This is a genomic window from Fibrobacter sp. UWR2, assembly GCF_002210285.1.
GTDB lineage: Bacteria > Fibrobacterota > Fibrobacteria > Fibrobacterales > Fibrobacteraceae > Fibrobacter.
Window position 1 is genome coordinate 346,028 of the sequence record NZ_MWQE01000002.1, and the last position, 57,671, is coordinate 403,698.

At 54.0% G+C, this 57,671-nt stretch carries 48 protein-coding genes (2 of these 48 running past the window's edge); 26 read left to right on the forward strand and 22 right to left on the reverse strand.

The genetic code is table 11. From position 1 onward, the window contains the following. Together B7994_RS05630 and B7994_RS05635 are read left to right on the forward strand one after the other, a co-directional pair. On the forward strand, positions 1-296 hold the 3' portion of the coding sequence (locus tag B7994_RS05630; protein ID WP_088637481.1) for an HD-GYP domain-containing protein. Its footprint begins 775 nt before the window's first position; only the last 296 of its 1,071 coding nucleotides appear in the window; its start codon lies beyond the left edge, outside the window; its stop codon occupies positions 294-296. Continuing rightward, positions 293-4,279 (forward strand): response regulator, encoded by a 3,987-nt coding sequence (locus B7994_RS05635; protein ID WP_088637482.1) that lies wholly within the window; start codon positions 293-295, stop codon positions 4,277-4,279. Before B7994_RS05630 ends, B7994_RS05635 begins: the two co-directional genes overlap by 4 nt. Positions 4,280-4,358: 79 nt before the next feature. Here B7994_RS05635 and ilvD read toward each other — a convergent pair whose 3' ends face one another. Beyond that, complete coding sequence (gene ilvD, locus B7994_RS05640) at positions 4,359-6,218, reverse strand: dihydroxy-acid dehydratase (RefSeq protein WP_088637483.1); 1,860 nt, start codon at positions 6,216-6,218, stop codon at positions 4,359-4,361. Positions 6,219-6,596: 378 nt separating this feature from the next. On the opposite strand from ilvD, the gene B7994_RS05645 reads away from it, so the two are divergent. From B7994_RS05645 to B7994_RS05650, 3 genes are all read left to right on the forward strand, one after another. Continuing rightward, positions 6,597-10,457 (forward strand): InlB B-repeat-containing protein, encoded by a 3,861-nt coding sequence (locus B7994_RS05645; RefSeq protein WP_158213085.1) that lies wholly within the window; start codon positions 6,597-6,599, stop codon positions 10,455-10,457. Between the two features lie 139 nt (positions 10,458-10,596). Beyond that, entirely contained in the window at positions 10,597-10,731 is a 135-nt protein-coding gene (locus tag B7994_RS14345; protein WP_255396903.1) for a hypothetical protein, read from the forward strand. Positions 10,732-10,734: 3 nt separating this feature from the next. Beyond that, a complete protein-coding gene (locus B7994_RS05650; RefSeq protein WP_088637485.1) occupies positions 10,735-11,919 on the forward strand; it encodes a nucleotidyltransferase family protein in 1,185 nt (394 codons plus the stop codon). A gap of 90 nt (positions 11,920-12,009) precedes the next feature. On the opposite strand, the gene B7994_RS05655 is transcribed toward B7994_RS05650, so the two are convergent. The 3 genes from B7994_RS05655 to B7994_RS05665 form a co-directional block, all read right to left on the reverse strand. Continuing rightward, positions 12,010-13,632 (reverse strand): glycosyl hydrolase family 5, encoded by a 1,623-nt coding sequence (locus tag B7994_RS05655; protein ID WP_088637486.1) that lies wholly within the window; start codon positions 13,630-13,632, stop codon positions 12,010-12,012. 183 nt (positions 13,633-13,815) lie between these two features. Then, positions 13,816-15,156, reverse strand: coding sequence for a class I SAM-dependent RNA methyltransferase (locus tag B7994_RS05660; RefSeq protein ID WP_088637487.1), 1,341 nt, complete (start codon positions 15,154-15,156; stop codon positions 13,816-13,818). Between the two features lie 20 nt (positions 15,157-15,176). Next, the gene (locus tag B7994_RS05665) at positions 15,177-16,478 is read right to left on the reverse strand and encodes a pyridoxal phosphate-dependent aminotransferase (protein WP_088637488.1); all 1,302 of its coding nucleotides are present in this window, start codon (positions 16,476-16,478) and stop codon (positions 15,177-15,179) included. Between the two features lie 357 nt (positions 16,479-16,835). Between B7994_RS05665 and B7994_RS05670 the strand changes: the two genes are divergently transcribed. Next, positions 16,836-17,249 (forward strand): type I restriction enzyme HsdR N-terminal domain-containing protein, encoded by a 414-nt coding sequence (locus tag B7994_RS05670; RefSeq protein WP_088637489.1) that lies wholly within the window; start codon positions 16,836-16,838, stop codon positions 17,247-17,249. Between the two features lie 141 nt (positions 17,250-17,390). After that, positions 17,391-18,419: a fibrobacter succinogenes major paralogous domain-containing protein gene (locus B7994_RS05675; RefSeq protein ID WP_158213086.1), complete on the forward strand. Its 1,029-nt coding sequence runs from the start codon at positions 17,391-17,393 to the stop codon at positions 18,417-18,419. Positions 18,420-18,549: 130 nt separating this feature from the next. Here the strand turns inward: B7994_RS05675 and serS are convergent, their stop codons facing one another. The 6 genes from serS to B7994_RS05700 form a co-directional block, all read right to left on the reverse strand. Further along, on the reverse strand, positions 18,550-19,836 hold the full coding sequence (gene serS / locus B7994_RS05680; RefSeq protein ID WP_088637491.1) for a serine--tRNA ligase: 1,287 nt from the start codon (positions 19,834-19,836) through the stop codon (positions 18,550-18,552). A 67-nt stretch (positions 19,837-19,903) separates the two neighbouring features. Beyond that, positions 19,904-21,547, reverse strand: a complete 1,644-nt coding sequence (locus tag B7994_RS05685) for an ABC transporter ATP-binding protein (RefSeq protein ID WP_158213087.1) — start codon at positions 21,545-21,547, stop codon at positions 19,904-19,906. Then, the gene (locus B7994_RS05690; protein WP_088637493.1) at positions 21,544-21,813 is read right to left on the reverse strand and encodes a PqqD family protein; all 270 of its coding nucleotides are present in this window, start codon (positions 21,811-21,813) and stop codon (positions 21,544-21,546) included. The genes B7994_RS05685 and B7994_RS05690 overlap by 4 nt, the downstream gene beginning before the upstream one ends. Continuing rightward, entirely contained in the window at positions 21,810-22,268 is a 459-nt protein-coding gene (locus B7994_RS05695) for a S24/S26 family peptidase (RefSeq protein ID WP_088637494.1), read from the reverse strand. Before B7994_RS05695 ends, B7994_RS05690 begins: the two co-directional genes overlap by 4 nt. A 1-nt stretch (position 22,269) precedes the next feature. After that, positions 22,270-22,440, reverse strand: coding sequence for a hypothetical protein (locus tag B7994_RS14050; RefSeq protein WP_158213088.1), 171 nt, complete (start codon positions 22,438-22,440; stop codon positions 22,270-22,272). Further along, complete coding sequence (locus B7994_RS05700; RefSeq protein WP_088637495.1) at positions 22,394-23,134, reverse strand: hypothetical protein; 741 nt, start codon at positions 23,132-23,134, stop codon at positions 22,394-22,396. Before B7994_RS05700 ends, B7994_RS14050 begins: the two co-directional genes overlap by 47 nt. Before the next feature lie 51 nt (positions 23,135-23,185). Here B7994_RS05700 and lptE point away from each other — a divergent pair, with 51 nt between their 5' ends. Beyond that, complete coding sequence (gene lptE / locus B7994_RS05705) at positions 23,186-23,710, forward strand: LPS assembly lipoprotein LptE (RefSeq protein WP_088637496.1); 525 nt, start codon at positions 23,186-23,188, stop codon at positions 23,708-23,710. Positions 23,711-23,713: 3 nt separating this feature from the next. Here lptE and B7994_RS05710 read toward each other — a convergent pair whose 3' ends face one another. Together B7994_RS05710 and B7994_RS05715 are read right to left on the reverse strand one after the other, a co-directional pair. Further along, a complete protein-coding gene (locus tag B7994_RS05710; protein WP_088637497.1) occupies positions 23,714-24,199 on the reverse strand; it encodes an 8-oxo-dGTP diphosphatase in 486 nt (161 codons plus the stop codon). Next, on the reverse strand, positions 24,196-26,322 hold the full coding sequence (locus tag B7994_RS05715) for an OmpA family protein (protein ID WP_088637498.1): 2,127 nt from the start codon (positions 26,320-26,322) through the stop codon (positions 24,196-24,198). The genes B7994_RS05710 and B7994_RS05715 overlap by 4 nt, the downstream gene beginning before the upstream one ends. Before the next feature lie 55 nt (positions 26,323-26,377). Here B7994_RS05715 and B7994_RS14055 point away from each other — a divergent pair, with 55 nt between their 5' ends. The 3 genes from B7994_RS14055 to B7994_RS05720 are packed head-to-tail and all read left to right on the forward strand — an operon-like array spanning position 26,378 to position 29,059. Continuing rightward, complete coding sequence (locus B7994_RS14055) at positions 26,378-26,551, forward strand: hypothetical protein (protein WP_158213089.1); 174 nt, start codon at positions 26,378-26,380, stop codon at positions 26,549-26,551. 16 nt (positions 26,552-26,567) lie between these two features. Next, complete coding sequence (locus tag B7994_RS13895; RefSeq protein WP_144063770.1) at positions 26,568-26,768, forward strand: hypothetical protein; 201 nt, start codon at positions 26,568-26,570, stop codon at positions 26,766-26,768. Then, complete coding sequence (locus B7994_RS05720) at positions 26,765-29,059, forward strand: LysM peptidoglycan-binding domain-containing protein (protein WP_088637499.1); 2,295 nt, start codon at positions 26,765-26,767, stop codon at positions 29,057-29,059. The genes B7994_RS13895 and B7994_RS05720 overlap by 4 nt, the downstream gene beginning before the upstream one ends. A 49-nt stretch (positions 29,060-29,108) precedes the next feature. Here the strand turns inward: B7994_RS05720 and B7994_RS05725 are convergent, their stop codons facing one another. Beyond that, positions 29,109-29,888, reverse strand: a complete 780-nt coding sequence (locus B7994_RS05725) for a hypothetical protein (protein ID WP_088637500.1) — start codon at positions 29,886-29,888, stop codon at positions 29,109-29,111. 111 nt (positions 29,889-29,999) lie between these two features. On the opposite strand from B7994_RS05725, the gene B7994_RS05730 reads away from it, so the two are divergent. The 9 genes from B7994_RS05730 to B7994_RS05770 all read left to right on the forward strand — a co-directional run bounded on the left by B7994_RS05730 (position 30,000) and on the right by B7994_RS05770 (position 38,765). Beyond that, complete coding sequence (locus tag B7994_RS05730; protein WP_088637501.1) at positions 30,000-30,773, forward strand: ankyrin repeat domain-containing protein; 774 nt, start codon at positions 30,000-30,002, stop codon at positions 30,771-30,773. A gap of 69 nt (positions 30,774-30,842) precedes the next feature. Further along, positions 30,843-31,634: a DUF3450 family protein gene (locus B7994_RS05735; protein WP_088637559.1), complete on the forward strand. Its 792-nt coding sequence runs from the start codon at positions 30,843-30,845 to the stop codon at positions 31,632-31,634. Continuing rightward, on the forward strand, positions 31,634-33,145 hold the full coding sequence (locus B7994_RS05740; protein ID WP_088637502.1) for a MotA/TolQ/ExbB proton channel family protein: 1,512 nt from the start codon (positions 31,634-31,636) through the stop codon (positions 33,143-33,145). The genes B7994_RS05735 and B7994_RS05740 overlap by 1 nt, the downstream gene beginning before the upstream one ends. A gap of 3 nt (positions 33,146-33,148) precedes the next feature. Next, positions 33,149-33,838 carry a MotA/TolQ/ExbB proton channel family protein gene (locus B7994_RS05745; protein ID WP_233143066.1) on the forward strand — a complete coding sequence of 230 codons (690 nt, stop codon included), beginning with the start codon at positions 33,149-33,151 and terminating at the stop codon, positions 33,836-33,838. Next, complete coding sequence (locus B7994_RS05750) at positions 33,835-34,239, forward strand: biopolymer transporter ExbD (protein WP_088637503.1); 405 nt, start codon at positions 33,835-33,837, stop codon at positions 34,237-34,239. The genes B7994_RS05745 and B7994_RS05750 overlap by 4 nt, the downstream gene beginning before the upstream one ends. Further along, the gene (locus B7994_RS05755) at positions 34,239-34,880 is read left to right on the forward strand and encodes an energy transducer TonB (protein WP_088637504.1); all 642 of its coding nucleotides are present in this window, start codon (positions 34,239-34,241) and stop codon (positions 34,878-34,880) included. The genes B7994_RS05750 and B7994_RS05755 overlap by 1 nt, the downstream gene beginning before the upstream one ends. Then, positions 34,870-35,838, forward strand: a complete 969-nt coding sequence (locus B7994_RS05760) for a lipopolysaccharide assembly protein LapB (protein WP_233143067.1) — start codon at positions 34,870-34,872, stop codon at positions 35,836-35,838. The genes B7994_RS05755 and B7994_RS05760 overlap by 11 nt, the downstream gene beginning before the upstream one ends. A gap of 62 nt (positions 35,839-35,900) precedes the next feature. Next, complete coding sequence (locus B7994_RS05765) at positions 35,901-37,628, forward strand: FISUMP domain-containing protein (RefSeq protein ID WP_158213090.1); 1,728 nt, start codon at positions 35,901-35,903, stop codon at positions 37,626-37,628. Between the two features lie 18 nt (positions 37,629-37,646). Beyond that, positions 37,647-38,765, forward strand: coding sequence for a hypothetical protein (locus tag B7994_RS05770; RefSeq protein ID WP_088637507.1), 1,119 nt, complete (start codon positions 37,647-37,649; stop codon positions 38,763-38,765). On the opposite strand, the gene leuB is transcribed toward B7994_RS05770, so the two are convergent. Then, positions 38,762-39,853: a 3-isopropylmalate dehydrogenase gene (gene leuB, locus B7994_RS05775; protein WP_073321933.1), complete on the reverse strand. Its 1,092-nt coding sequence runs from the start codon at positions 39,851-39,853 to the stop codon at positions 38,762-38,764. The two genes, B7994_RS05770 and leuB, sit on opposite strands and share 4 nt — an antisense overlap. Positions 39,854-39,932: 79 nt before the next feature. On the opposite strand from leuB, the gene B7994_RS05780 reads away from it, so the two are divergent. Further along, entirely contained in the window at positions 39,933-41,042 is a 1,110-nt protein-coding gene (locus tag B7994_RS05780) for a hypothetical protein (protein WP_088637508.1), read from the forward strand. 121 nt (positions 41,043-41,163) lie between these two features. Here the strand turns inward: B7994_RS05780 and B7994_RS05785 are convergent, their stop codons facing one another. Both B7994_RS05785 and B7994_RS05790 read right to left on the reverse strand, forming a co-directional pair. After that, positions 41,164-42,810: a hypothetical protein gene (locus tag B7994_RS05785; protein ID WP_088637509.1), complete on the reverse strand. Its 1,647-nt coding sequence runs from the start codon at positions 42,808-42,810 to the stop codon at positions 41,164-41,166. Between the two features lie 28 nt (positions 42,811-42,838). Then, positions 42,839-44,293 carry a M17 family metallopeptidase gene (locus tag B7994_RS05790; protein WP_088637510.1) on the reverse strand — a complete coding sequence of 485 codons (1,455 nt, stop codon included), beginning with the start codon at positions 44,291-44,293 and terminating at the stop codon, positions 42,839-42,841. 58 nt (positions 44,294-44,351) lie between these two features. Here B7994_RS05790 and B7994_RS05795 point away from each other — a divergent pair, with 58 nt between their 5' ends. Then, the gene (locus B7994_RS05795; RefSeq protein WP_144063771.1) at positions 44,352-45,368 is read left to right on the forward strand and encodes an outer membrane beta-barrel protein; all 1,017 of its coding nucleotides are present in this window, start codon (positions 44,352-44,354) and stop codon (positions 45,366-45,368) included. A 3-nt stretch (positions 45,369-45,371) separates the two neighbouring features. Beyond that, the gene (locus B7994_RS05800) at positions 45,372-46,379 is read left to right on the forward strand and encodes a calcium/sodium antiporter (protein ID WP_088637512.1); all 1,008 of its coding nucleotides are present in this window, start codon (positions 45,372-45,374) and stop codon (positions 46,377-46,379) included. Here B7994_RS05800 and B7994_RS05805 read toward each other — a convergent pair whose 3' ends face one another. From B7994_RS05805 to B7994_RS05815, 3 genes are read right to left on the reverse strand one after another with little or no spacing between them, the layout of a single operon-like run. Beyond that, on the reverse strand, positions 46,380-47,624 hold the full coding sequence (locus tag B7994_RS05805) for a nucleoside recognition domain-containing protein (protein WP_088637513.1): 1,245 nt from the start codon (positions 47,622-47,624) through the stop codon (positions 46,380-46,382). 14 nt (positions 47,625-47,638) lie between these two features. After that, positions 47,639-48,250, reverse strand: a complete 612-nt coding sequence (yfcE, locus tag B7994_RS05810; RefSeq protein WP_088637514.1) for a phosphodiesterase — start codon at positions 48,248-48,250, stop codon at positions 47,639-47,641. Between the two features lies 1 nt (position 48,251). Beyond that, positions 48,252-49,322, reverse strand: a complete 1,071-nt coding sequence (locus B7994_RS05815; RefSeq protein ID WP_088637515.1) for an RluA family pseudouridine synthase — start codon at positions 49,320-49,322, stop codon at positions 48,252-48,254. A gap of 74 nt (positions 49,323-49,396) precedes the next feature. On the opposite strand from B7994_RS05815, the gene B7994_RS05820 reads away from it, so the two are divergent. Both B7994_RS05820 and B7994_RS05825 read left to right on the forward strand, forming a co-directional pair. Beyond that, on the forward strand, positions 49,397-50,704 hold the full coding sequence (locus B7994_RS05820) for a deoxyguanosinetriphosphate triphosphohydrolase (protein ID WP_088637516.1): 1,308 nt from the start codon (positions 49,397-49,399) through the stop codon (positions 50,702-50,704). Next, positions 50,704-51,354: a pyrimidine 5'-nucleotidase gene (locus tag B7994_RS05825; protein WP_088637517.1), complete on the forward strand. Its 651-nt coding sequence runs from the start codon at positions 50,704-50,706 to the stop codon at positions 51,352-51,354. Before B7994_RS05820 ends, B7994_RS05825 begins: the two co-directional genes overlap by 1 nt. Positions 51,355-51,358: 4 nt before the next feature. Here the strand turns inward: B7994_RS05825 and B7994_RS05830 are convergent, their stop codons facing one another. The 3 genes from B7994_RS05830 to B7994_RS05840 are packed head-to-tail and all read right to left on the reverse strand — an operon-like array spanning position 51,359 to position 54,545. Beyond that, entirely contained in the window at positions 51,359-53,050 is a 1,692-nt protein-coding gene (locus B7994_RS05830; protein ID WP_088637561.1) for a right-handed parallel beta-helix repeat-containing protein, read from the reverse strand. Between the two features lie 58 nt (positions 53,051-53,108). Then, positions 53,109-53,813: an FISUMP domain-containing protein gene (locus B7994_RS05835; RefSeq protein ID WP_088637518.1), complete on the reverse strand. Its 705-nt coding sequence runs from the start codon at positions 53,811-53,813 to the stop codon at positions 53,109-53,111. Between the two features lie 3 nt (positions 53,814-53,816). Next, entirely contained in the window at positions 53,817-54,545 is a 729-nt protein-coding gene (locus B7994_RS05840; protein ID WP_088637519.1) for an FISUMP domain-containing protein, read from the reverse strand. Positions 54,546-54,665: 120 nt separating this feature from the next. Here B7994_RS05840 and uvrA point away from each other — a divergent pair, with 120 nt between their 5' ends. Further along, positions 54,666-57,671: the 5' portion of an excinuclease ABC subunit UvrA gene (gene uvrA, locus B7994_RS05845; RefSeq protein ID WP_088637520.1), read on the forward strand. Its footprint extends 2,262 nt past the window's final position; the window shows 3,006 of its 5,268 coding nt (coding positions 1-3,006); its start codon is at positions 54,666-54,668; the stop codon falls past the right edge of the window.

The window sequence follows — 57,671 nt, forward strand, 5'->3', positions numbered from 1 at the left end:
AGATTGCCGCCGATATCGCATGGGCGCATCACGAAAGGTGGGACGGCGAAGGCTACCCGCGAAAGCTCAAGGGTGAGGAGATTCCCGTTGGCGCGCGCCTCATGGCTGTGGCCGACGTCTACGATGCCCTCGTTTCACGCAGGCCCTACAAGGAGGCGTACCCGCACCGCTTTGCCGTAGACGAGATTGTCGCTGCTCGCGGGAGCCAGTTCGACCCGGATGTTGTCGATGCCTTCCTGACTATTGCCGAAGACTTGCCCAGGATTTACGAACAGTTTAAGGACCAGAATCGTTGACAAGGAACTTAGTGAATTCAAAGCGCCGCAAGCTCAGCTGGCGTATTTCGATTGTCTACATGGTACCGCTTGTCATAGCGGCGGTTCTTCTTGTTTTTGCGTTCCTGTTCTACCTTGAAAACACGCTTATCTCTACAGCCTACAGCAGTTCCGAGATGCGCCTCCACAAGACCGTCGAGGCCTGCGAGAATATCCTGAACAAGTACCAGGGCGAATTCAGCAAGTTCATCTCGAATGTCGGTTCTATCAACAAGCAGAATGCAAAGGCCACGCTTGGCAAGCGTATCCTGAAGGATGACCGCATTCTCGACATGTTCTACGGGTCTTCCGATGGCGAGTACATCAGTGCCCGCGGCAACACGCTCGATAAGGGCGTGTCCGAGTTCCGTACCAAGGACTGGTTCCTCGAGGCTTCCCGAAACAAGGGAGTGGCCATTACGGGCCCCACCATGCGCAAGGCCTTCAATAAGCAGGTCCTGACCCTTTCGCAGGCCGTCCGCGACAAGAACAACCGCGTCAAGGGTGTCGTTGCCGAAGACCTGGACATGCAGATGCTTAGCCAGGCCATGAGTGATGGCATCGACAAGTCCGATGGCGGCATTATCCTGATGCTCGACAACAGCAGCAATATATTTGCCTACTATCCTGAACAGACGAACCTTGGCAAGATCGACCTGGACAGTATTAACGCCCTGCTCGACATGGTGACGAGCGAAGTGGACGTGGATTCGCTCCTGATGTACGGTAACGGCAACGTAGTCCGCTTCGAGAAGACGACGAACCACCGCCAGAGTTTCGTGTTTATCGTTTCCGCGATGACGAAGAACCCGTACTACCTGGTCCGTATCCTGCACCAGAATACCGTGGTCGCCAAGTTCAACGAACGCTTCCAGGGAATCAAGTTCGCGCTTATCCTGGCGGTTATTGTGCTCATGTCCATTGCGGGTCTTGCCGCGCGGATACTCTTCAAGCGTTTTATCGAGAAGGACCTAAAGGACAGCGTGAGTTCGAGTTCGCTGTTCGATACGCTGCTTTCGAGCCCGAACATGACGCTTATCCTCACGAACGAGACCTTCGACATTCTGCAGGCGAGCAGCAATGTGGTGGAGTTCTTTACCGGTGGGGGCGAAGATATCAAGGGCGATGCCCTGTGGAAGTATATTCCCTCGGACCAGTTCAAGAAATTTGCGCATCATGTTGCCCTTGGCGGCGAACTGCATCCGAGTGAACGCAGGACCATCGTGATGGTCAAGAACTCGGAAGGCGAGGAGTACTGGTGGAATATCTTCTTTCAGTTCCTTTCCGAAGACGATGGCAGTATCCGCTACCTGTTCATGATTGACGATGCGACGAGCGGCATCCAGAAGGATACCATTCTCGATACCATCATGCTTTCTGCCGACCGCTCGTTCCTCATGATTTTCGACCGCACGCTACATATCAAGTACATGTCGAAGCAGCTGGGCGATATTTTCCAGAAGGACTGGCGCGAACTTATCGGGCTTTCGCTTACCGAACTTGCCTCTTGCGGCATTCCTGACAACGTAATGAAGGAACTTGTTAAGGCGTTCCGTGACCGCGAAACGTGGAAGGATTCGTTTATGTTGCCTTCGAACGAGGGCCACGGCGAAATCTGGTTCCGCGGCGAGGCGGTGACGCTAAAGGCCGAGGAGGCCGTGGTCGGTTACATGTTCTCGATGACCGACATTTCCGAAATTATCGAGGCCCGTGAAATCGCGGAGCAGGCCACGCAGGCGAAGAGCGAGTTCCTCGCCAACATGAGCCACGAAATCCGCACGCCGATGAACGCGATTATCGGCATGGCGCACCTTATTTCCGAAACAGACCTTTCCGAACGCCAGCGCGGCTTTGTCGACCGCATAAGCCATGCGGCCAAGTCGCTGCTCGGGATTATCAACAACATTCTGGACTTCTCGAAGATCGAGGCGAAGAAGCAGGAACTCGAAGTTACGCCGTTCGTACTGCAGGATGTCATCAGCGAGGTGGCCTCGCTTGCCGAAGTCCGCATTGCAGGGCGTCCGATTGAACTTATCGTGGATGTGGACCCGGATATTCCCGAGACGCTCATGGGCGACCCGCTGCGTCTATCCCAGATTTTCACGAACCTCGTGAACAATGCCACAAAGTTTACCGAGAAGGGCGATATCACGCTCAAGGTGGAACTCGAGAACATTACCGAGAAGAACGTCCGCCTGGCCTTCAGCGTGAAGGATACGGGTATCGGCATGACGCCCGAACAGTTGGGCAGGCTCTTTAACGCGTTTACGCAGGCCGATGGTTCCACTACGCGCAAGTATGGTGGAACGGGCCTCGGCCTTGTCATCTCCAAATCGCTCGTGGAACTCATGGGCGGCAAGATGCAGGTCGAAAGTACCTCCGGAGTGGGCTCTCGGTTCTTCTTCAGCATCTCGCTTCCGATTGCCCCGCAGGCGGGCGAACCCAAGTGGAAGTCCGTGCATACCTTCGATGGCAAGAACGTGCTGCTCGTGGATGACTGTGCCAATATGCGTGCGGTGCTGCGCCATATCCTCACGAAACTTCACTGCATTGTGGAAGAAGCCTGCTCTGCGGCAGAGGCGTTCGACCTTATCCAGGCACACGAGGAGGCGGGCGAGGATCCGTACGACTTCTTTATTGTCGACTACAAGATGGGCCTCGAGACCGGATTCGACTTCGCTAAGGGCATTCCGGAGTCGATGCAGATTGTGCCGAAGATTCTCATGCACCCGCTGCACTTCGAGGAAAGCGAACACGAGACGGCGCTGATGCTCGGCTACAACAGCTGCTTGCCTAAACCGCCGCAGATTAGCTCGATTCTCAGTTCCCTCCAGGAGGCGCTGGGCCTCAAGCTCACGTACCAGAAGGCCATCAAGAAGGAAAACCGCAAGATCTACTTCAAGCCGGCGAAGATCCTGCTTGTCGAAGACAACCTGATGAACCAGGAACTCGCTACGTCGCTCCTGAACACGGTTGGCCTTACCACCATGATTGCGAACAACGGAAAGGAAGCCCTCGACCTGCTGAAACCGGGTTCGTTCGACCTCGTGCTCATGGACTTGCAGATGCCTATCATGGACGGCCTTACCGCCACGAAGGAAATCCGCGACAAGGAAGACGAGTATTTCAGGAACGTGCCAATACTTGCGATGAGTGCGCGCGCCTTCCAGAAGGACAAGGAAGAATGCTTCGAGGCCGGCATGAACTCGTATATAGTGAAGCCGATCGACCCCTCGCTCCTTTACGAGGACCTGGCGAAGTACCTGCCCATCGCGTCGGAAAATGCCATACCGCAGAACAGAACGCTCGTTTCTACCGGAAGCGCGCAACTTGCAGACGACGATTCCAACTTCCTAGCGCATTTCTCGAAGGTTCGCGATTTCGATGCCTCTGTCGGCTTGTACCACGCGAACAACAACAAGACCATCTATGTCAGGATTTTGCATGGCTTTGTGCGAGACTATAGCGGGAACAACTTCGAACTGCGCAAGTTGGTGGAGACCTCCAAGTTCGAGGAGGCGACCCGCATTACGCATACCATCAAGGGCCTTTGCGGTACAATCGGTTCAAGCCATGTGCAGTCGCTCGGTGCTGCCGTGGAGGCGACGCTTTCGCAGAAGCTGCAAAACTTCGAGGAGTACAACAAGTTCGAGGCCGCTCTCCACAACCTCATCGAGGACTTGATTGTCGTGCTCAAGGATGTCGATTCGGACCAGCCTGTCGTCGCATCAAAGCGCGAGGATCCGGAGGCTGCCGGTAGGCTCAAGTCTGCCCTCGGCGATCTCAAGGTCGCGCTGGATTCCTGCTCGTCGACGAAGTGCAAGCGCATACTGGACGAATACGAAGGAATCGCATTCGATGGCGATATCGAAGCCCTGTTACAGAAGATGGTGAACCAGGTGGACGACTACGAATTCAGCGAAGCGGCAGAAACGCTCGCCGAACTTGAAAAGAAACTGGGATAAAAAAAGTCGCCGTTTGATCGACGACTTTTCGCTAAAACGTCATCCTGAGGGGCGAAGCCCCGAAGGATCCAGACCTGAATTACTTCACACCGATAAGGCTGAGGTCACGCACGGCACCCTTGTCGGCAGACGAAGCCATCGCGGCGTATGCCTGCAGTGCCTTGGATACCTTACGGTCGCGGTGTTCCGGCTGCCAAGCCTTGGCGCCGCGGGCTTCCATTTCCTTGCGGCGGGCGGCAAGTTCGTCGTCGGTGAGCTGCACGTTGATGCTGCGGTTCGGGATGTCGATTTCGATGACATCGCCCGTGTGCACGAGGCCGATGTTACCCTTGTTGGCGGCTTCCGGAGAAGCGTGGCCGATGGAGAGGCCGCTCGTACCGCCGGAGAAGCGTCCGTCGGTGAGGAGTGCGCAGGACTTGCCGAGGTGACGGCTCTTGAGGTAAGAGGTCGGGTAGAGCATTTCCTGCATGCCGGGGCCACCCTTCGGGCCTTCGTAGCGGATGACGACCACGTCGCCGGCCTTCACCACGTTCGGGTCGAGAATGCCCTTCACGGCATCTTCCTGGCTTTCGAACACCACGGCGGGGCCGGTGAACTTGAAGATGGATTCATCGACGCCGGCGGTCTTCACGATGCAGCCATCGACAGCGAGGTTACCGTACAGAACAGCGAGGCCGCCGTCCTTGGTGTAGGCGTGTTCGCCGTCGCGGATAGCGCCCGTGGCGCGGTCGAGATCGTGATCCGGGTACATGAAGTTCTGCGAGAAGGCGACCAGGTTGTACTTGCGGCCCGGGCCTGCGAGGTAGCGCTGCTTGGCTTCGGCAGTCGGGTTACGCTTGAGGTCGTTCACTTCGAGGGCTTCGCCCATGGTAGCGGCGTGAACGGTCTTTGCATTCTTGTGGATGAGGCCCATGCGGTCGAGTTCGCCCATGATGCCCATGATGCCACCGGCGCGGTTCACGTTTTCCACGTGGATGTTGTGGACGGTCGGAGCCACCTTGCAGATGCACGGCGTGTTGCGGGAGAGGCGGTCGATATCCTTCATGGTGAAATCGACACCCGCTTCCTGGGCCACGGCGAGCAGGTGGAGCACTGTGTTGGAGGAACCGCCCATGGCGATGTCGAGGCGCATGGCGTTTTCGAAGGCGTCCTTTGTGGCGATGCTGCGCGGGAGGATGCTGTCGTCGTTCAAATCGTAATACTGGTGGCAGAGTTCCACGATGCGCTTGCCGGCGGCTTCGAACAGTTTCTTGCGTTCGGCGTGGGTCGCGACGATGGTGCCGTTGCCTGGGAGGCTAAGGCCCAAGGCTTCGGTCAAAGAGTTCATGGAGTTTGCGGTGAACATGCCGGAGCAGGAACCGCAAGTGGGGCAGGAGTTCGCTTCGATGGCGGCCACGTCTTCGTCGCTGACGGAGCTGTCGGCGGAATCGATCATGGCGTCAATCAGGTCGAGGGCGCGGTCCTTGCCGTCCTTCGTGGTCACGTGGCCGGCTTCCATCGGGCCGCCGCTGACGAAGATTGCGGGGATGTTGAGGCGCATGGCGGCCATGAGCATGCCCGGAGTCACCTTGTCGCAGTTAGAGATGCAAACGAGGGCGTCGGCGCGGTGGGCGTTTGCCATGTATTCGGTGGAGTCGGCGATAAGGTCGCGGGAGGGAAGGCTGTAGAGCATGCCGTCGTGGCCCATGGCGATACCGTCGTCCACGGCGATGGTGTTCATTTCCTTGGCGACACCGCCGGCGGCTTCAATCGCGCGGGCGACCACCTGGCCCAAGTCCTTCAGGTGAACGTGTCCCGGAACAAACTGGGTATAGCTGTTCACCACGCAAATCACCGGCTTACCAAAGTCTTCCACCTTGGTTCCAGTTGCGTGCCACAGGGCGCGTGCACCGGCCATTTCACGGCCTTCCATAGTCTTGAGCGAACGAAGTTTCGGCATAATAATCCTCATAGATGTGGCGTCCCCACTTACATTGTCATCCCCGGCTTGACCGGGGATCTTTAATGGGGTGTGCCTTTGTTTGGTGCTGAAATGTAGAAAAAAGGGGACGCCTTGGCCGATTTATACTCCGAAGGGGTGGTGAAGGCCCTAAAAATTCAAAATTTGCGCTAAATCACACAATTTTTGTCGGATTTTGGTGCGTGAACGCCTGTGCAAGTGACTCGGGTCACGATTTTTGCTACAAATTCTGTTTTTTTTCCTAAAAATATGTGATTTTACATAAAAAATGCTAAATTTGGGCAAAAAAAAAGAGGTGTAACTATGGTTTTCTCAATTTCAAATTCAAAGTGTGTTAAGGCGTTGTTAGGAACCCTCATGTTCTGCCTGGTGTTTGTGGGGCAGGCGTTTGCTGCTATTGACTGTGCTACGGGCACGGGTTGGGGCGACTATTTAACGAAATCAGTAACAAAAACAGGTGATTATTATGAAATCTCCACTCCGGAAGAGTTGGCGTGGATTTCTTGCAAGGTGAGGCACAGCAATAGCGCTTTTGCAAATGCAAAAGTCAAGTTGACCCAATCCATAGACATGCAGGGGAAGGTTTTTATCCCAATTGCGGCAGGTGACAAACAAAAATTTAGTGGCACTATTGACGGTCAGGGCTTTACCATATCCAATCTTTATATCAATGGTTCGGAAATCAATAATAACGACACATCAAGTGTTACCCAAAAACCTAGGAATGGAGAAAAACTTTTTGGACAGAATATAGGCCTGGTTGGTGTTCTGAATGGTGGAACTATCAAGAATCTGACTTTGAAAGATGCTCGGATTTATGCGGCCATTGATGCCGGTACTACAGGAAATGAAAAAGGTAATCCTATTTCCGTGGGTACTCTTGTTGGTTGGGTCGATAACGCCAGTACAATTGAGAATTGCGTGGCGTCCGGTTCTATTGAAACGAGTGGTGCTAAAAACCGTGTCGGAGGCATCGTTGGAAACGTGAAAAATATAACCATCACTAATTGCGTCAGCTCGGTAAGCGTGACCGCCAGTGGTGATAGTACATATGTGGGCGGTATTGTCGGTGCGCTCCGTAATGGTGGAACGGTCAATATGTCTTCCTGCGTTTATTCCGGAAATAGCCTTTATACGGTTGATGGTAGCGTTGGCGCCATTGCGGGCAGCTATGAAAGTGTAGGAAGCATTAAAACCGAGGATTTGTTCTATTCCGATGATTTCTGTGAAAATTTGGAGGAAGGTGAAGCGTGCTCCGGCATAGGCTTGTTGCCCAATGGCAAAACTTTCAATGCCGATTCGACCGATAATCTTAACTCGGAAGATGTTGTTTGTAACTTGAATGGTGGTACATGGAATGAAGGTGTATGTACCGGAGACTCGTCTAAAGTTTGGTCTGTTGGACAGTCGAATGTTTCAATGAATGGTTCCGATGGCTATAAGATTACATTCAATGCGAATGGTGGATCGTTTGCCTCTGGCGCAAAGACCTCGAAAGTTTTAGTCAAGAATGCAACTATCACGGCGGACGAAATTGGTGTGCCGACCCGTGAAGGAAAGAAATTTGCAGGATGGGCAACGACAGCGAATGCTGGAGAACCTTCGGATCTTGGTGTTGTGAACGCTGCCACGATTATTTATGCTGTTTGGTATGATTTCTATCAGGTTACCTTTAACACGGGTTGCGACACAGCTTTTTCCGATGCGAAATTCCCTGATTCGACCAAGACGAAAACTATTTCTGTGGCAAAACATGGTACGATTTCTGTAGATGGTTTTTCTGTTCCCACGGTATATGAAATTGGAACAGATGAAAATAAGGTGAAATATTACTTTACCGGCTGGGCTTATGCGCCAAAATCATTTGATGTGAATGATACTGTTGCCGAAACGGATACACTTCACCTCTCTGCTATTGATGTGACTGCACCTGTTACCCTGTATGCCGTTTGGACAAAGGCTCCGACATTCTCCGTCACTTTCGACGCCTCTTTACATGGAAAGACGGATGTCCATTTTGTTAGAATGGTTACTGAAGGGGAAACGGTTTCCCGTCCCGATACTGTCATTACGGATGATGGATACAAGGTTGTCGGATGGTGTGAAGTCGAAAATTGCACAGAGGAAAACGAATATTCCTTTGCTGACTCGTTAAAGGGTAATCTGGTTCTCCATGCAAGGTGGGAAATTGAATCCTATTCTATTAATTATGAATTGAATGGTGGCACAAATGCCTCAACGAATCTGACTACATACAATGTCAATAGTGGCGACATTGTCTTTGCTGCTCCGACCAAAGAAGGCTCCAAGTTTGAAGGCTGGTTCTATGATGCAAATCTGACTAATCCTGCGACTCAGATTGATTCAGGCTCTACGGGCGACAAGACCATTTATGCCAAGTGGACTGTTGCGACCTACACTATCCAATACCTTTCTGGGACTGCGATTTCGGCAACGGTGCCCGGCACTACTAAAACTTATGGTGACACGATTACGCTTAGGGATGCTCCTTCTCAGTTCGCTGTTGGTGGGTGTACTTTCGATGGCTGGTCTAAGGTGGATTATGGTCAGGAAGGGTATGCTGTAGATTATGCATTTGGTGCTAAGTATGCTGATAATGCGAATCTCAAGTTGTTCCCGCATTGGGTTTGCAATACATACAAGATTACATATGAAGTGTATGGTGTTGAAGTAACAAATAGAAATGATACTTCCTATACCGGGCCATATAAGGTTACGTTGCAGAACGCGTTTGTTTCTGGTGACCCTGTAAAGATGGATAATTGGTATTTGGAGCCCACTTTTAAGACTTCTATACGTTATCTCCAGGGTATAGATAAGGATACGACGCTTTATGCCAAATGGTATAACACGATTATCTACAATCCTGGTAGTAGATTGAAGGCCGTGAATAGTAAATTGGGTAGTACAACTGATAAGAAGTTCTTGGACAGTTCTTATACTTTTAAGTCATCTATAAAAGATTTCGTACTTACAAACTACACCCTCGACGGTTGGTCCACAACGGATGGTGGCGAAAAAGTTTACGAACTTGGTGAAACGTACACGACCAACGCAAACTTGACGCTGTATCCGCACTGGATACCAGAAGCGTACCCAATCGTCTACCACAATATCGAAGGTGCGACGTTCGAGACGCCGAATCCGGAAACGTATACGGTTGAGGATGAACTCCCGATTGATCTCAACAGTCCGTCTAAGCCTGGCTACAATTTCTTGGGCTGGTCGCTAACTGAGAATTCGACTGAATATGTTGATGGTATTGCGGCTGGTTCTTCGGGTGAAGCCAATTTCTACGCCAACTGGGAAAAGGTCTATCCGTTCCTGGTCAACGACTTCGGCGCCATCAAGGTTTACGAAGACGAGAATGGAAAGTTGACTGCCGAAATCGATGGTATGTCTACGGGAGATGTGAGCACAATTTCTCCTGAAGATAATGTCCTCGTGAGCTCTATAAACTTCAGCCGTGAATTCCCGGTTAATGAAACAGAATCGGACAAGATGTATTCTACGATTGTTTTGCCGTTTAGTATTGATAAGAGCAAGGTTCCCTCTGCTGATTTTTATGAACTCAAGGCAGTTGATGTCCCGAACAAAACTGTTGAATTCTGGTCGACTAAGGGAACTCTCCAGGCAAATACTCCTTACATTATTCGCACAAAGGCGGCAACACTTGCGTTCAATCTCGATGAAGGAGAGACTGTTGCTCTCAACACGAGCGAATTGAATAATTCGACGAGTGATGATGGTAAGTGGGAGTTCCGCGGTACTTATTCCTATATAAAGTGGAATGATCGTGCTGATGAATTAGGAAGGGCTTATGGTTTCAGGGCTCAGGCCGAAAATTCTAATGCGATTGGTTCGTTTGCAAGAATTGGATCTAGTGCTACCACTCGTCCTTTCCGTGCATACTTGCTTAAGGTGGCGAACCAGCAGGCACGTCGCTATACATTGGCGAAATCCTCTGTTGCGCTCAACACAGCCTCTATCGGCGAAGAAACGGTACCCGGCACGCTGGATGTCGTGATTGTGGACCGCGAAACGGAGCAGACGACTGCCATCGGCACGTTGGATACCGCTACTGGCGAGATCAAGATGATCGATAACTGGTTCGATATGAAGGGCCGCAAGCTGAATAGCAAGCCAACGGCCAAGGGAATTTACTATTATAATGGTAAACGAGTAATGGTGAAGTAGGATGGATCAAAAAAAGGAATACATGGTACCTCAGATGAAAATAGTGGTCCTTGATCTCGGAGTTAAACTCTTGGGTGAGAGTGATCCTGATTCATTTGACGTTATCATTAAAGACCGTCCTTAATTCAAGAGGAAAAAGATGGATAAAAAGAAAGATTATATCGCTCCGGAAATGGAAACTGTTGAATTGAAGGCTCAAGTCAATCTGCTTGAAGAAAGTGATATTCATGGTGACACAGCCTTCGCTCCTCACGAACAGGACCCGCTGGCTTAAGTCTTGAGTTCCGGTTTGGAGGATAGGCTCTTCACCCTCATTCGGCTCGCATTCGGTGCAGGCGAGGGGGAGTGTGCTAATTTCAACGTAGAGACCGCTGAAGAGTGGTCTCTTTTGTATTCCCTGGCGGCCAAGCTCTCGGTCGTGGGGATTGCCTACCGGGGCATCTGCAAACTCCCGAAGGACCGGCGACCGCCGTTGGACCTCGCCTTCCAGTGGGCTAGCGAGGCGGAGGCTATCAGCGGGCATAACCGCCTGATAAATACCGAGGCCGCGAACCTTACCGAACTTTTCCAGAAGCAGGGGAGGCGTACCGCCATCCTGAAGGGGGCGGCCAACGCACGCCTTTACCCGGACAAGTTCATGCGGCAGTGCGGCGATATCGACATCTGGGTCGATGGCGGGCGCGAGAAGGTTGTGGCCCTCCTGCAGGAACTCGGGATGATGTCGCCCGAACCGACGGGCTCGTTCTTCTTTGCGCGCAACAAATCGCGCGAGGAACTTTACGTAGAGGCAAAAAGGCGTCTGGCCGTCTCTGGCCACCATGTGCATCTTGCGCAAAAGTTGAACGGTGTCAGCGTCGAGGTGCATTTCCGGCCGTCTTCGGGGAACTTGAACCCGTTTACGAACAGGCGGCTGCAGCGCTTCCTTGCCCGTGAACTCGAGCATACGGAGGCTGTTCCGGAGGGCTTCTGCGCGCCGTCGATCAAGTTCGCCCTCGCGATGCAGCTTTCGCACGTCCAGCGGCATTTTATTGCTGGCGGAATCGGGCTCAAGCAAGTGGTAGACTACTTCGTCTTGCTCATGAACGCCCCCGAAGACGACCGCAGGGAATTGGCCGGCCTGCTGCGCAAGTTCGGCCTCTACCACACGTGCCGAGCCCTCATGTGGGTGCTCGGGAATACGCTCGGGCTCGAACGGGAACGCATGCTCTGCGCTCCGGACGAACGGCTTGGCAAGCAGATGCTGGAACAGATTCTCCGAGGCGGCAACTTCGGGTACTACGAGAAGGGGGAGCGCCTCTCGATGATTCCGAGATGGTTCTACCGGCGTAGGCGAGCCTGGCGCTTCTGGTCGTTTGGCCCGACCGAGGTCATCTTCTCGGAGATCTTCTACTGGCGTAATTTATTCCGCTCGATACCTATCCGCATCAAGCTCCGGAAGGCATCGATCCGCGATTTGTTCTAAATAAATATTAGATCCCCGTCTTCACGGGGATGACGAAATAAAAAAGACCTCGGCATAAGCCGGGGCCTTTTCAACATGGGGTAATTTCGATTAGTATCTGTCTTTCAGCACCTGCGGGCATTCCACTTCCACATAGTTGTGTTCGGGGTTGCCAGCCGAATGCAGGTAATCTACGAGGAACATGCAGCCCTGCTTGGCCTTGCTGTCATTGCTGAACGCCTTCTCGCATTTTTCGGTAAGGCATTTGGCATAGGTGCCTGCATTGTAGTTGCTTTCCGTTTCACAGTCGGAGAGGAGGCCTCCGTACTGCTGGCCTTGTGCGCCCCAGCCCATGCTGGCGCAGCCATTAAACTGACCCACGCCACCGCCCGGGATCATGATATCGAACTGGCCCTGCGACACGTCGCCGCCAATGTTCGTCGTCATGATGATGAGCTTCTTGCCCTTGATGGCCTTGGTGTTTGCGTTTGTCGAGTTGTAATGTCCTTCGCCAGTAAAGGTCAGCTGGAAGCACTTGCCGCAGGAGCCGCCATCACTTGCAGGCACGGCAGCGAAGGCGAAGCCCATATCGGAGCAGCCGTCGATGGTGAACGGAATCTGGCTTGTGCAGGCCATCATCGAACCACCGGTGCAGACGCTTTGACCGTTCCAGTCAGTGCTTTCGGTGGTACCCTTGTTGGTGCATTGCCTAGAATGGTAGGAGGTATTGTTTTGCACAGAGCAATGGGGCTTGCAGCAGTCCCAGTAACGGGTTGCCCAGCCGGAACCAGTTTTACCGCCATTGACAGTCTTGATGTTGGGGCATCCGCCTGTCAGCTGTGTCGAGCTGCTGGACTGCACGCTGGAGCTAGACTTGGCGCTGCTAGAACTGGACTTTGCACTGCTGGAGGACTTTGCGCTGCTCGAGCTGGACTTGGCGCTGCTAGAAGAGGACCTTGCGCTGCTTGCAGGCGTTGTTGCACCCATATTCTTGCATTCCTTGCCATTCGGGTCGTAATAGCAGTTCAAAGTGCAGGTGTTGTCGTAAGCGTACTGTTCATCGTGGGGGCCCTTAAGACTTGCGTAGTGGGCAACGCACTTGCCCGAAGGTGCATCGTAGCACTGACCTTCACACTGTGTGCTCGGTGCCGTCGAAGAAGAACTCGGCTGTTCCGGCTTGACAGACGAGGAGGACTTGGGTTGTTCCGGGTTGACAGACGAAGACGACTTGGGCTGTTCCGGATTGACAGACGAGGAGGACACGGGCTGTTCCGGTACGATCGTTGAAGACGATGCCGGGGAAACCGGAGTTTCCGAGCTGGAAATATCCGGCTCTTCGCCGCCCTGGAATGGGTCTGTGGGCTGTGTAATGGCATTACCCGACAGGTCGGTAATCGTGCCGTCGGGGTAAATGATTGTCTGTTCCGGGGTGATTACCGGAAGTTGCGAGAGGTCCGGGATGGATGCAATCGGTGCACCGGCTACGTCGGAAAAAATGCCTGTTGCCGGATCGTATGTTCCGACGGGGTTGCCGGCCTTGTCTGTTACGGTGAATTCGCCTGCGCCCGGTGTAATAATGTAGCTCTGGTCGCCAGTGAAAATCCAGCTGGCAGTAGATACAGGGTTAAACTGTTCTGGAGTCTGGGGAGGGGTGCTTATATTGTCGTTGGAGCAGTTCCAAGCGATCACCAAGGCGCTGGAAAGCAGCAATGCTTTAAAATATGGAAATTTCATTATTACCTCATGTTTTTGGCCCAAATATTCCCGCCCAAAAAATACATATATATATATAAAATAGGTTGTAAAAAAAATGTTAGGGTGATGTCTGTCAAGACAAACTGTTCTCTAGGTGTTCCTCTTTGCGAGAGGATTTGTTTCAGGGTAAAAAAACTGTAACTTTCTTACCCAAAAAATCGTCTAGAGAGTTGCAATGAAAACGTTCAGGGTGATTCCGCCGTGGCTCGTGATGATTTTCTTGACCTGCGGGTTACGTGCAGGGTCGAGTGCGGGGCATGCCTGCAGCAGGTTTGCCGTGCAGGTGTATTTCGCGCCATTTCGAGTGTCGTCTTTGGGGGAAAGAATTGCGACCGTGAGTGGCTTGCCCGCAGTATTTAGATCGTGGGCGAATTCTGCGAGTTTTTTGCCGATTCTGGTGTAGAGTTTTGGGGCGTCAAAGTCGAGGCGCTTGCCGTAGGGCGGGTTCAGGACCATTGCAGGCTGCGAGCCGGCAGGGCATGCGCATGCAATCTCTTCGGCAGTGTAGGTGAAGAAGTCCTTGACTTGTGGGGCGATTGCCGGAGCGTTCCTGCCTTGTGGTGCGGAGGCGAGCGGGCTGCATTCCACGTTGTGGCGGATGATGCTTATTGCGCGTTCCGAGATGTCTGTGGTGGCGATTGCCGCAAGTGGACACACTTGCGCTTCGCGCTTCGGTGTGACGCTGGGGGAGGCATTGCGCTTCGGTGTGACTATGTGGTTCCAGGTGGCGGGCTTGAACGCAGGCTGGTGCCTGAGCGCGAAGTCGCGGCACACGCCGGGGATAAGCCCGCTTGCCATGTATGCGGCCTCGAGACTGAATGTGCCGCTCCCTGCCATCGGGTCGATGAGGGTAATCGGTGCGGCGACGAGCGCGGAAATCTCGAACAGCATCGCTGCGGCGATGGTCTCCTTGAGCGGGGCGTCGTTGACGTGCCGCTCGTGTCCGCGCTTGTACAGTTCCTCGCCGGCGAGGTCGAGCCAGATAGTGCAACGGTCGTCGATGAGCGTTACGAAGATGTTTTGCGGGAAGTCTTCGGCTTTGACTCTATCACCTTCGGCTCCAGAGTGACAATTGTGGAGGCTTTCTCCGATGACGTTGTAAAGGCGTTCGGCTACGGCGTCGCTGTGGTACAGGCGTGAATGCTTGCAGGTAACATGGATGTCGAGTGTTGCCTGCCCGGAAGGAGCCTGGGAAGGCATTGCGGGCAAGTAAAGTTCCCACGGGATTTCGGTGGCCTTCTTCTCGAGTTCGCGGAAGTTTTCTGCCTTGAAATCGGCGATGTGCATCAGGATGCGGTTCGCGATGCGGGTGTAGGCGACAGCTTTCCAGGCATCAACGATTTTCGCGGTGAATTCGACCTTGCCGTCTCCGACAACGCGCGGTTGGCAAAATTCTATTTCTTCGGCGAGAGTTTGTTCGAAACCGAGCGGAACGACTGCCAAAAAAAGATGCGGCTTCCCGATAACCTGCCTCTTGAGGCGTTTTTCGAGAGCCGCTTCCATCTTTACCTACAGTCTGTGTATTAGCTGTGCAGGTATTCCACGATGGCGTCGTGGATCGTGGTGAACACGCTGCGCAGTTCGTCTTCATCCTCTTCGAGGAGCGTCACGCGGAAGCCCTTCAAGTCAGTGCAGAAGCTGGTACTCGGAACCACGCAGATGCCCTTCGCGCCCAGCAGGTAGTACACGAAGCGGTAGTCCAGGTTCGTGGTCTTGCTGCACCATTCCTCCACCTTCTTCTTGATGATCGGGTTGTCAATCTTCAAGCTCTGGTGGCTGTTGAGCGTCCCTTCGCGGAAGATGATGGTGTTGTAGAATGCGCCGTAGGTCGGGTTGAAGTACAGTTCCGGAATGTCGGAAAGTATTTCGTTGATGATGGCACTGCGGCGGCCAATCTTCTCGTTCAGCGCGGTGCGGTGTTCGATAAAGCGCGGATCGCCCAGCACACGCGGAATGGTCATCTGCGGGAGCGTGGTCGAGCAGACTTCCACCATCTTCGCGTTGTCGATGGCGCGGCAGAAGGCGTCGAACTGTTCGTCCTTGTCGCGGTTGTAGTATTCGGCCCAGCCGCAACGAGCGCCCGGCCACGGGTATTCCTTGGAAATGCCCTTGAGCGCGATGCCCGGAACGTCACCGATGTATTCGGCGAGAGCGTAGGCGTGGGCGCCGTTATAGGTAATCTTGTTGTAGATTTCGTCGCAGATGATGAACAGGTTGTAGCGCTTCGCGATGTCCACAATCTTCTTGAGGATGTCGAGCGGGTAGACCATGCCGGTCGGGTTGTCCGGGTTCAAGATGAGGATGCCCGCGATGCTCGGATTGTACTTCACCTTGTTCTCGAGCTCATCCAGGTCCGGATACCAGTGGTTCTCGGGCTGGAGGCTGTAGGTGATGGGGGCCGTGTGGGCATGTGCCGCTTCGGCGGAGCTGTGGGTGGAGTAGGCCGGGGCCGGTCCGATGATGCGGGTGTTCATCGAGAGCAGGCCGTAGATGGTGGCGATGGCGTCACCGAGGCCGTTGAAGAACAGGATGTCGTCGACGTTGATCTGTGCGCCGCCGAGCTTGTTGTTCTCTTTTACCAGGAATTCGCGGGTCTCGAGCATGCCCTTGGAGGGGCAGTAGCCGTAGCTGCGGTTCGTCTTGACGAGGTCGACCACGATGTCCTTGATCCAGTCAGGAATCTGGCACTTCTTTTCGATCGGGTCGCCGATGTTTTCCCAGTGGATGGGGAGGCCGAGTGCCTTGAGCTGGTTTGCCTTCTTCACGATCTCGCGGATTTCGTAAGAGAGTTCCTTGGCACCTTCGCTCAAAAGTCTTCTGCGCATTTTATGCTCCTGTATAGGTATCGAAAATTCTTTTTGCGCTGTAATTATAGCATAAAATTGTTCAAGAATTTCCGTTGTTCCTTGTGGTTAGTGGTTAAAATGGGGGTAAATAAAAAAAGCAGCTGTTTGCGGGGCTGCCCTTGAAACTTGCTATCTGGATTTTGGCGTTATGCCTTGCAGACTTTGGTTTCTCTGGACAGCCCCATAATAGCTCGGGCTGCTGCCGGGCTTGCTGCAATCGCTGCTGCTGCGATGAAGTTCTGTCCAAAGATTTTGCTCATGTGCAGAAATATAGTTTGGGTATGGGTGTTTTGTCAAGGTTGTTATTTACTGCGTTTAGATTTCTATATTCAGGCCATGACTCACGAGACCCTGTATGACCCGATCCGCAAGAAGGATGTTCCCGCCACGCCCGAAGAACACGTGCGCCAGGCGACTATCCGGTTCCTGCTGGACGTAGTCAAGGTGCCCGCACACCTGATAACGGTGGAGTTCGGGCTGTGCGCCATCGAACCTGCGACGGATGACCGCGTCGACATCATCGTCAACAATTTCCGTGAGGGCTCTCCGCTCGATAAGCCGTGGCTGCTGGTGGAATGCAAAGCCCCCGGCGAATACACGTGGGACTCACTGCAGGTGCAGCTCAACCGCTACCTGAAGGTCTTGACGCCCAAGTACGTAATGCTCGCGCTAGGCGATGCTACCGCCTATTTTGAATACGATGCGGCGACAAGACGCTTTTCAAAAATTGTCGGTTTACCCATTTTTTGAAATACGATTTTGTTCAAATCCACCCCTTATAAGGTGAAATATTCCGAATAAACTTAAAAAACACTTCCCTTTTACAAACATTTTTCTTTTTTCTTCTGATTTTCTACTGAAAAAAAGCATATATTTTTTTCCGTGAAGGAAATGAGAAGAATTATTCTAGATGGAATACTCCTTGCTCTTGCAGGGGTGTTTTTTGCTTGTAATCAAGATAAGCCTGCTGAGAAAATCAAGCCGACAACCGTCGAGCAGGTTCAGCCTGGAAAGGTCGAACCGAGGAAAGACGTCAAGCTGATTCCGCCACCGGTTCCAATGGTCTATCGTGACGAGAGGGTTGCTTCTTCGTCGGCCGATACAGTTCCAGCGGATCCGGTTTCGGCCGATATTGCAACTGCCGCGTCCGGGGCTCCTGAACCAGAATCTTCTTCTGAAGAAGTAGTCCTTTCTTCGTCGTCGAGTGCTCAGAGCGTTGCGCGCGTCGTTCCGGCTCCCATAGTCTCGTCTTCTTCGGAACCCGAACCGCCGCCGCCCGTTTACTGCGAAGAAGTGCCCGAAGGCGTTCTATGCGACAAGCGCGACGGCCAGATGTACAGGACCGTAACCATTGGCAGCCAGGTGTGGATGGCGCAGAACCTGAACTACAATGCCGAGAACAGCTGGTGCTACGACAACCAGAACGAAAGCTGCAAGATATACGGCAGGCTTTATTCCTGGACATCCGCAATGGGGCTCGATGATTCCTTTGCGACGACATCGGCGGCTGCGCAACTGACAAAGGAACACCAGGGTGTGTGCCCCGACGGCTTCCACATGCCGACCAGTGCCGACATGAAGGCGCTTATCGCCTACATGAAGAAGCACAACAAGTTTGAAAAGGAAAGGTCCGGTACGCTCCTCAAGATGAAGTTCTCCTGGATGAACAGCGAGGAATGGCCCGAAGGTACGGATCGATTCGGGTTCGGCGCGATGGCTTCCGGATTCAGGAACTCGAAGGGCGTATTCAGGGAATTGGGCAAGGATGCCGATTTTTGGGTCGCCGAAGAGAGCAAGGCTTCGGCTTCGCATGCTCCGTACTGGAACCTCTACTACGATAATGACGAGTTCCTCGGCGATTACAGCAAGAGCAAGCTGTATGCGTATTCAGTACGCTGCCTGAAGAACAAGAAACACTAAAAACAAGAAATACCAATAAGATGGCGAATCGAGTTCGCCATGACGATGCTCTCAATGCAAAAAGAAATCCCGCTTAATGCGGGATTTAATTTTTATGGAGTGATGGGCGCGAAGGTGTTCGCGTTTTGCCTTACTTCTTCGGCTCGATGACTTCCATGCCGCCCATGTACGGACGCAGCACTTCAGGGATCTTGAGCGAGCCGTCCTTCTGCTGGTAGTTGTCGCAGATGCCGACCATCACGCGCGGCGTTGCAAGGCCAGAACCATTCAGCGTATGCACGTAGACGTTCTTGCCGCCGATCTTCGTCTTGATGTTGGCGCGGCGTGCCTGGTAGTCTTCGAAGTTGCTGCAGGAGCTGACTTCGAGCCACTTCTTTTCGACCGGGGCGTAGACTTCGAGGTCGTAGCATTTGGCGGCACCGAAACCGAGGTCGCCCTTGCAGAGGGCCAGACGGTGGTAGGGGAGGCCAAGCTTTTCCAAAAGCATTTCGCCAAAGCGGGTGAGTTCTTCGTGGTCTTCGTAGCTACGTTCCGGGTGGGCGAAGTAGACCATTTCCACCTTGTTGAACTGGTGCAGACGGAGGAGACCGCGGGTGTCCTTGCCGTAGGAGCCGGCTTCGCGGCGGAAGCAGGCGGAGTAGGCGCAGATGCGCTTCGGGAGTTCGGATTCCGGAATCACTTCGCCGGCGTAAAGGTTGGTCAGAGGCACTTCTGCGGTCGGGATGAGGAACAGGTCGTCGTCCTTGTCGCAGCGGTACATGTCTTCTTCGAACTTCGGGAGCTGGCCGGTGCCACGCATGGTATTGCGGGTCACGAGGTACGGCGGCGTGAATTCTTCGAAGCCGTTCTTCATGTGTTCGTCGAGGAAGAACTGGATGAGGGCGCGTTCCAGGCGGGAACCCCAGCCGCGGTAGACCGGGAAGCCGGAACCGGAAATCTTGGCGCCACGTTCAAAGTCAAAGATGCCGAGGCGTTCGCCGAGGGTCTTGTGGTCCACGCGGGCGAAGTCATCGTTCTTGGTGTAGTAGTCGGCAGGAATCGGGCCGTCCTTCTCCACCACGTTGTCCGAGCTGTCCTTGCCTTCCGGGGAACGCGGGGCAATGTTCGGCACGTGCATGAGCATTTCGGTCTGCTTGTAGTCGAGGTCCTTGAGCTTTTTGTCGAGTTCGTCGATCTTGTCGCCGAGGGCGCGCATGGCGGCAACGGCCTCGTCGGCGTTCTCGCCCTTCTTCTTGAGGTCGCCGATGCGCTTGGATTCGGCGTTGCGTTCGCTCTTGAGGCGTTCCACTTCGGTGAGGAGCGGGCGGCGTTCGTTATCGATGGCGAGGACGTCCTTCAGGCTCACGGTCGTGTACTTCTTTTCGGTTTCAGCAATGTAGTATTCCGGATTTTCGCGGATTTTCTTGATGTCAAGCATTTTATGCCTCGGATGATAAAAATTTTACGCGGAGAATATAGAAAAAAAGCCGCGGGCCGAGTCAGCGTCAGACCCGCACAATCTCGTCGCAGAGGGTGCAGATGGCGGTTCGGTGGGTAATGAAGATCATCGTCTTCTCGGGGTAGGCGGCGAAAAGGCGGGTGTACAGTTCTCGCTCGGTTTCCTCGTCGAGCGAAGCGCTGATTTCGTCGAGCAACAGGATGCTGCCCGAACGCAGGAGCCCGCGTGCGATGGCGATACGCTGTGCCTGGCCCTCGCTGAGCCCGCCTCCGCGTTCCCCGAGTTCGGAATCAAGGCCATCGGGGAGTTCGAACACAAAATCCGCACAGGCGGTATGCAGTACGGCCTTCAGCTCGTCGTCGGTAGCATTGGGCCTTGCAAGCAGCAGGTTGTACCGGATGGAGCCGCTCATGAGCGTGTTGCCCTGCGGAACGTATACGAAGTTCGCGCGCGTGGATTTGCCTGCCTGAATGCTCGTAGCTGGTTTGTCGCCCGAGTAAGACTGCGCTTCATAAACCGAGACATTCCCGAGAGTGGGCTCGACAAACCCGAGCATGAGCCGGAAAAGCGTTGTCTTTCCTGCGCCGGTTTCACCCAGGAGCGCCGTCTTTGTTCCCGGCTTAAAGTCGTGCGAAAAGTGCTCGATTATCTCGCGGTCGCCCTTTGCGTACCTGAACGTGACATCGTCGAACCGAATGCCCGCGCTATTCAAAATTTGATTATCCGTCCGGGGTTCATTACTTTCATCTGTCTGCAGTTCCTCAAGGCGGTCGATACTTGCTGTGGAGTGTATGACCTGCGGGGTCATGTTCAGGAGCGAAAGAATTGGCTGCTGGATTTGACCTACGAGTTGCAGGAACGATGTCATCACGCCAAAAGTGATGGTTCCGTGATAGAGCCCGAGGCCGCCCCAGATGAATGCGGCGAGGTAGCCGAACCCGAAGGCGATACCCAGCATGAACCTCGTGATGACGGAAAAACGCGTGCGTCGCAGTACGTTGCCCCGGAGTTCCTGCTGCATGGAATCGAGACGGTCGGCAACCCACTGTTCGCTCCCGAGGGAACGCAGGACCGCGTTGTATTCGACGCCTTCCTGCACGTGCATCTGTATCTGGCTTTCCTTTTCGCGGATGTCGAGGGTCATGCGCTTGAGTTTGCGTGCGACGAACTTGCCGAGGATGATGGCGAGCGGGGTGAAGATGACAAGTGCCCAGGCGAGCCAGGCGTCGAAGAAACGCATGAGGAGGAATGCACCCAGCAGCTGGATGCCTGTCACGACCATCTGCGGGACTGTTTCTGCGATTACGCCTGAAACAGAATCGATGTCCTTGGACAGGCGCGAGGTGATATCGCCGGAGTGGAGCTCATTCTCGTCGAAAAGCCTTCTGGAAAAGAGTTTCGAGAACAGGCTGAGACGCAGTTCGTTCGACTTGCAGGTCGATGCTACTGTCGTCATGTAGAAGTAAACCTGGCGGAGCAATATGCGGCCGAGTACCGTGAGCGCAAGCAGGATAATCATCTGCACGATATCATCCTTGCTGCCCGTATGGATGGTCTCGTCGATAAACCGCTTGGAGAGCCATACCATCAGGAGTCCGAGCCCGACCTGAGCGGTCCCGAACAGGATACGCACCGAACTATTCAGGCGCGTCCCTCGCGTATTCTGCCATAGCCAGGCTACGTACTTCATTCTACGACGCCGACCTTCTTCCATTCGCCGACGATGGAATTCACGTCGGCAATAGCCTGTTCGCGTGCCACGTCGTATTCTTCACAGAGGGCGTCGGTGAGGGAATCTACGGAAAAGTCTCCCTGTTCGCCGGCCTTTTTCCAGAGGAATGCCGCCGTCTCGTTGAGGCACAGGAGACGCCCGAAGTCGAGTGCCCCGATGCCTTCTCCCATGATGACCTGTTCGCCGCACACGTCGCGCAGCACGAATCCTTCTTTCAGTTTCATAAGCTTTTTACCTTGCGGATAATGCGATATACCAATAGTAGCCATTTTCTGATGGGCTTGAGCCTGCCCCAGAGCCTGGCGCGGCGACGAGCCGACGCAGAAACGAGCGAGCGCCTCTTTCCGCCGGCGCTCACTACGTAGGTGGCTGCTGCCTTGATGTCTTGCCGGCTGCAGTGCTCGACTCCGTAGAGATTCCCGTCGCCCATGAGCGTAACGTGCTCGCCGTCTATTTTAACAATGCGGTGGATGACATAGCGGCAGTTTTCCACGTAGGCGAGGACGACGTCTCCGACCTGTATGGCAAGCGGCTTTTCGAGAATGACGCTTTCACGCCCGCCGACGATAAACGGGAGCATGCTCCTGCCGTTGACGGGGAAGGTGACCGATATTCCTTCGCTCACGAGCCGGATGGCCTCGGAAAGAATTGCGCTATCGCTTGCCAAAGCCTGTTCCATGCTAAGAAACCTTTATGGCGTTATGGCATGTCCTTGCAGCATCACCATCGGGCAGGCACTGCAGGTGCCATACACGGGCATCGCGTGCAATCGCATTTTCGGTATTGTGTAGCCCGTCGGCAATTTTACGGTCCCAGCGCTTGCCGGATATGCTCGTGAGGATAGCCGGCAAGCGCTGGGACCCCACGCAACGCCCGAATCTTGTTGAACGGAGCCTGTTCCAGGAGCACGATGCCACCCAGGGGGTACGATTCGTTCTTGTAGCACGGGGTCTTGCCGCTCCATGGGGAACCATAGACGCGGATGCCTTCGGGGAGCACGCGCACCACCGGGTTGTCGTCGTTCAGGAGCGAAGTATCGGCGATATTTTCAAGCCAGAGCCTTGCGTGGGTGCTCTTGCCAGTCCCGCTCTTGCCAAGGAACATGTATCCGTGGCCCCCGTGCACGACTACTGCCGAATGGAAAAGTGCCGTACCGAGGGGGGCGGTTGCGAGGGCGAACAGGACCATCAGGGCGTTGTTGACGCAGTAACGGGAAGCATAGTCCGTTATGTATACGGTAGCACTCTTGTAGCCGTTCTCGCAGACAAGTGTACCGGAAAGCCTGTGGGCGAGCCTGAACTCGAAAACGTTCTTGCCGTCTGGCGTGTGTCCGCAAATTATCTGCTGGCCTTCTTCGTCCTGCCTGGTTTCCTCGGCGTATTCAATCATCGAACCTGTCTGTACGATGCGCAGAGTAAAGACGGTAGGCGAGGGGTCGCTTGCCGTAATGGCGAACGGGGCGTAATTCTCAAGCCCACCTCCGATATCGAGGTCCGTTTCGAGCGTAAACACGTGCCCTGCGACTTTGTACGAGCGTGCGGTCATTCTTGCGGTGTCCTTTTTTATACAATATAAAAATAAAACTACATTTACAACATGGTAAAGATCTTACGGAAAATTGCTCCGTCGATGTTCATTGCGGTTAGCGCCCTGCTTGTGGCTATGTGTGTGTTGGCCGGCTGTTACAGCTTTACAGCGAGTACGCTCCCGAGCCACATCAAGACTGTACAGATTCACGATGTCGATGACAAGACGCTCGATCCGGTGCTTGCAAACAGTATCCACACGGCTGTTGTCGAAATGTTCAAGAAGAACGCGGGTGGCGTACGCCTAGTGAACGAGGAAGCAAATGCCGACTTCGAGATAACGCTGCTCAGCTACACGAACAAGCCCGAGAACTACAACAGCAACAGTGACGTGGAAACCTACCGCGTATCCATCCGCGTGAGCGTGAAGTTCTACGATAACGTGAAGGAACGCATCATCTACGAGAACAAGTCGCTTTCTGCAGAAGGTGTGTACGACGTGCAGAAGAATGAGGCCGAGGACCGCCATGGCCAGGCCCGCGCTATCGAGAAACTGCAGGATCTTATTATCGCGAACGCCCTCGCTAAATGGTAGTCGCTAGATAAAATCCGAGACGTGAACGGTCTTTTCGTTCAGCAGGGCCTCGGTGAGTGTCGAACCTACGTAAGTCAATTTAAGCGAGAAGAACGGTTCTCCACGTTCGAGCAGGGCGAGGAATATCAGATCGCCGTCCCAGTGGGGGAGTTTGATCACGTCTTCCTTGGGAACCCATTCGAGAGTCCCCTCGTCGCAATCCTTTAGAGTCCCCGTGAATTCGGTCGCCGTAAACAGGTGCATGAACTCTGTCTCCTGCATGCCGTCGCTGATAAACGTCACGATTCCGCGGTATTGGGGGCGTACAAGCGTGAGACCGGTCTCCTCGAGCGTTTCACGGCGGATGCAGTCCTCTGGAGATTCCTTCTCCTCGAACTTTCCACCGATACCAATCCATTTGTCCTTGTTGATGTCGTTCTTCTTCTTGACACGGTGGAGCAGCAGGTACTTGCCGTCTTGCTCGATGTAGCAGAGGGTCGTGTTTATCATTCTTGTTCTTCGGCTGTTTCTTCAATGTAGGGAATCAGGCGCACTCCGCTCGAATTCCAGTGCTTGAACTGTTCGCCCTGCGGGAGCTTCGTTCCATACCCCTTGGCCTTGATGCGCTTCTCGTCGATTCCTTTCTCAACCAGGTAGTCGGCGATGGCCTGGGCCTGCTTCTCGGAGACTTCCTGCCCGCTGGGGGAACTGCACTGGATTTCGAGGATAAAGATGTTCTTGCGCATGAGGTAGATGACGTCGTTTAGCGACGTGTAGCTCGAATTCAGCAGGACATCGGAATTATTCTTGAACTTGATACGCGTAGCAAGCGAGTTCAGGTTGTTCCTGGGTTTCAGAGGACAGCCGTTGTTACCGACAAGGACGTTCTGGAATGTTCCCGGGCACTTGTCGAGATAGTCTAGAATTCCGTCACCGTCGGTGTCTATGGGGCACCCGAGAGAGTCGACAGGAGCACGTGCGGGAGTGTTCGGGCACTTGTCCGTTGCATCGGGAATGCTGTCGTGGTCGTGGTCAGACGGGCATCCGTTCTGGTCTACCGGGAATCCGACAGGCGTGTCGTGGCACTCGTCCTTGCTGTCGGGAACACCATCGTGGTCATTGTCGGCAGGGCAACCGTCGTCGTCGACAATTTCGCCCTCATGGCTGTTGGGGCACATGTCGATTTCGTCGGGGACGCCGTCCTTGTCGAAATCGAGCGGGCAGCCGTGTATGTCGACGGGGTATCCGCGTGGGGTCTCGGGGCACGAGTCGCGTTCGTTCAGGACGCCATCGTGGTCGTCGTCGAGGGGGCAGCCGAATTCGTCGACTTTGTCGCGCGAAAGGGAGTTGGGGCACCTGTCGCGGTTGTCGTCTACGCCGTCGTTGTCGCTATCGCGTATGCAGCCCACACTGTCGACGGCCGTCCCAACCGGTGTGTTCGGGCAAATATCGATGTAGTCGGGGACGCTGTCGTTGTCGGAATCGATAGGGCAGCCACGGTAGTCGACGCCGACTCCGCGCGGGGTTCCCGGGCAGTCGTCAAAGAAGTTCATGACTCCGTCGAGGTCAAGGTCGACAGGGCAACCCCTGGTGTTGACTGCGACCCCGAGTTCGGTGTTGGGGCACAGGTCCTCGCGGTCAATGACGCCGTCGTTGTCGCTGTCCTTGTGGCTGAAATCAATTGTTTTCGTAATGGCGAGGACCATCGAGAATTCTGGCGTGCCACGGATATTGTATTCGAGGCTGCGGCCATCGTGCCTGCGGTGGACCTCGATGCTGTTACCCAGATTCATGTCGCGTACGAAGTCGAAACCGACATCCATGCCGAGCATCAGGTTGAGCATGTTGGGCAGGTGGATCTTTACCGCGGGCGTTACGCGGAATACATCGTTCATGATGGAACGGGCAAACTTGTCGCGGAACAGTTGCGTTTCTGCAGTCACCTCGATGACACCCGATACAATCTTCTTGGGGAACAGCTCGAAGCCCGAACCCCACAGCAAGGAATGGTTATCGGAGTTCGTTACATGCAGGTAGCCCATGTACGAGTTCCAGTAGAGGATGTCGTTGATGTTGACCGAGAGGAGACCTTCGAAGAGGAGCGCCCACTTGCCCGCCGTAAAGGCGTAGGAATCCTCGTCCTCGTAGATATACCACTGGTGCCTGGGGCGGAAACCGATTCCCTTGGCACCTGTAGGAGCGGCCGCCTCGATAAGGAAACCGACGTTCACCGGTGTAGTGGGAATGGGGTAGGAATACTTGAGGTAGGCCAGGAAGTCTCCGATGCCGAAGCCGTCGAGGTCGGTCCCCTCGATTTCGCCCTCGTAGTAGAGTGGCAAGCTTGCGCCGAATTCAAAGTTGTCTGTAACGCCGAAGGCGAACGAGATAGCGCCTCCCGAGGAGGGGGTGTTCTTGTCCAGTTCGTATATGGAGTCTGTTCCGGCCGGCGAATAGCCGTTCATGGCGAGCGCGTGGCCGTCGTTTATCGTCTCGTAGCTGCCCGAAATAAACAGAAAGCCCTGCTCGAGCGTGTTCGCCGTCGGAACGCGCACGCCTTCCAAGTTCCTGCCGATGCCTATCTGGGCATGGAGGATTGAGGCTAAAATAAGCAGTGTAGAGAGGATTTTTTTCATAATCCGCCTAAAAATTTAATTTTTTTTTGATTTTCCTATTTCCATTTTAAAGATTATGTATATATTTGCCTCCGTGAGTCTCGTGTCAAAACAGAATCAGGATTTACCTTCCTGGCATAGGAAAGCGCAGAAGGCGTACCACGTAAACCGCGTGATTATCCTTCTTCAGATGGTCGCAGCCCTGGTCATGTGCGGTGTAATCCTGTATGGCATGGCGCGGGTGTTATAGAGAATTAAGAGGTATTATGTTACAATTCGCCTATCATTGCGGTCGCCGCCCCAAGAATGATGGTTTTGATGCCCCGATGCCCTTCTCTAACGAAGAGGAAGAAGAGGAAATCGAAGAAGAGGAAGAAGTGGACGAAGAAGTGGACTTCGACCAGCCTTCCTTTAAGCGCGACCAGATCTGGTCGGACTACGCCGAAGACCTGGACTACGACCAGTGATCCGCTGGTTTAGGCTTGCGGGCATATCAATTGCCCTCTTGGCTACATCCGTGCTGCTGGCCTGTGCTCCAAAGCAGGCTGCATCCGGTATTGCCGATGTGCAGGTGGCTGAGCCGCCTGTGAGCGATACGGTTTCCTTTGCGGAATGGTCCCTCCGGTTCAAGGTCTCCGATTCGCTATCCATCCGCCCGTCGTGGGAAAACTACCAGTATGCATTGCAGGCGATGGACAACCAGGAATGGAACGCCGCTAGGCGCTACCTCCAGAGGTCGCTGCGCAATCTCGTTACCGAACATTTTGATTCTACCTACGCAAACGTGAGCCCGAAGGAGGATTCCCTCTACAGGCTCAAGATGTCTGTCCTTATTATACGCGCGTTCGACGAAGTCTACCCCAACGAGGTGATTAATCCCGACGAGGGCCCGCTGGACGGTATATACCAGGATGAGAGCGTGCTCGCCGACAGCGCGGCGCTGACGAGCATCGAGGACCAGCTCGATTCCATGGATGTTGCCGATTTCACCCTGCCTGTGAAGTTCAACGAGCGCGTGATGCAGGAAATATTCTACCTCACCACCAAGGCGAAGAGCTTTACCGAGGGCTCCCTCAGTCGCAAGACGGCCTATGACTCGATGGTTTATGCGAAGCTCGCCGAGCACAACATGCCGCGCGACCTTATCTTTCTTTCGCTGGTGGAATCCGGCTTCAAGGTGAAGGCCTACAGCCGTGCGAAGGCTTCGGGCCTGTGGCAGTTTATCCCGGAGACCGGCAAGCGCTATGGCCTGAGCGTCGACTACTGGGTGGACATGCGCCGTAACCCGGAACTGGCTACCGAGGCTGCCCTCAATTACCTTTCGTACCTGTATAGCGAGTTTGGCGACTGGCTCCTCGCGATGGCCGCCTATAACTGCGGTGAAGGCCGAATCCGTCGCGAAATCCGTGAATGGAAGGCCGACCCGACCCACGACACGACTCTTCCCGTATCTTACTGGGACCTGGAACTCCCGAAAGAGACCATGCACTACGTGCCGCGTATCCTTGCGGCAATGGTCATCGGACATTACCCCGACCAGTACGACATGAACGTGAAGCAGACTTTCCGCCCTCAATTCGATACGGTCACCGTGTTCGACTCGTTCCCGCTCGAAGAGGTTGCGAAACTCCTGAAGGTCCCCGAGGATACCCTCCGTACCCTGAACATGGAACTCGTGATGTGGTGTACGCCCCCAAATACGGATTCATACCTGCTCAGGCTTCCTGTCGGAACCCGTTCGGCATTTGTCGAGGGCTATGACAGGATGCAGAAGAACAACTTCTCGAGCTGGCACCACCACAAGGTCAAGAAAGGCGAGAACCTCGGTGCCATTGCCCGCCAGTACGGTATCACGGTCACGGAACTCCGCCAGGCGAATGACCTGAAGAACGATAAACTGCGCCAGGGCAAGACCCTGCTTATTCCGATCAAGGTCACGCCGCGCAAGTCCTCGGGCAAGAAGCCCATGAAGGTCCGCACCTACGTGGTGGAACTTGGTGATAACCTCGCGTCTGTTGCCCGCCAGTTCGGTGTTTCGCAGGAATCCTTGCGCCTATGGAATTCCCTCGATGCCGCAGCGGTCATCAAGCGCGGCGATACGCTGTACGTCTCGAAACCCGAAATGCGCCCCTCGGGAGAATCCAGGAAGATTGAACTCAAGAAGGGCGAACGCTACGTGGTAGGCGAGGGCGATACCTACGCCAATATAGCCCAGGCACTGGAAATCCCGGTTGCACTCCTGATGCAGGCGAATGGAGGATTCGTGAAGCGCCTTTCTATTGGCGATTCGCTGGTCGTGCCTGCCTACACACCGCCCAAGAAGCCGAAATATGTAGCTGCAGACAAGAATGCCGCGGGCAAGGGTGCAAATGCCAAGAAGGCCGACGCCAAGAAAGACGACAAGAAGCCTGTGCTCAAGGGCAATACCTACGTGGTGGAATCGGGCGACAACTTGTACTACATCTCGAAGAAGTTCTCCTGCACGGTCGAAGACCTGATGAAGTGGAACAACCTCTCCAACGCGAATATCCATCCGGGCGATACGCTCGTTGTGCGTGGCGGAGCGACGAAGGCCACTGCGGGTACCGCCAGTACGGCCAAGTCGGGCGAGTTTATCACCTACACGGTGAAGCAGGGCGATTCCCTGTTCGATATCGCCAAGAGCTACAAGACGACAATCGACAGCATCGTCAAGTGGAACAACCTGGCCGATACCAAGATAAAGGCCGGCGACAAGCTGAAGATCAAGAAACCCTAAAAAAAGTAAAGGCGACCTTAAGGCCGCCTTTTTGCATTAGAACTAGGCTCTAGAACAGGTCTATCGTGAAGTTCACGTAGGGCTGCAGGAAGGCATCGAAATCGAGCATGAATTCATCGCCATCCTTGTTGTCCGAAATGGGCTGTTCGTAGTAGGTGTGGAAGTATTCATGCGTATTGCGGATACCGCCGGCAATGGTCAGCGCATGGAACGCAATCCGCAGGCCTGCGCCGTAGGTGTAGCCCCAGATGGCGGGGGCAAGGTACTTGGAATCGTTCTGGAAGAACGTCTTGCCCGTGATGCCGCCGGCAAAGCCGTAGAGCTTGCACATGAACTGGTAATTATAGCTGGTGAACAGCGGGACGCCGAAATCTACGCCAATCTGGGCAAGCGCAATGTGAATCTTGTGATGGCCCTTGACATCTTCCTTTTCGACGGGTACGTTCCATCCGTCGTACTCGATTTCCATCTCTTCCTGTAGCCTGTAGCCTTCCTTGAGGTTCCTGTCCTGGTAGTCCACGCCCAGGAACTGATAGGCGAGTATGGCGTAGATACCGACATAGTTGTTGAAGGGGAGGATGCCCGTACCACCGAAGGTGTACGTATTGCTCACGTCGATGTCGTACTTGCGGTTGTTAACCTTGTAGGACCAGTTTACGTTGCCCATCTTGATGTTCGTGAACTCGACATAGGGGCCGATGGCGAAGCGCTCCTCGTACTCGTCGGTGTCGCTCTTTTGGGAAGCGGCCATGGAATTGTCGATGAAGACGGTGTCAGCCTGGGAAAAGGCGCAGGCGGCAAGGACAAAAGCAAATATTTTTTTACTCATAGTGGTAAATTTAATTTTTTTGAAAAAAAATTGTTTTCATGTGGATAAACTTGGGAAAAAAAGTGTAGTTTTAGTGGCAGAAGAACAAAAATCACCCTTTGGAGTAAAAAAATGAAGAAAACACTTCTCGGAATTTGTGGCCTCGGTCTCGCCTTATCCCTAGTCGCCTGTGGCGATGATGTCAATTTTAAGGATCCTGCCTCCGTGCAGAAGTTCCTTGCCAAGAGCGATCCGCAGGGAGTTCGCAAGGCTCTCGAAACCAAGCATATTGCTCTTAACGCCAATAACTTCATTAACTATGCCTTCAACAGCGATACCCTCATGATGACCGTGTTCCTGAAGGCCGCTTTCGAAATTGATGCCGCTGCCGATAATGGCAACAACGCTGTCGCCATTGCCGCGAACAAGGGTAACGTGATGGTGCTGAACTACCTCTTCGACCATGGTGCCAAGGCCAACGTCAAGAACAGCCTCGGCGAACCCGTTCTCGACAACGCCGTGATGATGGGCAATACCGACGTGGTGAAGATTCTCATCGACCAGCTCAAGAAGGAAGGCGCTGATCCGGCTTCTCTCGGTACAGGCGTGCTTATCGCTGCCAAGACGGGCAAGGTTGACATGCTCCAGGTTCTCGCCGACGCCGGCGCTCCGCTCGACAACCGCGGCCCGGACGGTTACCTCCCGATTCACTGGACGGTCAAGTCTGGCAACTACGACGCCATGATGTTCCTCATCGAGAAGGGTGTCGACGTGAATGCCAAGTGCGGCCAGGGCTACTCCGTGCTCGACTGGGCCACCAACGAAGGCTACACCCGCCTGATCAAGGCCCTGAAGAAGGCTGGCGCCAAGAACACTCCGCAGTACTTCAAGGATTCCAAGAAGTAAGCCGTAATTATTGCATTTTTTCACAAGGAACCGTGGTCTAATGGCCACGGTTCTTTGTATTTTTCGCTTATGAAATTTTCCTTCACGAACTTACTTTTATGTGTAGGGCTTTCTGCAGTCCTGTGCAGTGCGCAGGAAACTGTCGAAAGCGTCCGACGTCAGATCAAAGCGGTAGAGGCCGAGACCAGCCGAGAAAAGAGCATGCATGATGCGGAAAAGAAACGTCATGCGGAATTTGTCGAGGTCGGCCGCAAGAAGGTGCAGGCCCTCGCTTCGCAGAACAAGACACTCAAGGCCGAAATCGATTCCCTCAAGGCGGAACTTTCGCACATTTCCGAAGTGCGCCAGAAGACGATGGGCACAGTGCGCTGGTACGAAAGCCGCAAGGTAAAGTACAACGAGTCCTTCGCGAAGGTCATCGATTCGCTGGTGCCTGTTTTCGAGTCGGACTTCCCTTACCGGAACGAGGAAACCGTAAAGAGCGTAAAGGAGATTGCCGACCAGCTCCACAAGGGCGTCATCGAGGCTGACGATGCCCTGAACCGCACGCTCGAAGTCTTTTATGACCGCATAAGGCTTGGTTATACGACCGAGGTGTGGAAGGGATTTTTGCAGGTGGATGCGCGCAGCGTGCCTGGAACATACCTGCGTTACGGTGCTGTGGCCTCGATATTCGTGAGCAACGACGGCAACGACGTGCTCTGGCTTGCCCGTACCGCCGATGGCGGATACACCTGGAAGAATGTGTCCGATGACCTCGCGATGCGTACGGTACTGAAGGACGTGATGAAGGTTGCCGAAGGGAAAACGGCGCCGAGACTCGTGACCATTCCGGTCGCCTTCCCGAAGGAGGCCGAATAATGAAGCGTGAAATGTGGAATATGAAACGGGTTCTTCCGTCCTTTGCCTTGATTGCCTCTCTTGCCTTATTCGCTCCCGCAGTCCATGCGCAGCAGGCTTCCGACATCGATGCGGTGAAGAAGCGCGCCGAACTCAATAGCGCGAAGGCCGACCTGGAAGAGGCCCGCAAAAAACGTGACATGGCGGTAGCCGCCCGCTGGAAGGACCGCGAGACGGCGAACCAGGAACGCGAGATGTTCAACGAGAAGTACCAGGAGAGCAAGGAAAAGGTCGATGCGTTGATGTCGGAACGTGCCCGCCTGTTCGAGGATGTGCGCGTTGCCCGCGAAGACCTGGCACAGGTGAAACTCCAGGCCGAAAAGGCTCGTGCTGAGTACTTGTCCCTTGCTGCTGGCCCCGAGCGCCTCGAGACGCTTGCAAAGTTCCAGGAACAGGGTGTACCGTTCAAGGTTGCTGAACGCGTAGAGATCCAGAACAAGGTGAAGAAGGAAATGTCGCTCTACCGCGACGACCCGCTGCGCATTGCGAAGGGCGTGCTCGATGCGGCGCGTGCCGAGATGGCGTTTACCCGTGAGTCGAATGTCGAGAAGGCCGACCTGATGTTCGGTTCTGCCGTTGCGCAGGGCGACCGCATGCGCCTGGGTGGCCTCTATGCCATGCAGATGGCGAGCACCGTCGATATCAACGGGCTCCACCCGGCGGCGTTGATGCTCCCTGTTGCAGGCGAAAAGAAGCGCGTGTACAGTTGGCAGGAAAACCTGACTCCCGAGACGAAGAAGAATATTGCGAAAGTATATGCGAACGTGAACGATTCCGCGTTCGTGATGGTGCCGGTGGACGTGCTCCTGAGTACGGAACTTTCGAGCGAACTGGCGAACCATACGGAAACCACCTGGAAGGACGACTTCAAGCAGTTCTTCAAGAATGGCGGTATCCTGATGTACCCGATTGCGACATTGTTCGGGCTCGGGCTCCTGATATTCCTCATCAAGTTCGTATGGATCATGGTGGCTAGTTTCGGCGGGCTTTCGGCGCGGCGCGCGCTGAAGGCACTCGAGAAGGGCGACGTGGAGACAGCGCGCGTACAGTCCGCAAAGTCCCACGGCAAGGTAGGGAAGGTGTTGCGGACTGTACTGGGTAAGGATTACCCGGGCCGCGCCCCTGCAGAAAAGGCCCTGGAAGAACTCTTCTCTGCCGAAGTCCCGAAGATTGAATCTGGCCTTACCTGGGTCTCCGTGTTTGCTTCTACCGCACCGCTCTTGGGCCTCCTGGGTACGGTGATGGGTATGATTGAACTCTTCGACGTCATCACGATGCACGGCACCAGCGACCCGAAACTCCTTGCGGGCGGCATTTCCATTGCCCTCGTGACTACGGAAGCGGGCCTTATGGTGGCTATCCCGCTGCAGCTGTTGCACACGTTCCTCGTGAACCGTTGCGATGCATTGCGCAGCCGTATGGAAAAGGCCGGGCTTGCCGTGCTCAATGCCCTCTGGATAAAGGAAAAGTAGCCCTTGATTACGGGCGTTGATCAGAATTCGCTTTTCGAAGCGGCCATGAACATCCTCCTCAGGGGAGGGTGGGTGCTTGCGCCTATCTTCTTGCTCGGGTGGTTTGGCTGGTTCCTGATGCTCGAACGCTACGGCTACTACTTCATGCTCAAGGGCCGGTCCGTTTCTGCATTCTGGAAGAACCTGCAGAGGAAGGGCGAGTCCGTTGCGTTCAATTCGCTCGGCAAGCGCCCCTACGGGTATTTCTATGCGCTGGCAAGTGACGTGCGGCAGTATCGCGGGCTGGGCCCCGTTGCTGTGCGCAATGCGATGGAGGCTACGCGCCACCGCATATCCGTGAACCTTTCCAAGTCGCTCAAGACCATTTCTACATGCGCCGCACTTGCGCCCATGATGGGCCTCTTGGGTACGGTCTCGGGCATGGTGCATACCTTCGAGACCATACAGCAGTTCGGCTTCGGGAACCCGGTGCTCCTTGCCGACGGCATCTCGGAAGCACTCCTGACGACGCAAGCGGGCTTGCTTGTGGCTTTTCCGCTGATGCTTGCCTACAACTACCTCTCCAGTTGCGTAGAGAAGGTTGAGGACAGCGCCTGGAGCGAGGCGTTGAAATACGAATCGTATGTTTTTGAAAATGGCGCGGCAGAACCGGCCGATTCCATCGCGGAGCGTTCCGCGGAGGAGGATAAATGAGTTTTATACGTAAAAGGACACGCGATGCGGGCGGAATAGATGTTTCGCCGATGCTCGACATGGTGTTCATCCTGCTCATCTTCTTTATCGTGACATCGACGTTCACGCGCGAGACGGGTGTGGACGTGACGAAGCCGAAGGCAAGTTCCGCGAAGGAACTCGCGAAGGAAAGCATATTGATAGGCGTGACGCGCCAGGGTACGATACACATCAACGAGACCCAGGTGAACCTTTCGACCTTGAATACGGTGTTACGCCAGATGATGGCGGAAGCTCCAGATAGGCCCGTGATTATCGTGAGCGACCGCGATGCCCCCAATGGCGTGGTGGTCGATATCCTTGACGAATGCAACCTGGCAAAAGTCCGCAAGGTTTCCATTTCCGCAAATAAAGAGGAGTAGTGCTCGATTTTCTCGCTAAATATTTCCGGTTCCCGGCGGCATTCGTGCTCTCGTTTATCGTGAGCGCGGTGTTCTTCCTTGCGATTCCGGTGCTGAACGCCCTACTTTTCGACAAGGGCGTAAAGACGGAAAAGGAACTCGATACCGTAACGGAAGTAGAAGTACTCGTGAGCGAGAAGAAGCCCGAGGTAAAGCAGAAGGTGATTCGCACCATCGTGAACCCGAACCCGTTCAAGATTACCTCGAATATGGGTGTATCCCGTAGCCAGAATTTCCAGATGGACCTTTCGCTTGCTCGCGGTGCGGCAGGCGATGGCGTTGCCGTAGGTACGGGCTCGATGGAGAACGTGGTTTACGAAGCGGGCGAGGTGGACGAACAGGCACAGGTTCTTAAGGAAGTCCAGCCGACATTCCCCGCACGAGCTAAGAAACTCGGTGTTTCGGGCTACGTGAAGGTAATGATCGTTATCGACGTATATGGCGACGTGGCGCAGGCAAGCGTAATGAGCCTCGACCCTCCGGGCTACGGTTTCGAGAACGAGGCCCTGAAGGCTGTAAGGCAGTGGAAGTTCAGTCCCGCGCACTTGGGCGGATATCCCGTGGCACAGAAGGCCACAAAGGAGTTCCGCTTTGTTAAGTAGGTTTCTGTGTTTGTTGTTGCTTGCCGTGCCGATTTTCGCGGCGGAGGATTATTTCTTCAAGGCGAATGAACTTTACGACCAAGGAAAGTTCAAGGAAGCGGTACCGCTTTACCGTGCGGCGATTGACGAGGGCCGTTACGAGCCCTTCGCGTGGTTTAATCTAGGCAATGCGCTGGTGCAGCTCGACCGCAAGCAGGTCGCGATGGTGGCCTACAGGCGCACCGTGGAACTCCTGCCGAATTTCGAGAAGGCTTGGATGCTGCTGGGCGACCTCTACTACCTCGCAGATTCTCCGGGCGATGCGATTGCGGCCTACAAGCGTGCCATTGAACTCGGGGTGGAATCTGACCACGTGCACTTCGCGCTTGCGGAATGTTACCTGAAGGGCCGAGACTGGACGCTTGCGCAGAAGAACTTCGAACGCGCCTTGCAGCTGAACCCTGACCGCATGGATGCCTGGTACGGGCTTGCCGAAGTCTACGAAAAACTGGGCGATTACGAATACGCCATCAAGACCTTGCAGAACGCACTCCAGATGACGGCTACCGCGGGTGCCGACGTCCACTTTACGCTCGCGTATTACTACCGCAGCATGGATTCCACGCGGCAGTCCCTGAACGAAATGGAGAACGGCCTGCTGATGGACCCGGAAAACGTTTCCGCCCGCCGTTACCTTGCGCAGATGTACGTGCAGAACAATTCCCCGTGGATGGCGATTTTTACGCTGGAAGAAGGCCTGCGGCACAACAAGGGCAAGGGCGACCTCAATTTGGATTTGGGGCAGATTTACTTTAACCAGAAGCGCTATGATGAAGCGTTCGAATGCTACATGAAGGCCTGGCTTGCAGGCAGTTCGCAGGGCCGCATCGGTGCCGAGAATGTGGGCCACGTGTTCTCCAACGCGGGCGATACCGAGAAGGCAGAAAGTCTGTACAAGCGAATCCGCGAGAAAAAGTAATCTATACGGCGCATATTTTTTATATTTCACAACACAAATCTACGGAGAAAATGGGAGCTTTTGTGAAGTACTTACTGACCATATCTTTTATTGTCCTTTCTTTTGTTGCCTGTAGCGATACGTCTTCGCACGAAGAAGAACTTAATCGGCCTACAACTACGGTGATGAAATCCATTACGGATTCCAGGGATGGCCGAACCTATACCACAACGCAGATAGGGACGCAGGTGTGGCTTGCAGAGAATCTGCAATACAAAGCGGAACCCAGCTGGTGCTACGACGACGATACTACAAATTGTGAAATTCTTGGCCGTCTGTATGATTCCGGAACAGAGAATCTCTGCCCGGAAAAATTTCATATTCCGTCCGAACGGGAATGGCAAGACCTGATAGACTATGTCGCCGCAGTGGAGCCCGACATCCCGCCAGCCAAGAGCCTGCAGGGATATGGACAGACATGGTACGTATCCGGAAATAATGCTTTTTCCTTTGGCATTCCGGGAGCCGGTTACCGTTCTGTAGATGGTTCTTATCGTGATAAAATGCTAAACGCGTACCTTGCAACATCGAAAGCAGGCTGCTATCAGGCATTTATCTCAAACTACCATCTGAACTTCCTGTGTGATGATTCGATTGCAGGGGCTTCGGTGCGTTGCCTAAAGGATTCGACAAATGCAGAAGATGTGTTGCCGGTGTGTCTCCCGCAGAACCGTTACGAAATCGTCCACAAGGGAAACGGGTTCTATACTTGCGATGAACACGGCTGGCGTCCGTCGAACTATGCGGAATACAATGCCTATGGAAACGAATGCGTTGAAGGTAAAATCATAAAGGGTAATTTTACGGAGAATTACTACTTTGTTCGCTTCATCTGCGATAATGGCCGTTGGCGCGAAGCGACGGAAATAGAGCGGAATACAATCGGCAAGGATTGTTCGAAGGCTACGAATGAAATTATTGAAGGCCCTGTAGAATTCTACAAGCACTACATTTGTTCCGATTCAGGGTGGAGAGTCACGAACATGTGGGATTTCAAGAGAGAGGACTACCTCAATCCTGCAATCGGGTACGGCACCATGACGGATTCCCGTGACCAGAAAACGTACCGGACAGTGACGATAGGGGCCCAGGTATGGATGGCAGAGAACTTGAATTATGCCGACAGCGTGAAGACGCCGAACCTGAAGGGGAATAGCTGGTGCTATATGGACAATCCGGAGAACTGCGAAAAGGCCGGTCGCTACTACTCCTTCTTGGCAGCAATGGACCTAGACGAATCCTTTGCTGGCGATACTCTCGAAATGCCGTTGGATACGACCGCTAACGGCATTTGCCCCGATGGCTGGCATGTTCCGTCTGTATCGGATTGGGGAACTCTTCTTTTGTATATACTCGAAAGATACGGTCAGGAGTCAGCCTTTGCTGTTTCTGGATTGGAGGGCTCTCCGGTTAGTGATCTTTATGCCTATGCTTATGCGTTTAAATCCGTTGTGGCATGGGAATTCGACAACTGGCGCGTGGCGAAAAACGCATCGGGTTTTTCCACGCTTCCAATGGGCCGCAGGGATCCAGACGGAAGCTTTGTGGATACACAAGACCATTATAATATCTGGCTTTCGTCGCAGAAGCATGTTCAGACGTATATTGCGGGAGCGCCTGCAGGGGAAGATATTGCGAGTTCAAACTATTATCCTGTTATCGCCATATATAACTCGTTGTATCAGATTAGTCCGTTGCAGCAAGCAGATGCCCGCAAATATGGTTACCCCGTTCGTTGTATCAAGGATTAACTTTCTACATTTGTAGATATGGCTAAAAAGAAAAAAGTTTGGAAATCGAATAGCGGTGCCGCCGCCTTCCGTGGTAAGGAAGACCGTATCCGCGACACGCTCACGCAGATTATCAGCGGGCAGAGCCGCCTGTTGCACCGTCCGGATGAACTGTATGAATTTATCGCGCAGACTATCGACGATATCGAAGATTTCAAGGACGTGGGCCTGCAGCTCGAACTGCTCGCCTGGACGCTCCGTACCGACTTCCTTTCGTTCAAGGCCGACGATGAGGAACGCGACGACTGGGAGAGCCTCTTCTACGATGCGGGCACCTTCTTTGTGGAACTTGCGAGCCAGTACGAAGACAAGGAATATATTTCTGATTTGATTCACGACTTGGCGCTCCGCCATGTGGGTGGGGAAGGCCGTTCCGTGCTGTTCCTCTCGCTCAACGAGGTTCTGCCCGACGAGGCCGCAAAGAAACTTATTGATGAACTCATCGCGACGGTAACCGAAGTGGAACTCCAGAACCGCGAAGACATCATCGACGCCATTACCGACATGTCCGATGCCGTGGGCGATTGCGAACGCTACACGAAGGCCGCCCTCCTCAAGGATCCGGACAAGAGCAACGCGACGCTTATCGATATCGCGAACGAATACTTTGTCGCTGGCAACATTGAACTTGCCAAGCAGTGGCTCGGCGACGTGCGCGACCCCGGTGCCGAAGACGAAGAGGCTTATCTCGACCTCATGGCGGCCGTTGCCGACAAGGAAGGCCGCAAGTCCGATTGCCTCAAGATTGCGAACCTTTTGTACGAAAAGTTCCCGAAGGTCATCAACCTTGCACGCCTCTGCCAGCTTGTGGATGCCGCCAAAGCCGATTCCCTGTTGCAGGAACATTCCAGCTTCCGCAGCGGTGGCAACGTCGATACCGAATTCATGCAGTTGCTCCTCGGTATGAAGCGCTATGAGCTTCTCGGGAAGTATATCGACATGTACGAGAAGGATTTGCCCGCAGAAGATGCAGAAATCCTGAACGGAATTTCGGATGAACTAGAAAAGGCCGGCCAGAAAGAACTGGCCGACCACATTCGTGAGTGGACTGTCGAAGAACCCGAGGAAGCTCAGGCCTTCGACGACCGCGATAATTAACCCAAAGCCTTGATGATGGCGTCGCCCATGCCGGTCGTGCCGACCTTGGTGCAGCCTTCCTGGTAGATGTCGCCAGTGCGGAAGCCCTGGGCGATGACCTTTTCGCAAGCAGCTTCGATAGCCTTGGCCGCTTCTTCTTCCTTGAAGGTGTAGCGGAGCATCAATGCCACGGAGAGGATCTGGGCGAGCGGGTTAGCGATACCCTTGCCTGCGATGTCCGGAGCGGAACCACCGGCCGGTTCGTAGAGGCCGAAAGAACCTTCGGCGATAGAAGCGGACGGGAGGAGGCCCATGGAACCGGTGAGCATGGCGCATTCGTCGGTCAGGATGTCGCCGAAGAGGTTCGGGCAGAGGAGCACGTCGAATTCACGCGGGCGCTTCAGAAGCTGCATGGCGGCGTTATCCACATAGAGGTGTTCGAGAGTCAGTTCCGGGTAGTCCTTGATGACTTCGTTCACGACTTCGCGCCAGAGCACGCTCGTGGTGAGCACGTTGGCCTTGTCGATGGAGGCGACCTTCTTGTTGCGGAGCATGGCGGCGTCAAAGGCGAAGCGGGCAATGCGTTCGACTTCGTAGCGGCTGTACTTCATGGTGTCGAAACCGATTTCTTCCTTGGAGCCCGGAACGCCTTCGCGGCCCTTCGGCTGGCCAAAGTAAACGTCACCCGTCAGTTCGCGGACGGTGAGGATGTTGAAACCGTCACCGACGATGTCGGCGCGGAGCGGGCATGCGCCAGCGAGTTCCTTATAGACGCGGGCCGGGCGGAGGTTGCAGAAAAGCTTGAAGTGCTTGCGGAGCGGGAGGAGGGCACCGCGTTCCGGCTGCAGGTTCGGGGGGAGGTGTTCCCACTTCGGGCCGCCCACGGAACCGAAAAGAATACAGTCAGAAGCTTCGCCCAGCTTGAGGGTGCTTTCCGGCAGCGGGGAACCGCTTTCGTCATAGGCGGCACCACCGACGTTTGCCCATTCGGCGTTCACGTCGAAACCGAACTTCTTGGAAACGACGTCCAGCACGCGGACAGCTTCTTTCATGACTTCGGGGCCGATACCGTCGCCCGGAAGCACTGCAATCTTGTAATTCTTGCTCATTGTTAATCCTTGGTTTTGTATTTGAACGGCTCAAATTTAGTAAAATTATGGGTGAGGAGCGCTTTTTTGCGGGTTATGTATGCTTTATAGAGTTCTGGTTCTTTTGATTTTAGCGATTTTGGCAGGATGTGGCCAGCAGGCCGAGACGGTTTCCGTAAAAACCTATAGGGTGCTAGATTCCGCACAATTCAATAATTATTTCACTCCTTATGACACGAGTGATGATAAATATTCGCGCGCCATTGATTTTCTTAAACCAGATTATAGTCTGGACAGCACAAGTGGAAAATTATTGTACGACGTCTGTTTTTCGGACGTTGATAGCGTCTCGGTGAAACATCCTTGTTCCCTGGATTCAGCCTTACTGGTGAACCTTGCCAAGAAATTGAACTATAGCGATCCCCAAAAGGGAATAAGGGTCCGTTTGCAGTATGTCTACTATAATGCGTACGAAAATTCCTCTCCAAGTTTAGTCTTAAAGGATGGCCTCTTGATTTTTAAGGGTAATCCGTTCTATTCGCCTATATATCTTAATGACGACAGTACCTATCAGGCGCTGTGTCAGTCTTCTGATGGCTTAAAATGCGATGAATTGTTCGCTCGAGTTGTTGTTTCAAAGAAACTTTTCCCGGACAGCGTTCTTACTGCCGAAAAAATACCTTGGGTGGAAGAAAGATATAGTGTCTATGTCGATGAATCAATTTTTGCAGAACGCTTTGAAACAGATTACCTATTTAGTTCTATTTATTACAAGCGGATACACCCTTATGAAGGTGACGGTGTTATTCCGTTTGAAATGTGCTATAAAGACGGTTTGGCATACCCTTGCAATTTGTCTTCAACAGACTTTTCCCGCATTCAACGGGCTGTTGAAAAAGATGGCGACACATTGATTGCTTTATCCCACCAGAGCCATAGAATATGGACAATGGAATCGTTTGCCCTGGATGGAATGTCTGGCCTACATACTTGTAAATCTACTGCCGGGAAAACCTGTGATGAATTGTTTGCCCTTGTCCGCAGGAACAAAGAACATGAAGATGGCTTTCTGGGATGGTTGGCATTATACCGCTTTAAAATGACGGACTTATCTTTTACGCTAGAGCAGTTAGGCTATCTGGATAAAATTCCCATTGCCACTGTAGGGCTCCGCAAAAAGGACGGAACCCTTATCGCGGGAATACGTTAATATTTGAGTTTATCGTGCAATCCGCACTTGCCTTACGGTGCCGTTATTGACGGAGCGGAGCATCTTCTCGAATGCAAAAAAGGAACCTTGCGGTTCCTTTCTGCTTGTTTTGGCTTTGAAATTATTCGTCGGCAGCGGTGCTCTGGGGCTTAGCGCAGCGGTCCCTAGACCAGTTGGTTTGCTTGAAGCAGGCACTTCTGGTGTAACAACATCCCTCGGCGTTGTTAGTTGTTATTTCGCAATTGCAAGCGATTCCGTCTCCTTCCTTCTCTTCGTCGATAAGTTCACCGTTAGCGCAGACCACCATGAATCCACCTTTGTGATAACTTGTGTTGATGCAGGTCTGCAGGGTGTTGTGGCATTTGCCGAAGTAGGTTCCCAAGGCGTTGCACGATACGCGGCGCGTCTCGTTTGTAAGGTCAAACTCGAAAGGCCCCACTCGGTCATTAACGTCAGTGTGGGTATAGTCTTTCCAGTTGTATCCTGTAACGGTCTTCACGGCCATTTTTTCTTCGGGAATCAGGGCCTTCCATTTATTTTTCGTTTCGAAATCCCTGAACGGCGGGTAGTCGGGATCTTCATCCTTGAGAATTTGTTTGCAACGTTTCTCGTCGTAGCAGGGGTTTGGATTGGAGGGAGATCCCACCATTGGTTCACCCCAGCATGGATCACAATCAGAACATTGGTTTATGTCGCATTCGTAATCCATTATCTGTGGATCGGTGCCCTCTCTACAAGCGACGGGACATTTGTAATTGTCCTTGTCGAGCGGGTCGAACTTGTTATGGAGCCGTTCCCATTGCCCGTCGACGCACCTGTACATGACGGCATTGTTGTTGTTGTCGTTGTCGCACCTCAGTTCGCCGTTCAGGCACTCGCCGCAGATGGCCTTGTCGGTACGGCACGACTTGTTGCCGCATATGGAAACGGCCTTCTTGGCTTCGCCGGCGACGCACTCGTAGACGGTTCCCTTTTCTTCGTCATCGTTGGTGCAGGTGTGTTCGTAGTTCGTGCACGCGCCGCAACCGTTGTCGCGCGGGTCGCAGGATTTATCGCCACAGCTTTCGGTCACCTTCTTGCCCTTTTCGCAGCGGGTGACTGTTGCGTGGAATTTCTTGTCTTCGGTACAGGTCTGCACGTCGTTGATGCACTCGCCGCAGTCCGTGCCCTTTTCGTTACAAGATACCGTTCCGCACGAGCGGTTCACGAGAACGCCCTTTACGCATTCTTTGACGATGCCGATTCCTACGGGGCTATCGGAGCAGGTGCTCTTGTAGCTGTCGTCGCATTCGCTTTCGGCTGTGCTGATGGGGTTCGCGCATTTTTTGCTCACGGTATTGCATACGGAACCGACGTCGCAGATTTCTTCATTGCAGACGCAGACGCCGTCCTTTTCCTTGCCTCCGGAAGCTTCACAGAGCTTGACGAAGTTCTTGAGGTCTTCTTCCGAAGCGGATGAAGAACTGTTTTTGGTGCTTGAGGAACTCTTCTTGCCCGAAGAGGAGGAATTAGCCTTGCTCGACGAACTTGTCGTGCTGGTGTCTTCGACGGGGCGCCACTTGTTTTCATCGCAAAAATATTCTGCGTCCTGTTCCTTGGCATATACGGTATCGCCTTGGTTGTCCTCGCCGCAGGTTCCCAGTTCGTAAATTGAGTTTACTTCGGTGATGACCTTACGTCCGGAGGAATCGTCATCGCCGCAGGCCGTGAAAAGGAATGTTGCGCCGAGCAGAGCAACACCGGAAATAATGAAGGCTGATTTTTTCATGTCGGCTCCGTTTTTGCTGTGAGGCTGTTTAGTTTAGGCTCATTTCTCTTGCAAGTTCGATAAGCGTCTGTACGCCGAAGCCGGTGGCGCCGTATTCGGTGTACTTCCACTTCTTTGTCGTGAAGGCCGTGCCCGCGATGTCCCAGTGGGCCCAGGCGGTATTCTCGGGAACGAATTCCTGCAAGAAGAGCGCTGCGGCGATGGCGCCAGCGTCGCTGCCGGTGTTCTTGAGGTCGGCGAACTTGTCCTTGAGCGAGTCGGCGTATTCCTCTTCGAGCGGCATGCTCCAGAACTTTTCGCAGCAGGCCTCGCCGCAGTTGATGACCTTCAGGGCCAAATCGTCGTCGTTGCTGAAGAATCCGGTGATGGCATAGCCGAGGGCGCGAACCATGGCTCCGGTAAGCGTGGCGAGGTCTACTATGTGCGTTGCCCCGATTTCGCCCGCTTCGGCAAGTCCGTCGCTGAGCACGAGCCTGCCTTCGGCGTCGGTGTTGTCGACCATCACTGTCTTGCCGTTCTTGGCCTTGAAAATATCGCCCGGCAGTACGGACTTGTTGCCGATGGCATTTTCGGCGAGGCAGCAGACGGCGCTTACGTGCACGGGCAACTTGAGGGAGGCGATTGCCTGGATGGCGGCGAGTGCGGTAGCGGCTCCGCTCATGTCGCTAATCATTTCGGGCATGGACTTGGCCGGCTTGAGGCAGAGTCCGCCGGTGTCGAAGGTGAGTCCCTTGCCGACGATGACAAGGTGGTCCTTCGAAGTGCGCTTGGCGGGCTTGTAGTCGAGCGTAACCATGTAGGGCTCGCGGGAACTGCCCTTGCCGACGGTCACGTGACCCATGAAGCCTTCCTTTTCGAGCTGCTTCATGTTGCGCACCTTTATGGAAAGGCCCGGCGTGTACTTCGCGATGGTCTTAGCGTTTTCTACAAACTCGGCGGGGTAGAGGTCTGCTGCACTAGTGTTGATGAGGTTCTTGGCGAGTACAACAGCCTTGTTCTCGATGGCGACTTCTTCTGCGATTTTCTTGAAGGCGGCGGTGTGTTCACCGGCGACAATCTCGTAGGTCACCTGGAAATTCGGCTTCTGCTTGCTCTTGTAGGCGTCGAACTTGTATTCGGCGTAGTGGAGCCCGTGGAGGATAGCCTTGAACTGTTCGTCGGCGCAGTCGGCGAGCATCAGGCTCACGCTGCTAATCTGTTTTTTCATGGCACGGCAGGCGAGGCGGTAGGCTGCCATGCGCAGGTGGTCGAGGTTCGAGAGTCCGCGTTCCTTGGCGGCGTCTACGAACAAAGTTGGCCTGCCGTCAATTTCGAGGTATTCCAGGTCCTCGAAGGGGCCGTCATTCATGCTTTCGAGCACCGAATCGACCTGTTTTTCGCCCGCTTCGCTGAGCACGGCGGAAAATTGAACGGATTTCTTTACGAAAAAGAGGGCTGTTGTGCCTGCTTTTTCGCTTTCATTGGCGATAATATTTAATTTCATGGTCAGAAAGATAGAATTTTTTCTATAATAAATGAAGAAATCCTTCAGGGAGCGATTTATGAACAAGAAAGTAAAAGCCTTCGGGTTAGTTTTGGCAATGGCCGCCTTTGCGCTGGCCCAGGAACCTGCCGCACCGGCAGCTCAACCTGCAGAAAACGCTGCACCGGCGGTTGCCGCTGAAGCGCCTGCTGAACCTGCTGTAGCAGAAAATGCTGCACCTGAGGCGGCTGCCCCCGCAGAAACGGTTGAAGCAGAGCAAGCTCCGGTCGCCGAACCGGCTGCAGAACCCGCTCCGGCTGCCGAGCCCGTTGCAGAAACCGCAGAGCCAGTTGCCGAGCCCGAACAGTACGGCGACATGCCGGCTCCGATGGCTGTCCGTGGCGTCGATGCCTCGTCTGTGCCCTACAACGAGGAACCTATCGCCGAGCCGAAGGCTGTAAGGGGAAAGGAATCCTCCCGCGCTACGACCGAACCTGTGCCAATGCGCTTCACGTTCGGTGCACAGGCTTTCCTCGGAACGAATACCCTCTATGCAAACGACTGGGATTTCGACGAATCCTATAGCGGTATCGCCTGGAAGGCGGGTCTATTTGCGATTTTCCCGCTCAACGCATACATGATGGGCTTCAAGATCGGTGTCCTTTACGACCACAGCGATGCTAGCGCCACCTATATCTACAGTTCGGACTACACCAAGGAGATGAACGTCAAGTTCAAGATGGACCGTATCTCGGTACCGTTCCTCTTTACGCTCAAGTCTCCCTATTCCAGCTTCACGCTTGACTTCGGTGCACAGGTATCCATTCCCGTGCAGGACAACTTCAAGTATTCCTATGAATATTCTGCAGACTCGACGATCAAGCGTAGTGCAGACATGATTGACCTGGATTACCGCAGTTCTGTCGACTTTGCTCTGGTTCTCGGACTGACCATCAAGGCGAACCGCTACATGTCGTTCGATATCCGCTACGAATGCGGCTTCTCGAACTTCTATGAAGATGTTCCGCTTGTATGGCGCTTGAACGAACTCACCTCCAGCACCCTCCTCCTCGGTCTTTCTTTCTACGCATTCTAATATATGATTCTTCCGATTGTCGCTGTACTTCTCGGGCTTGGGGTTCTTGTCTGGAGTGCGGACAAATTCGTCGATGGCGCCGTAGGTGTCGCGCGTTTCTGCGGCATGAGTACGCTTCTTATCGGAATGGTCGTCGTGGGCTTTGGTACGTCTGCACCCGAAATGGTCGTTTCGGCCCTCTCGGCAATGCAGAACGCTCCAGAACTCGCGCTCGGCAATGCCTACGGGAGTAATATCGCAAACATCGCCCTGATTCTAGGCATGACGGCAATCGTTTCTCCGGTCATCGTGGTCCGGAAGGCACTATTCCGTGACCTGCCGGTCCTGATGGTCGTGACAGCCCTGTCATTCGTCCTGATGATGAACGGTTCCGTAAGCCGCTCCGACGGCATAATCCTCCTAGTCGTTTTCGCGCTTGTAATGGGCGTGAATATCGCAAGCGAGATGCGCCGCAAGTCCAAGACGGGCACTGCGGAAGCAGAAGGCTCCGATAGTAGTTCGGAAAAGCTTTCGCTCGGAAAATCACTTTTTTGGCTTCTGCTTGGGCTAGCACTGTTGGTCGGAAGTTCCCGCGCACTAGTGTGGGGGGCTGTAGAGATTGCCCGTTCGCTCGGTGTGAGCGACCTTCTTATTGGCCTTACTATTGTCGCCGTAGGGACATCCCTACCGGAACTTGCAAGTTCCATAGCAGCGGCACGCAAGGGCGAGGATGATCTTGCCTTCGGGAACATTATCGGGTCAAACCTTTTTAATACGCTTGCTGTAGTTGGCATTGCGGCTACAATCGCCCCGATGAATTCCTACGAGCCGGCCGTATTTACCCGTGATATGCCCGTGATGGCCGTACTGACAGCCCTGCTCCTACTCTTCGGATTACCTGTCCGCAAAAGCCGCGTCGGCGCAGATGGCAAGCGCATCGGACGTATCAACCGCATTGAGGGCGCAACATTCCTTGCCGTTTATATCGGCTACATTGGCGTCCTGATTGCACAGGCCACCGGAAAGATTTAATTAGACCGGCGGGAAGAACAGGTACGCGATGGCGATTGCCGCTATCACGCCCACGGCGTCGGCGATGAGGGCGCAGGTGACGGCGTGGCGTGTCTTCTTAACACCTACAGAACCGAAGTACACCGCGATGATGTAGAACGTGGTGTCGGCGGCTCCCTGGAACATGCAGCTTAGGCGACCGGCAAAACTGTCGGGGCCGAGTGCCTTCATGGCGTCGATCATCATGCCGCGGGCACCGCTCCCGCTAAGGGGCTTCATGAATGCAGTGGGGAGTGCTGGCACGATATCGTTCCCGATGCCGAACAGCCCGAGAACCCACGAGATGCCGTTCATGAGCAAGTCCATCGCACCGCTTGCGCGGAACACGGCGACACCCACGAGGATGGCGACCAGGTTCGGGATAATCATCACGGCGGTGTGGAAACCGTCCTTCGCACCTTCGACAAACGCTTCGTAGGCCTGCACCTTCTTGTACACCGCGAGCCCGAGGAACGCGACAATGATGCCGAACAGCACGATGCCGCTGATGAAGAGGCTCGTAGTGCCGATAGCTTCGGCGGTGAGGTGGCTAAAGTAGAACATGATGGCGATGACGCAGGCGGAAAGCCCGCCGAGCCATGCGACCGTTACCGGGTCCTTGAGCTTTACCTTCTGGAAAAAGCTGAGCGCGAAGATGCCCGCCATGGTGCTGAAGAACGTGGAAAGAAGAATGGGGAGGAAAATGTCGCTCGGGTTTGCCGCACCCATCTGGGCGCGGTAAGTCATGATGCTCACAGGGATGAGCGTAAGTCCGCTTGCGTTCAACACGAGGAACATAATCTGCGAGTTGCTCGCGACAGTCTTGTCTTCGTTCGGGTTCAGTTCCTGCAGTTGTTTCATCGCCTGCAGGCCCATCGGGGTGGCCGCGTTATCGAGCCCGAGCATGTTCGCGCTGATGTTCATGAGCATCGTGCCCACGACCGGGTGGTTCTTCGGAATTTCGGGGAAAAGGCGGCTAAACAGCGGGGAGACGATTTTCGCGAGAATCTGGACGGCTCCCGCCTTCTCGCCAATCTTCATGATGCCGAGCCAGAGGGAAAGTATGCCCGTGAGGCCGAGGGCGATTTCGAACGCGGTTTTCGACATGTCGAACGCGCCGAGGATTGCCTTGTTGAAGATTCCGGTGTCGCCAAAGACGAGCCACTGTACCATGCACGCGACAAACGCGCCAAAGAAGAAGATAAGCCAGATAACGTTTAAGACCATGACTTAAATATAGGTTAAGAAATTTCTGCCGATGCAAGTTCACTGCCGTCATCGAGCCTGTGGATGCTAAACTTGGCAGGGGAGGTTCCTGTCGCGCTCTCGTAGAGGGCGAAGGTCGGCGCGTTCCCGCCCTTGGGGAGGCTCGTAGAACCGGGGTTCACGATAAGGACCCCCTTGAAGTTTTTTTCGAGTTTCCAGATATGCGTATGACCGTAAAGATACGCGTCAACCTTGCGGCAGCCGTTTTCGAGATTGGCGGGTTCTAGCGTCTCGAGCGCATTTGCGGGGAAACAGTTCGGTTCGAAGATATGCCCGTGGCTCAGGAACAGGGTGGTGTTTGAATCCTTCACGACAGCATATTCATCTTCGATGGGGAAATCGAGCATCATCAGGTCCACGTCGGCGTCACAGTTCCCGCGGACGGCGGTAATGCGGCCCTTGTACGGGGTCAAAGCCTCTACGACACCCATCGGGCCATGGCCTTCGGGGAGCGGATTGCGCGGGCCATGATAGAGGGTATCGCCGAGCAAAAAGATGCGGTCACAGTTGAACTTATCAAAAAAAGAAAGTGCCTGCCTTGCGGCAATAGCGGAACCATGAATATCGGAAAGTATCAGTGCGCGCATCTTATTTCCTACGCTGCTCAACGGAATCATGCCTGAAATGCACGGGTTTAAGTTTATCGATCACACTCTGGAGTTCCTTCGGGAGCGGGCAGTCGAAAACTTTGCGTTCGCCCTTCCATACAAATTCTAAGCGACAACTATGCAAGAACAGACGGTGAAGCCCGAGTTCTTTTTTCGCTTCGCGGTTGAGCGCAAAGTCACCGTAGCGGCTGTCACCCAGGAGCGGATGCCCGATACTTGCAAAGTGGGCACGGATCTGGTGCATGCGGCCGGTCTCGAGCTTGATTTTCACGAGGTCATAACCCACATAGTGCTGCTTGACGCGGTAGTGCGTTATGGCCTCTTTTGCATCCTTTCCAGTTTCGCCAACCTTCATCTTGCTGCCTTTTGCAGCATCGGTGCGGGTGAGCGATTCTGAGATGGTTCCTTTGTCTTTTTTCAGGTTGCCCTTGACCAGCGCGAAGTAGAACTTGTCGACTTCGTGTTCGCGGATGAGTCGGGTGAGGTCTCGGAGCGTATCGCCATGGAGGGCTGCGACAATGAGCCCAGAGGTTTCCTGGTCAAGCCTGTGTGCAATCGTGGGCTTGAAATCGAGCCCTTCGCGACGGCCCCATTCCCAAAGGTATTCCACCAGGCTTTCGCCCGGACGCGTACCCGAACCGGGCTGGCTTGCAAGTCCCGAAGGCTTGTTCACGACAACATAGTCTTCTGTCTGGATAACGATGTCGAGGTCTTTCGCGCCCCAGCCCGCCTGCTTTTCTGCGGGAGAGAGCGCCTTGCCCCAGGTGGACTTGTTCTTCGCAAAACCGGATTTGCTGGCTCCTGCGTCGGGGCGTTGCGGGGTGTCCCCGCTATGTTCTTCCCCTTCCACGCTCTTGAAATTTTCGTAAATGCAGACAGTATCACCTTCGACAAGCATCTGATTCGCCTTGCCGACAACGCCGTTTACGCGCACCTTTTTCTTGCGGATGACAGCGAAGAATATGGATAGGGATTCGTCGGGGAAAGCCTTGCGCAGGAACCTGTCGAGGCGCATGTTGGCGAAGTTGCGGTCGATGATACGCGTAATCATGTAATGAAAGATAGAAATAAATGCCAAACAAGTTTGTCGCTTCACTCGCCTTGCAGAATTTATATATTTGCGTCATGCTCAATTGGGAAACACTTTTGTCGGCGACGCGCTTCGGCCATCCGGCCGATCCGGATCCGAACCGCTCTGACTACCACAGGGATTACGACCGCATTGTCTTTTCTACCGCTTTCCGCAGGCTTGGCCGCAAGACGCAGGTGCACCCGTTCTCGGTGAACGACCACGTGCACAGCCGCCTTACGCACAGCATCGAGGTTTCGAGTGTAGGCCGCAGCCTCGCGATTACGGTTTACCACCTGATCAAGAAGTATCTGCCCAAATATATCAACGAATACCAGTTCGGTACCATTGTGCAGTCCGCATGCCTTGCGCATGATATCGGCAATCCGCCGTTCGGGCATGCGGGGGAGGCAGCCATCCGCGAATGGTTCCGCAAGAACAGAACAAGCGCACCGCTTTGTGGCCTGAGCGACCGCGAGATGGCCGACTTCGAGAACTTCGACGGCAATGCGCAGGGTCACCGCATTCTGAGCAAGCTGGAATACCACTTTCTCGATGGCGGCATGCGCCTTACGTATGCGACTATCGGGTCAATGATAAAGTACCCGCAACTTGCGATGTACGGTTGCCCCACAAGCCTGTTCTCGACAGAATATGACCTGTACGAAATAACAGCCGAAACACTCGGGCTCCCGCAAATTGAAAGGGGCCGCTGGGTCCGTCACCCGCTTGTGTACCTGATGGAAGCCGCAGACGATATCTGCTATTCCATTCTCGACGTGGAAGACGCCATCGAACTGGGCATCCTTTCTTTTGCCGACGTGCGCGACATGTTTATCTACCTCTGTGGTCCGGAAGTGAATATTGACCGCGAGTACGAAGAAAACGGGCGCAATTTCCGCGACTTTCTCAGCAGTATTCGCGGGAAGGCAATCCAGAACCTGATCGACGACGTGGCCGTTGTTTTCGTGAATCATTACGAAGAAATCATGAACGGCACGCTCAAGCAACACCTTATCGATCTCTCCAAATCCGACGTGATGTGGGGAATTCGCATAGGCAAGCGCCTCGGGAAGGAACGCATCTATCCGGATCGTCGCAAGACGGAACTCGAAGTCGGTAGCTATACGACGCTTGCGACCGTGCTCGATGCCTTTATCAACGGCGTATACGACTATCGCCAGAATGGCAAGAATTCGTACCGTGCCGACCGTATCGTGCGCCTTATCGGGCAGGCAAAGATTGGACAGAGTGTCTCGGCCACCGAAGCGTACCATCAGGTTCTCGACTTTGTGAGCGGCATGACAGACAACTACGCAACATATCTGGCACGCCAGATTGGTGGCCTTGCAATGGGCGTATAATGGTCTGGCTTTTTGACTACGATCTTACATTGTACGGGGAGGAGGAGCGCTTTGTCCTTGATTCGCTGGACAGGCGCATCGCGCTCTTTGTACAGAAGACCGTAGGCGGTGATTTCGAGAACGCGACCCGTATCCGCAAGGAATACCTTGTGCGGTTCGGCACCACGCTTTCTGGCCTGATGGCTATGAACGGCACCGACCCGGATGACTTCTTCGATTTCATCCATGAGCCGGAGCATCTGATTTACCCCAAGAAAGCTCCCGATAAGCTTGCGCTCCTGAAGAGCCTTGAAGGTCCGCGGTTTGTTTTTACCAACGGGCGTCACGACTGGAGCGAGGCGGGCATGGCCCACATGGGGATTGATTCCGCCATAGACGGCGTGTTCGACCTGAAGATGATGGACTGGGAAGGCAAGCCACACGAAAGCGCGTATGCGAAAATAGAGAAATGGCTTGCCCGTGTTTTGCCGGAAAAGGGATGGGCAATGCCTGCCAACCCGAAGGAAATCGTTCTGCTCGAGGATTCCCTACGCAACCTGGAACCCGCGCATGCCCGCGGTTGGACCACCGTGCTTGTCAACCCGAATATCGAGGCTCCCGACTGGGTGGACCATCACGTGGGGCACCTGCTTGAACTAAAGGCCCTGTAGAGGCTTACCTTACGCGAACCTGCTGTACTGTTTTTCCCTGCCGAAGCAGGTAAATACCGGATGCCCCAAATTTCATGCGCAGGATTTCCGCGATATTTCCACGCATGGACTCCGACGGCAGTGTTCCAAGGGAACAACCTTGCATATCGAACACGCTTATCGTTTCAAGAGTCTCGGTAGGATAACGAAGTTTCATCGTGATGGAAGCGGCGCTCGAACTCGACCCCATTGAGCTGCTCGAAAGCCCGTATTCAAATGCGCCGAGGTCAGGAGCTTCGCCAGCAAACGGGAAGCCCACATCTTCGCCCCTGTCGATGGCGCGGCTCTCTTTCTTGAGTTTCAGGAAGTCTACGTTCGGGAGGCTGCCGTCAGCATTGCGCGGGCCGAGGATTCCCGCCATCTTCGAAAGATCTTCGCCGGTCACGGTCATGCTCGGGTCATCGAGACTCATGAAGTCGTCTTCGGTCAGGTCGAGTTTCAGGTTCCACGTGTTGTTCTCGCCGGCAGGGCATTCCACATAGTGGTCGATGTTCTGGCTCGATATTTTCTCCCAGCATTCTCCGATTTGCGAAAGCTTGTTCGGGAAGGCGATGTTGTTCTTGAGCACATGCGCGTTGTCGCCTGTGAGCGGCGCGACATCGGCCAGGCGGTTGCCTTCGGAATCGAAGAGTGTGGACGCCATGCTGAAGGCCCTGTCCTTATTCATGTACGACGTATTGTTGATCCATTTGCTGCCGACGCCGGTATAGTTCGCATAAAAGCCCGTGGCCTTGTTTTTCCAGGCGACACAGAACTTGATGGTATGTCGCCCGCCACCGAGCGTACTTTCACCCATCTTGATGCCGTGACCGTTGCCGTGTGAAGGATCGCCGCGCCCGTAGTCGCTGTAGCCGTTTCCCATGGCGTAGCAGTTCTCCAGCACCACAGGAAATTCCTGGTTAATGAAGTCAAAACCGTCATCGCTATTCCACCAGGAACGGCACCCGATAAACTTGGTCGTATCGCCCTCGCCGGGTTTCTGGTAATGCGCGCCGAAGCCGTCGGCATTTTCGCCATCGCCCTGCCAGCCCAAGGGGTCGTAGTTGTCGTGGGCATCGCAGTTGAGGAAGATGTGTCCTCCGCCATCTGGCGCGCCGTCGTTCGCGAAGAATCCGGGGCCCGCATTGTGATGGCTGTCCATATTTTCCAAGAAGATGTGCTTGCTCGCGTAAAGGAAAACGCCGGAATTGGAATTGTGCTTCATGGGCGTGTTCCGCACCTCAAAACCCTTCAAGTGCAGGTACTTTGCCGAAATCACAATCGGCGAGGTATACATCGCTCCCTCGGGAGTGCCGTCGCTGTGTTCCCCGCCAGCAGCCACGGGGAGGTTCGCACCGTCAAAAATCGGGCGCTCGCCCGGGTAAGCGAGGTAATGGATGCGGTTGTTGTCGCTCTCGCCGCTTGCCGTCAAGACTATTGCCGCAGTCATTTTGTACCGTGCGAAAAAGACGGTATCGTGCAGGTCGTAGATGCCGCCGCGAATCCACACGGTGTCGCCCGCATGCACCACGGTATTCGCCTTGTTGAGCGAGGCGAAGGGCTTGTCTTTTGTACCCGCCGCACTGTCGCTGCCGTCAGTCGCCACGTAGTACACGGCACCAAACGCCTGAACCATCGAGAGGGCAACCCCCAAAGCAAGCAAGAACTCTTTTCCCATAAGCACCTCGAGCAACTAGTTATAATATACTCTATTTGGGGCGCAAAGGGTTGATCTTCTATTCTTTCACGCAGCGAATGTTGCCCATATAGTTCACCCAGCTGCTACTTAGTATATTGCCGTAACCCGCGTATAGGTCAGGTATTTCTTCTCGATCGTCAATTGTCTGTGTGTAGGCGGCATCAACATCGCTACGAGTTTGTGTCCACAGACTCGCTAGACTGCCTTTGCCATAGAATTGTCGTTCGCCATCCTTATATCCGTATTTCCCGGCCAATTTCAAGTTAAAACCGCATAGGTCATTGCCGCCATCCGAAGTGGAAATCAAGGATTTGGCGTCAGCCTGGACCTGTTCGCGCAAGTGCTTGAAATCGTCCGCTTTAGCTACGCGCCATCCTCTAGGGCAAAGCGTATAGACGCTGTCCCAAAAGAATTCCATTTCTGTAATACGGCCAAGAAGATTGAACTCCAGGGACTCAAAAACATAGAATCTGCCATAAGTGTCGCAATTCGCCGAAAGGCTATCGTAACAGACACTGTACTTGAGATTGTATTTCAGATTTTCGGCCATCCAGACCTGGTCCCCGATGGTAGTGTATGCATATTCATTGCTATCGCGTTCGTCTATAAAAGTTCCACGCGCACTTGCTGGGCAAAGGGTCGCAAAATCTACGGGTTCCGGACTAGACGACGTGGAGTCGTCACATCCGACAAAGGCGCAAACACAAAGGAGCACAAATAACTTAAGTATTGCCTTGTTCATATCTTAATCCTTTACGCAGCGAATGAAGTCCGACGAATGATAGTATTCTTCCCATCGTTGAACCGAATCGCTTCTGGAATAAAAAATGTAGCTGTAAAAAATATCGTGATAATATCTCCCTGTCGAGTCCTCGGCATAGGCAGACATGTTCGGAACATGGGTGCTACTCATGAATGATCCATAATAATTTTTTTTGTAGTCAGATTCGTCGTTACTTGAAAAAAACATTGAACCAGGTTTCATATCAAAGCCGCAAGCATCCGTTCCGTTAGAATTTTCGTCGGGATTGATGTTTCCCCAGCCAGAGGAACTCTTCAGGATTTGGCCTGCGATACCATAGCCTCCCACGTTCTTTATCAATTCGTCAATCTCGTCGTTACTCGGTACATGCCACCCCTTAGGGCATAGGGATTCTTCCAACGTTATATCGGGATAAATATCCTTGAAAGGAGGGTAATAGCATGATCCATAAACACCATAGTTGCAAAAGGATGTCAATTCACTGCCGTCATCGTTATAATATTTCATTTCGTACGTCAAGTTTTCTGCCATCCACACCTGTTTACCGATAGTAGTATAGCGGTATTCATGACCATCTCGATCGTCAATGAATGTTCCTCGTGCATTTGTGGGGCATAACGAGGCAAAATCTATTTCTTGCGGGGCGGAGGAGTTGTCACCACATGCACAAAGCAATAAAGAAACTGTTGTCAAACAAAGGAATTTTTTCATGCTTGCGAATATACTTTTTTTTGTAAAAAAAGATGTATAAATTCGATAGATTGCTAGCCAGGGGCGATAATACGACAAAACCTACTTGACGTTTACACATTTGTTCACTATATTTGTGGCATGACCAAGTCCATCGAAATCCGCGACGCGCACGAACATAACCTTAGGCATGTGAACCTTTCTATTCCCCGCGATTCCATCGTGGTGGTGACCGGCGTGTCGGGTTCGGGCAAGTCGAGCCTCGCGTTCGATACGGTGTTCCAGGAAGGGCAGAGGCGGTTCGTGGAGTCGCTCTCGGCGTACGCGCGCCAGTTCATTGGCCGCATGAAACACCCCGAGGTGGAGAGCGTGCGCGGCATTTCGCCGACGATTTCGATTGACCAGAAGACGGTGAACCGCAACCCGCGTTCGACGGTGGGTACGGTGGTCGAGATTTTGGACCATTACCGCTTGCTTTTTGCGCGTCTCGGCGTGCCACATTGCCCCGATTGCGGGCGCGTGATTCAGGCCCAGACGGTGGACCAGATTGTCGATAATTTGTATGTGAGCGATGAGGGCAAGCAGATTACGGTGATGGCGCCGATTGTGCAGGAGCGCAAGGGTGAATACCGCAAGGAACTGGCCGAACTCAAGGAAAACGGATTTGTGCGTGCCCGTGTGGATGGCACGATTTACAGGCTTGAAGATGTCCCGGCGCTGGTGCGTTACGAGAAGCACACGATTGAAGCGGTGATTGACCGCCTGACGCTCGAACGCAAGAACATGAGCCGCCTGCGCGAGGCGCTGGAAGGCGCGCTGAAACTGACTGACGGAAAGTTGGTGAGCTTCTTGCTGGTTACGGGCGAGGCGAAGGAAGAATACCGCCTGCAGGGAACGCTGCTCGCTTGTCCCAAGTGCGGCATCTCCATTCCGGAACTGGAACCGCGGTTCTTCAGCTTTAACGACCCGAAGGGCCGTTGCCCCGCCTGTAAGGGCATGGGCGAAAGCTACAAGTTCGACCTGGACTTGATTATCCCGGACAAGACGAAGTCCATCAAGGAAGGCTGCATCGCGACTATCAAGAAGGATGACGGCACGCTGATTTTTAGCGACTTCGGGCGACGCAACTTGAGAAACATCGCGAACGAAATGCATTTTTCGCTGGATACGCCGTGGAACAAACTCAAGAAGGCGCAACAGGATGCCGTCTTGTACGGCACGCCGAGCGAATCGGAACGCGGAATTATCCCGATTATGCAGGAACTGTGGGATATGTGGCACATCTACCACTTCCGCAAGTACATGCAGATTGGCGTTTGCCCTGAATGCCACGGCACGCGTATCAACCGTACGGCGAACGCGGTCACGTTCCATGGAGTGAATCTGACCGAGATGACGGAATGGTCCGTCGAGAAGTCGGTGGAATTTTTCAACAAGCTCGACTTGTCCGAAAAGGAAAAGCGAATCGGCAAGGAAATTCTGAAAGAGATTCGCGGACGACTTTCTTTCTTGAATGCGGTGGGGCTTGGCTATCTGAATATCAACCGCAAGGCGTCCACATTGAGCGGTGGCGAGGCCCAACGCATACGCTTGGCAAGCGCCGTGGGTGCTGGCTTGCAGGGCGTGCTTTACGTGCTTGACGAGCCGAGCATCGGGCTCCACCCGCGCGATAACGATAAACTGCTCGGGATGCTGGAGCATTTGCGTGCGCAGGGCAACTCCCTGATTATCGTGGAACACGACGAAGACACCATGCGCCATGCGGACTGCGTGATTGACGTGGGGCCGGGTGCCGGCGTGGAAGGCGGTCGCGTGATTGCGGCAGGAACCGTCGAGGAACTCGAGAAGAACAAGGCTTCGCTGACGGGCGCGTACTTGAGTGGCCGCAAGGCAATCGAGATACCCGAAAAGCGCAAGAAGATTGACAAGAATACGCCGAAACTCAAGATTTGCGGTGCGGCGGAAAACAACCTCAAGAACATCGATGTGGAAATTCCGCTCGATGGCGCGTTGACCGTGGTGACGGGCGTTTCGGGCTCCGGCAAGAGTACGCTCATCAACCAGATTCTGCGCCGCGAACTGGCTCGCGTATTCTATAATGCGGAAGAACCGGTCGGAAAGTTCGATCATCTGGAAGGCCTCGAGAATATTGACAAGGTAATTGAAATCGACCAGACACCGATTGGCCGCACGCCGCGAAGCAATCCGGCGACGTACACCAAGATTTGGGACGATGTGCGCGACCTTTTCGCGAGCATGGAAGAAAGCAAAATTCGCGGTTACAGCAAGAGCCGTTTCAGCTTCAACGTGAAGGGCGGCCGTTGCGATGCGTGCGAAGGTGCGGGCGTGAAAATCGTCGACATGCACATTCTGCCGAGCGTACAGGTGACTTGCGAAGTGTGCGGCGGCAAGCGTTTTAACGATGCGACCCGCGAAGTTTATTTCAAGGGCAAGAATGTCTCTGAAATTCTCGACATGAGCATTGCCGATGCGGCGGAATTTTTCAAGGATATCCCGAAGATTGCAGAACCGCTGAACTTGCTCGTGGAAGTGGGTCTTGGTTACCTTACATTGGGCCAGCCTTCGACAACATTGAGCGGGGGAGAGGCGCAGCGCATCAAGATTGCGTCGGAACTTCGCCGCCCGGGTACCGGCAAGACGCTCTATCTGCTTGACGAACCGACGACGGGCTTGCATTTTGAAGATATCCGCAAGCTCATGGATTGCCTGAATCGCCTGCGCGGTCTCGGCAATAGCATTGTGATTATCGAACACAACCTGGACGTAATCAAGTGCGCCGACTGGATTATCGACTTGGGTCCGGATGCGGGTATTCACGGCGGTAAAATAATTGCAACGGGTACGCCCGAACAGATTGCGAAGTGCAAAAAATCCGAGACGGGCCGCTACCTCGCGCCGGTGCTTGCAAAGAAGCATGGCGAGAACCATCATTTTGACCGCACGCTCAAGGGCGGCGAAGACTTGTCGCTCGATATTGAGGTGCATGGCGCTCGTAAGCACAACCTCAAGAACATCGACGTCACGATTCCGCGCCACAAGTTGACTGTGGTGACGGGCGTTTCGGGTTCCGGTAAGTCGAGCCTTGCTTTCCATACGCTCTTTAGCGAAGGCCAGCGCCGCTTTGTA

Bases quoted from the DNA above. Each gene is read 5' to 3' on its own strand.
- B7994_RS14345 (WP_255396903.1), top strand. From the start codon at position 10,597: ATGGATAAAAAGAAAGATTATATCGCTCCGGAAATGGAAACTGTTGAA.
- B7994_RS05730 (WP_088637501.1), top strand. From the start codon at position 30,000: ATGAAGAAAACACTTCTCGGAATTTGTGGCCTCGGTCTCGCCTTATCC.
- B7994_RS05660 (WP_088637487.1), bottom strand. From the start codon at position 15,156: ATGGAAGCGGCTCTCGAAAAACGCCTCAAGAGGCAGGTTATCGGGAAG.
- lptE (WP_088637496.1), top strand. From the start codon at position 23,186: ATGGTAAAGATCTTACGGAAAATTGCTCCGTCGATGTTCATTGCGGTT.
- B7994_RS05780 (WP_088637508.1), top strand. From the start codon at position 39,933: ATGCTTTATAGAGTTCTGGTTCTTTTGATTTTAGCGATTTTGGCAGGA.
- ilvD (WP_088637483.1), bottom strand. From the start codon at position 6,218: ATGCCGAAACTTCGTTCGCTCAAGACTATGGAAGGCCGTGAAATGGCC.
- B7994_RS05750 (WP_088637503.1), top strand. From the start codon at position 33,835: ATGAGTTTTATACGTAAAAGGACACGCGATGCGGGCGGAATAGATGTT.
- B7994_RS05725 (WP_088637500.1), bottom strand. From the start codon at position 29,888: ATGAGTAAAAAAATATTTGCTTTTGTCCTTGCCGCCTGCGCCTTTTCC.
- B7994_RS05685 (WP_158213087.1), bottom strand. From the start codon at position 21,547: ATGAAGTACGTAGCCTGGCTATGGCAGAATACGCGAGGGACGCGCCTG.
- B7994_RS14055 (WP_158213089.1), top strand. From the start codon at position 26,378: ATGTATATATTTGCCTCCGTGAGTCTCGTGTCAAAACAGAATCAGGAT.
- leuB (WP_073321933.1), bottom strand. From the start codon at position 39,853: ATGAGCAAGAATTACAAGATTGCAGTGCTTCCGGGCGACGGTATCGGC.
- B7994_RS05835 (WP_088637518.1), bottom strand. From the start codon at position 53,813: ATGAACAAGGCAATACTTAAGTTATTTGTGCTCCTTTGTGTTTGCGCC.
- B7994_RS05790 (WP_088637510.1), bottom strand. From the start codon at position 44,293: ATGAAATTAAATATTATCGCCAATGAAAGCGAAAAAGCAGGCACAACA.
- B7994_RS05690 (WP_088637493.1), bottom strand. From the start codon at position 21,813: ATGAAACTGAAAGAAGGATTCGTGCTGCGCGACGTGTGCGGCGAACAG.
- B7994_RS05825 (WP_088637517.1), top strand. From the start codon at position 50,704: ATGGTCTGGCTTTTTGACTACGATCTTACATTGTACGGGGAGGAGGAG.
- B7994_RS05715 (WP_088637498.1), bottom strand. From the start codon at position 26,322: ATGAAAAAAATCCTCTCTACACTGCTTATTTTAGCCTCAATCCTCCAT.
- B7994_RS05805 (WP_088637513.1), bottom strand. From the start codon at position 47,624: ATGGTCTTAAACGTTATCTGGCTTATCTTCTTCTTTGGCGCGTTTGTC.
- B7994_RS05795 (WP_144063771.1), top strand. From the start codon at position 44,352: ATGAACAAGAAAGTAAAAGCCTTCGGGTTAGTTTTGGCAATGGCCGCC.
- B7994_RS05800 (WP_088637512.1), top strand. From the start codon at position 45,372: ATGATTCTTCCGATTGTCGCTGTACTTCTCGGGCTTGGGGTTCTTGTC.
- B7994_RS05820 (WP_088637516.1), top strand. From the start codon at position 49,397: ATGCTCAATTGGGAAACACTTTTGTCGGCGACGCGCTTCGGCCATCCG.
- yfcE (WP_088637514.1), bottom strand. From the start codon at position 48,250: ATGCGCGCACTGATACTTTCCGATATTCATGGTTCCGCTATTGCCGCA.
- B7994_RS13895 (WP_144063770.1), top strand. From the start codon at position 26,568: ATGTTACAATTCGCCTATCATTGCGGTCGCCGCCCCAAGAATGATGGT.
- B7994_RS05840 (WP_088637519.1), bottom strand. From the start codon at position 54,545: ATGAAAAAATTCCTTTGTTTGACAACAGTTTCTTTATTGCTTTGTGCA.
- B7994_RS05770 (WP_088637507.1), top strand. From the start codon at position 37,647: ATGGCTAAAAAGAAAAAAGTTTGGAAATCGAATAGCGGTGCCGCCGCC.
- B7994_RS05740 (WP_088637502.1), top strand. From the start codon at position 31,634: ATGAAGCGTGAAATGTGGAATATGAAACGGGTTCTTCCGTCCTTTGCC.
- B7994_RS05665 (WP_088637488.1), bottom strand. From the start codon at position 16,478: ATGCGCAGAAGACTTTTGAGCGAAGGTGCCAAGGAACTCTCTTACGAA.
- B7994_RS05675 (WP_158213086.1), top strand. From the start codon at position 17,391: ATGAGAAGAATTATTCTAGATGGAATACTCCTTGCTCTTGCAGGGGTG.
- B7994_RS05830 (WP_088637561.1), bottom strand. From the start codon at position 53,050: ATGGGAAAAGAGTTCTTGCTTGCTTTGGGGGTTGCCCTCTCGATGGTT.
- B7994_RS05655 (WP_088637486.1), bottom strand. From the start codon at position 13,632: ATGAAATTTCCATATTTTAAAGCATTGCTGCTTTCCAGCGCCTTGGTG.
- B7994_RS05695 (WP_088637494.1), bottom strand. From the start codon at position 22,268: ATGGAACAGGCTTTGGCAAGCGATAGCGCAATTCTTTCCGAGGCCATC.
- B7994_RS05670 (WP_088637489.1), top strand. From the start codon at position 16,836: ATGACTCACGAGACCCTGTATGACCCGATCCGCAAGAAGGATGTTCCC.
- B7994_RS05815 (WP_088637515.1), bottom strand. From the start codon at position 49,322: ATGATTACGCGTATCATCGACCGCAACTTCGCCAACATGCGCCTCGAC.
- B7994_RS05735 (WP_088637559.1), top strand. From the start codon at position 30,843: ATGAAATTTTCCTTCACGAACTTACTTTTATGTGTAGGGCTTTCTGCA.
- B7994_RS05645 (WP_158213085.1), top strand. From the start codon at position 6,597: ATGTTCTGCCTGGTGTTTGTGGGGCAGGCGTTTGCTGCTATTGACTGT.
- B7994_RS05700 (WP_088637495.1), bottom strand. From the start codon at position 23,134: ATGACCGCACGCTCGTACAAAGTCGCAGGGCACGTGTTTACGCTCGAA.
- B7994_RS05710 (WP_088637497.1), bottom strand. From the start codon at position 24,199: ATGATAAACACGACCCTCTGCTACATCGAGCAAGACGGCAAGTACCTG.
- B7994_RS05785 (WP_088637509.1), bottom strand. From the start codon at position 42,810: ATGAAAAAATCAGCCTTCATTATTTCCGGTGTTGCTCTGCTCGGCGCA.
- serS (WP_088637491.1), bottom strand. From the start codon at position 19,836: ATGCTTGACATCAAGAAAATCCGCGAAAATCCGGAATACTACATTGCT.